This window comes from Coprococcus sp. RTP31081st1_H1_RTP31081_211007 (genome assembly GCF_040227275.1).
GTDB classification, from domain to species: domain Bacteria; phylum Bacillota; class Clostridia; order Lachnospirales; family Lachnospiraceae; genus Coprococcus; species Coprococcus aceti.
Window position 1 is genome coordinate 563306 of record NZ_JBEHVP010000001.1, and the last position, 57671, is coordinate 620976.

Here is a 57671-nt window from a genome sequence, read left to right on the forward strand (position 1 = left end):
CCAGTTCACAGCACACTCAAAAGCTGAAACAATAAGAAGTATGACAAGAATAAAAGCATATCTGTAAGAATATAGATGTGGATATGTGAACCCATGAAGAACATACAGTGCCCCTGTCAGATTCAGACAGGCAACAAGCAGCGCTATCTCCACCAGTCTCTTAACTCTTGCCCGAAGCTGTATATTCCTGTTAAACACATATACAACCGCAAGGAAAAGCAGAGACAGTCCCATATACATATTCCTTGCATACAGAGTTCTTCCAGCTATATCTATATCATGTCCCCAGAAAAAGCTCTGGAACAAATTTGCAAAATTACCAAACTTGCTAAATGGTATATCTTCTGTGAGTGAACTTGCACCTTCTCTTCCAACTATCGCAAGGAAACACGGCACAAGTACAACACATGCACTGAGTGCAGCCGTCATAGATGTGAGTGCAAACTTCACTCCACGCTTCCAAAACATTTTCCAGCTATCCTTTTTCACATCGATAAACCATATCACAGCTATCATAGCCACAAACCACGAAAAATAGAAGTTGAATACAAATGACATGAAAAGCATCACAAAATAAAGTCTCACATCACCGCCCTCAATAAGTCTCTCAACGCCAAGCATCATAACAGGCACGAGAAGAAGGCATATAAGCCAAATGAGATTATACTGATATGCAAGCATATAATCGCACATGGAATAAGCCATTCCCATCACAACACAGAGTATGTCATTCAGCCATCCGTGCTGCATTTTATTTCTGCTGGTATGCGATAAGAAATAGGTCATAGTAACTCCGCAAAGTCCAACCTGAATACACATACTGACGATCATTCCCAGCTCCATATGTGAACCGCCGAACAAAACTGCTATTAGATTGACAGGACTTGCCAGATAATAAAAGAAATTAGTATAGAAATCATATCCTAGTCCCATGTCCCAACTGAAAAAAATTGATTTTCCCTGTCTTATCCTGCCTGATAATTCCACAAAAAACGCATAATACTGGGTATTAGAATCTCCAAGCAGTATAGTATTCTTTCCAAATGGATAACAGTCCGTCATCATCATATGTATCACTATACATATGATGGGAATCAGAAATGCCATTCCATACTTAACAATTTTTCTTGACCTGATTTTCTTTTTTTCCATAATTACTCCATCACTCCATATAACTTTGTATTTTTCCTTTTTCGACAGCATGTTGCATTATAAGTATCAATAACATAAGCAAGACCGCTGATATACTTATTCTCCATGACCAATGCTGAATCTTTGTCCCCTTATATTTTACAACAACTTTACCTGCCTCTGGCGAAACTGATATTTCTACCAATCCATCATTTAGACATTTGCTTACCGTCAGTTTCCGTCCATCAGCCATTATTGCTTCATATCCCTTATAATAATACTTTGGAACTATGCACTCCCCCGCAGTTTTACCCGCATCAAACTCATAGCTTCCGTCTGATCCATAGCGCCCCCGTATGTAAGTATCTTCGCACTTTACCATCCCGCTGCTTTCTGCTCCGACAGATGTTGCAAGATCCCCTTCTTCTGGAAGCCACTCCCAGAACCCTATGCTGTCTGTACTTCCTGCATTATCCGCATAACCTTCCGGATAGTTCACATAGCCACCAAGTTCTATATTCCATACCATATTCAGGCTAAAAATACCGATAAGTATGCTTCCAGCCGCACATAAACATGCATTTCTTCTGTATGATGGCAACAGCTTTATTATATCCACTGACTGAAGTGCAAGACCAAGTGCCACAAAGAATTCTGTGAACATATTCAGCCTCCACGGAAACTGTATACTGACAAATGGAGTTCTGTCGATAAGTTTCCATGGAAAAATCTTTGTCTCGCATATAAGAAGCACCGCCGCTGTCACAAGGCACATCAAAGCCTTTTTATTATATACTTTTTTATATATACTGACAAATACCATAAGTGCCAGTATTCCAATCTCAATGAATGCAACCGAATACTTTCCACTCACTATCGCGAGCAGTGTCTGAGTCTCCTCATGTGTGTAAAATGCCGGTTCATTGCTTACATAGAACCTTCCATCTGCAAATTGTTCAAGTACAGGAAGCCAATAATAACATGTAAGTACTGCACACGCAAGAGCTTCCATACACACAGCCCCAATAAGTCTTCTGCAAGCCGCAATTCTTTTCCATCTCGCACACACCCAGATTATTCCCATTACTACACATAATACAAAGCTTATCGTGTGTGAAAGCATAAGACACGAATATGATACACATAAAAGGCCTTTTCTACTGTGTCCCATCTCAGTCAGGTCGTAAAGAGCAAGAAACGCCAGTGGAATAAATACCATGGCAGCAATTTCGCCAAGTGCAAATCTGGTATATACATCCTCAAGATGATAATGTCCCATTGTGTAAAGCACCATAGTGACAACACCCGCGCAACGGCTTCTGCCAATGCTCCGCCCTGTATAATACGCAGTAAGTCCCGTACATATCATCAGTACATATATATATATCTTCATTGCAATCTCCGGTGATGCCCCCAGAAGTCTGAAGAGAACGGCTGGCAGCAAGAACAAATCAGGGTAAAATATTCCCATACCGTAGCCATACCCTTCCAACATAGTCTGATATATATATACAGGGTATCCCTGCCCTGACTTTAGCGCTTTGAGGATACTCTCCACCCTGAGCATATGAACCTGCTGGTCATCACCGTATGGCAGGCCTGTCTTAAAACAAGGGATCATACATACACCGCTTATCAGAAGCACCACCATTGCAATTTCCAGAATCTCTATTCTGTTTTTCTTTTTTTCTCTCACGCAGAATCTCCTCCCGGTCGTCAAAGCTCTGCCACATCATCCCCGGCAGTCAGTACGCATAAATATAAAGACAAACGGGGACAGGTATGGAATCTACTCTCACCTGTCCCCGTATTCTCAGTCATCTAAAACTGTTTATGACTCCTGCACATCTGTGCTATTTTTATTGGTATATCACCGGATATAATCCGTGTGACATGATTTCATCTTACTTAAAATACTCCACACCACTCTCGAATATCTTCTGGTTCTGGTCGCCGTATACGTTTACAGCTACAGCCTGTCCGATACGCTCTGAGTGACCCATCTTACCAAGGACACGTCCGTCTGGGCTTGTGATACCCTCGATCGCATAGTATGAACCGTTGACGTTGTAGTACTCGTCCATGGTTGGGTTGCCGTTCATGTCGACATACTGTGTTGCAACCTGTCCATTTGCAAAGAGCTTCTCGCACCATTCCTTGCTTGCAACGAAACGACCCTCACCGTGTGAGATAGGAATTGTGTATACTCCGCCGAGCTCTGCCTTCTTCAGCCATGGACTCTTGTTTGTTACAACCTTGGTGTATACCATCTTGGACTGATGACGTCCGATGCTGTTCATTGTCAGTGTAGGTGAATCATCTGTCTGTGGTCTGATCTCGCCGTAAGGCACAAGACCGAGCTTGATGAGTGCCTGGAATCCGTTACAGATACCAAGTGCAAGTCCGTCCCTCTCGTTCAGGAGCTTCATAACTTCCTCTGAGATCTTCGCATTACGGAATGCAGTTGCTATGAACTTACCTGATCCGTCTGGCTCATCACCGGCTGAGAATCCGCCTGGGAACATGATGATCTGTGAATCGCCGATTGCCTTTGCAAATGCGTCAACAGAATCTCTGATTCCCTGTGCTGTCATATTTCTGAATACTATCGTCTGTACGTCTGCACCAGCTCTCTCAAATGCCTTTGCTGAGTCGTACTCACAGTTTGTACCAGGGAATACAGGTATGAATACCTTTGGCTTTGCAACCTTGTTCCTTGATGTGTAAACTGTCTTGGCGTCGAAGAGGCCAGTCTTGATCTCTGTCTGTGGAACATTTGACTCTGTTGGGAATACCTTCTCAAGAGTCTTTGTCCATGCTGCAAGAGCCTCGTCCATAGTGATCGTGACATCCTTGTATGTAAATACAGGCTCCTTTATAACCTTACCTATCTTCTTGACAGGAATTCCGAGCTGATCAAGATCTGCTGCCTTAACCTCAAGAATGATAGCGCCATAGTTCTTGGCAACAAGATCCTTCTTGCTGACTGTATCCTCAAGCTCAACACCGAGCTTATTTCCAAATGCCATCTTGCTGACAGCCTCTATTATACCGCCAAATCCAACTGCATATGCAGACTGGATCTTGCCCTCCTTGATCTTCTTGTTCAGGAGGTCATACATGTACAGAACATTCTCATATACAGGTATGTCGTTCTCGTCCTTCTCTATATCCATCTCCACAAGAACATTGCCTGCCTTCTTGAGCTCAGGTGTAACAACGTCCATGTAGCTTGCCACATCGACTGCAAATGATACAAGTGTTGGAGGTACATCTATATCATTGAATGTACCTGACATACTGTCCTTTCCACCGATAGACGGAAGTCCAAGTCCTATCTGAACATCATATGCTCCGAGGAGTGCTGCCAGTGGCTGTCCCCATCTGTATGGGTCTGTTCCAAGTCTCTTGAAATATTCCTGGAATGTAAGTCTGATCTTGCTTACATCTCCACCTGCTGCAGCTATCTTGGCTGCTGATGTAACAACCGCATATACTGAACCATGATATGGGCTCCAGCTTGACAGATATGGGTCAAATCCGTAGCTCATCATGGTAATAGTGTCTGTCTTACCCTTGAGTACAGGCAGCTTTGCGATCATTGTCTGTGTAGGTGTGAGCTGATACTTACCACCGTAAGGCATTGTGACTGTTCCTGCTCCGATAGAGCTGTCGAACATCTCCACAAGTCCTTTCTGTGAGCACACATTCAGATCTGACAGTGTATCGAGCCATGCCTTCTTGACATCCTCAGGCTCCTTAACTGAATCAAAGTAATTGTCTGCCTTGCTTGGAACTTCAACCTTGACCTGTGTCTCCTGATGAGCACCATTTGTGTTGAGGAATGCACGTGAGATATTCACGATGTCCTTGCCTCTCCACTTAAGGATAAGTCTAGGCTCCTCTGTAACCTTTGCAACTACTACAGCCTCGAGGTTCTCCTCCTCAGCGTATCCGAGCATAGTGTCAACATCCTTAGGATCGACAACTATAGCCATACGCTCCTGGGACTCTGATATTGCAAGCTCTGTACCGTCAAGACCTGCGTACTTCTTTGGCACCTTGTCAAGATCTACCACAAGTCCGTCTGCCAGCTCTCCGATGGCAACTGACACACCGCCGGCACCAAAATCGTTACACTTCTTTATAATAGATGAAACCTCTTCTCTTCTGAAGAGTCTCTGGATCTTTCTCTCTGTAGGTGGGTTACCCTTCTGAACCTCAGCACCACATGTCTCGAGTGAGTGTGATGTGTGAGCCTTGGATGAACCTGTTGCTCCACCACAGCCATCACGGCCTGTACGTCCGCCGAGCAGGATGATTACATCTCCCGGATCAGATGTGAGACGCTTTACAGCACGTCTTGGAGCTGCACCCATAACTGCTCCGATCTCCATTCTCTTTGCAACATAATCTGGATGATATATCTCATTTACAAGGCCTGTTGCAAGACCGATCTGGTTACCATATGAGCTGTAACCATGGGCTGCTGTTGTCACGATCTTACGCTGTGGAAGCTTGCCCTCCATTGTGTCCTTGAGAGACTTTGTAGGATCAGCCGCACCGGTAACTCTCATAGCCTGGTATACGTAACCTCTTCCTGAAAGTGGGTCTCTGATAGCTCCGCCAAGACATGTTGCAGCGCCACCGAATGGCTCTATCTCTGTAGGATGGTTGTGAGTCTCGTTCTTGAAGAATACGAGCCACTCTTCCTCTACTCCGTCTACAACTACAGGGACAACTATGGAACATGCGTTGATCTCGTCTGACACTTCCATGTCATCGAGCTTGCCTGCTGCCTTGAGCTGTTTCATACCCATCAGGGCTATATCCATGAGACATACAAACTTGTCATCTCTGTCCTTGTACATCTCTTTCATCTCTGCTCTGTATGCATCAAATGTCTTCTCAAGAAGATCCTTGTAATCTCCGTCATCAAATTCTACGTCTGTGAGCTCTGTTGAGAATGTTGTATGACGGCAGTGATCTGACCAGTATGTATCGAGAACTCTGATCTCGGTCATGGATGGATCTCTCTTCTCCTCACCCTTGAAATAGTTCTGGATGTGAAGGAAATCCTTGAATGTCATGGCAAGTCCAAGTGAGTCATAAAGCTCCTTAAGATCTGCCTCTGCCATGTCCTTGAATCCGTCAAATATATGAACATCGGCTGGCTCAGGGAACTCTGTAACCAGAGTCTCAGGAATCTCCATACCGCATATTCTTGAATCAACAGGGTTTACACAGTAGTCCATGACAGCCTTCATCTGCTCGTCTGTCACGTCGCCCGAAAGTACATATGTTGTGGCAGTCTTGATAACAGGCTCCTCATCCTCTGCAAGAAGCTTTACACACTGCTCTGCTGAATCGGCTCTCTGATCGAACTGACCTGGGAGCGCCTCTACTGAGAACACCTTATCTGTGGCAGCAAGCTCAGGCTCACCCTCATAGATCACATCTACAGGCGGCTCAGCAAATACTGTCTCAAGAGCCTTTGCATATGTCTCATCTGATATGTTCTCAATATCATACCTGACAAGCACTCTCACATACTCAGCCTTGATACCCAGATAGTTCTTAATCTCTTCGTGAAGTTCCTTCGCCTTGACCGCATAGTCAGGCTTTTTCTCAACATACACTCTCTTGACCTTACTCATGTCATACCTCCATAGTAAAAGCGTTTTTGTTATTTCAATTCTTTAATAATAGCATTTATCTTGTTTTTTTTGTAGTAGTTTTTATCTTTTTGCCGATTTTCAGCTTATTTAAGTATAAAATTGTATCTTAACCCTGCATTTTCACCAAATATGTCATAACTTTTCCATGCTAGTTATGCAGTCTTCGTATCATCTTAAATATCACCGAATTCTGGTATATCATAGGTGAATTCTGACAGTAGAATATGATTCCATCCGTCGGTGCGTATATGTCCGTCGTATTCTCGCCCGTCATCGGATTGATGATATTTGCAATTATGTCGCCTCGTACAACCTCGTCTCCCGGCTGGACAAGCTTCTTGAAGAAGCCGGCGGCATGCTCGGACCTTATGCTGAGCAGATCCTCCTCGTCCATGATGGTGGAAATGTATCCCGCATGGCAGTTGTATCTTATAACGCCCATACGTGTCAGGAATCTGAGCACTGAGGACACCGCCTGATTGGCACTCTCACCATTGATGGTGTCGGTAACTCCCGAATATACCGAGAAAGCCTCCGTGCCGCGCATCTGCCAGTTGTAGTTGAGCGTTGCCTTATCATATGATCTAGGCTCCGCTGTCAATACATACGGCATACCGAACTGGCTGGCAAGGCTGTTGCTCTGCTTGCCTGTCTCTATCATCCTGACGTGCGGGATAAACTCACCATCCATATAGAAGCTCGCAAACTGTATTCCGTATGCGTAGCCGGTGACCTTCTCCATCACCGCCGCTGCAATACGGCTTGTCGCCTGACCTTCAGGATTGCCTGGGAATGATCTGTTTATATCTGAATTGTCTGTTATCCAGTATTTCTTGCCCACATTGAACGAGCTGTAATTGATTGATGGTATCAGAAGTATCTTCTTCCCTGATACTATGGCGCCCCTCGCCTCCAGCTCCCCAAGCTTTTTTGCCAGAAGTGAGCTTATGTAGAGCTGCTGAAATTCATTTCCTCTCATGGCACCAACTATGCATGCAGCCTTGTCTCCGCTGCCATAGGAAAATCCCTGTATCTCGTACTCTCCTCTGTAGGCTGTATTCATGGAATATATGATCTCTTTATTCATGGCCACCTCCGAAAATTCTGGCCACAAGTGACCCCTCTTCTATAACCGGATATTCTCTCAGCGAGAACACAATGCCGCTTCTCGGCGACCTGATGGTCTCCTCCACCGAGCCCGTGAGCACATTTACAATTCTTCCTATGATCTCTCCCTGCTGTATATATTCTGAGTGCTTTGCCACAGGAAGGAAGATTCCGCTGCTCTCAGCATTTACAAATACAACATCCTTGTCTTTTGCAAATTTAGGCTTATGTGCAGTCTCGACTTCGCCCTGCCATATTCCCATCTTCTTCATAAGAGAGAACAGTCCGTCCACTATCTGGTTCGAGTAATCGTAATCTATCTTGAGGGCAACGCCGGACTCCACTACCATACTCTTGACTCCGATCTCGTTGAGGGCATGTGCAAGACTTCCCTCCATGACCGTAGACGACGGATGTATCCATACAACATCCACATTCATGCACGCAACATACGGAGCAAGATCCGATGCCACGTCAGAATTAACCCTGACCTGTGGGATCTCCTTGATGTACACACTGCTGGAATGGACATCAACACAAATGTCCGCCCCCTCTATGTCCTTCATGACCTTTGCCGCTGTGTACTCTCCCACAGTTCCGTCCTTGGAACCCTGGAACAGAGTGTTCATATCAATGTCAAATACCGGCACATCCCTGTACTGCGCCTCAAGTCCCATCGGATTGATAAATGGATATACATCCACGATTCCAGTAAGCTTGTCAAAATCCTTCTTGATCCTTCTGATCAGTTCATAACATATGTACTGTCCGGCAACCTCATCCCCATGTATACCGGACACAATACACAGCCTCTTTTCATTTCCAGTTGGGAAATCCGGAGCCAGATGGTTCTTCTTCACCCTCATGACTTCCCCGATCAGCATGTTAGCTGATACTACAGTTTCTATCATATTTTGTCCACCTTGTATTATTTATTCGTTAGTAATTTTGCAAATTATCCCGGTACATAAAGAAAAGCAGGGTACTTGCCGTATCCTGCTTCTTGTACCTAAGTTATTATACATGATAACTGTCAGTTCTTCAAGGTATGTTGCCTACTCTGTGAGCCTGTTATGCCCTTTTCTTATACTCTATTCTGAGCTTGTCCGCTATGAGTGCGATAAACTCGGAATTTGTCGGTTTGCCTTTTCCCGCATTCACTGTATATCCAAACAAATCGTTGATGGTGTCTATCTGACCTCTGTTCCACGCCACCTCTATGGCATGCCTTATGGCTCTCTCCACGCTGGAGGATGTGGTCTTATATTTCTTCGCTATCGTCGGATAGAGAAGCTTTGTTATGTAGTTCAGCATGTTCACATCGTTGACCGCCATGATGATGCCCTCACGGATGTACTGGTAGCCCTTTATATTTGCAGGAATACCTATATCCCTGATGATATCCGTCACATCGCTCTCTATAGTATTCTCTATCTTGTGTGCCATACTCTTCTCTGTGAGACATGTAAGCTTGTCGTTCAGCCCTGACTCAAGCTCCTTCTTCTTCATATACATCTGTCTGAGCCTTGTCACAAGCTGCACCGGATTGTACGGCTTCAGGATATAATATGTCGCACCCATCTCAAATGCACATCTTATAAGTCTCTGTGATGACACCGATGTGAGTACCACAAATATCGTATTCTGATATTCAGGCAGTTCACTCATATGCTCCATCACTCCCAGGCCATCCATTCCCGAAAGGCAAATGTCCAGTATCACTATATCCGGCTTGTAGAGCTTTATTGATTCCACCGCTTCATCCCCGGTGCTGACCATATCAACTACTCTCATCTCGTCCTTTGATGCATATGTGGCGATCTGTTTTGCTATCTGTGTGCTGTCGCCATCAGCAATTACAATTTCGATCCCTTTGTTTCCCATAGTATCTCCCTTGTTATGTATAAATTTACAGGATTAAGCGCTTATCCCAACTACTCTATAATAATATTAAATATGATATAATTTGTCAAGTGCTTTTAATATCATTTTTAATATCACATATTATGACAACATTTTACTACAAATTACCCTGCATTTCTCATCTTCGCTTCCAGTCTTATCTTGTCGGCAATGAGAGCGACAAATTCTGAGTTCGTAGGCTTTCCTTTGCCCGCACTTATGGTGTAACCAAACAGTTCGTTGATAGTCTCTATCTTTCCTCTGCTCCAGGCCACCTCTATGGCATGTCTTATGGCTCTCTCCACCCTTGATGCAGTTGTGCCGTACATCTGGGCGATCGTTGGATAAAGCTGCTTTGTTATAGAATTCAAAATATCCATATCCCCCACAGCTATGACTATCGCGCTTCGGAGATACTGGTAGCCTTTGATGTGCGCCGGGACTCCTATCTCGTGGATTATCCTGGTCACCACCGCCTCCAGCTCGTCCGTCTTCTGCTCATTTTCATCCATCTTCAGAAGCTGGGTTGTATTGCTTCCGCGTCCTTTACATGCATCATCAAGCACACCTCTGACCTTTTTCTCATCGTATGGCTGTTCAAGCAGTCTCACCACTGCCTTGTCACCTATCGTCGAAAATACAAAGTCCAGATAATTTCTGTGCTGCTTCGATGAACAGAGCACAAATTTGACATTTCTCAGGTTCTTATTTCCAGATACGCCCTCGACCATATCCGTGATATCCGTACCGGGTATAACCTCGTCCGCGATCACTATGTCTGGCTTATCTTCTGCAATTTTCTTCACAGCTTCGTCACCCTTCTCACAACATCCAATGTACTCATAATCAGGCATATCCTCAAATACGTGCTTTAGCTGTTCAATTTCTCTTTTGTCATGTTTTACCATCATAACTTTAACATGACTCATGTTATACTCCTTCCCAAGTATAGTGACGGAATAACAATATTTACTTTTTTATTCCTGTTATTCCACTACAAACATTATATATAAATGTAGTTTTCTTGGGAATATATAGAACTTCGCAAGTTACGACAGCATCAGCTTCCGGAAAACAATTTTTCTACTGCGACTGACACCAGCAGACCACATACGCACATTTAATGAAAAAATGCGGCATATCTTCCCTTTTCGGGTCGATATGCCGCACATGATCACTTCTCTTTTGTATGTTCTTTTTCTCTGAGTCTTATGATCGCATCATAGGCCGCCGGATTGTGCTCCTTCAGGTGCTCATCCATTCGTTTTCTTCTCGCCTTATATCTGTCGACAAATTCAGGATGCTCGCTCTCAAGCCTGTGAAGAAGCTGGCTCCGCCTGCGCTCGATACGCTCTGCAACAGAGTCCTCATCCTCGCCTGTGGCCCTCACGATCTCCTCTATGTGAGCCTCCATATGCTCAAGCCATTCTTCCTCATCCTGTATATCCATCTGCTTCCAGAAACCGGTCATGAGCTGTTCAACCCCGGTTCCGTTCTTCATACTGCCTATGGATTCACGGATGTGCTTCTCTATGACATCTTCCGCATCATCGCCAAATGCCCACACAAGCTCCTGAGCCATGTGCTCCGCTCTCTTTCTCCTGATGTCATGATAACTGTTATGTACACCAACCAATGGATATGGACTCTCAAGGCCGCAATCTGACAGTGCTCTCTCCATGGTCTGTCTCACGCATCCTGCCTCTATCATGTCGCCAAGTCCAAGCTTTCTGAGCTGGACATTGAGCTGGCCTATATGCTCCGTGATATAGAGCTTCACCCCCTTCTCTTTCAGCGTATCATACATGATCCTGAGGTTCTTGGCAGCCGTCACATCCACGCTTCCCATGGCGGAAGCATCCACTATGACCGCCTTTGTGTCATCCTGTACCGCATCCATGATATCCTTCTGGAATATGGCTATATTTGCAAAGAACAAATTACTGCTGAATCTGTAAATAACTATATTCTGTATCGGGTATGCATGCTTGAACCTCTCGAGCGCAAGGAATTCCTCATGTCCAGGTACCAGTCCAAGGAAGCTTCTCGGAGGGTCCGCAGCCTTCCTTATGACTGCGGCAAATGAGAGTATGATTCCTATAAGAACTCCATTTATCGTTCCAAGTACCAGCACACCTAGGAAAGCTCCGCAGAATATGTAGAATTCCACCTTACTCACCTTCCACAGCTTTGCCGCCAGATCAAATTCCAGAGCACTGTAGAGTGCGGAGATGACGATTGCCGTGAGCACCGGAACCGGCAGATAACCTATAAATCCCGTTCCACACACGAGGATCACGATCATCACTACTCCTGCAAATATTCCAGTGAACTGTGTCCTGCCTCCATACTGCTCACTCATTGTGGTTCTGGACACGGAACCGTTTATCGGACAGCAGCCTGTGAATGCCGCTGCAAGATTTGCCATTCCAAATGCCAGAAGCTCCTGATTATCGTCTATCTTATATCTGTTCTTCTGGGCGAAATTGTTCTCAGCCAGAAGCGTCTCCGCCATGATTACTACTGCTATCGACAGACTGACCGTCATGATATTTGGAAGCATCTTCTCATCTATCTGTGGTACAACGATCTGTGGAAGTCCTCTGCTCACCTCCGACAGACATACTATTCCGTATTCATCCATATCTATCACGCAGGACAGCAACGCTCCCGCTGCCATGACGCATATCGCCATCGGAAACTTTGGTATGAATCTTCTTGAAACAAGCAGTACCGCAAGAGCCGTAAGTCCCATGATTATCGACGGCACATTTACATCTCCTATCGTCTCTGCTATGTGTTCCACAAGCTCGAACAGTTCTCCTGTTCCCGCTCCGGCTCCATAGAGCTTCGGCACCTGCATGAGTATGATGGTGGTGCATATTCCTGATATGAATCCGCCCATGACCGGAGTCGATATGTAATTTACAAGCTTGCCCGCCTTGAACAGGAAGAATACCAGCAGCCACAGCGCCGTAAAGAATGTTATCACAGGAACGACCTGCATCGCCTGCTCTGTTCCCGGCGTAACCCCCAGCGTCACCAGTGCCGCTCCGACCAGCGCCGCAGGCGCGGCATCCACACCGAACACGAACTGCCTCGACGTGGACAGCAATCCAAATATTATGATCGGGAACACCGACCCATACAATCCATATACCGCCGGCAGCCCGGCTATCTGTGCATACCCCATCGATATCGGTATGGACACCGCCGCTATGATAATTCCTGTCAAAAGATCAGAAAGCAAATTCTCTTTTTTATAATTCTTTAGTGTATGACATAATGAAATTTTTGAAACCTTGATTTTCTTGCCCTCCTGGGATGTTTGTGTGTGCCGGTCTGCCTTATGCTAAAGTCCGGCACTTCTGTTCTTAATTTTATCACTAAACAGGATTAATTTCACTCCTCCAGCATATTTTCAATAAAAATCCCATACCCCCTGGTTGGATCGTCTACGAATACGTGGGTGACGGCGCCGATTATCTTGCCATCCTGGATGATCGGGGAACCGGACATTCCCTGTACCACTCCGCCCGTCAGGTCTATGAGGGCATCATCGGTCACGTGGAATTCTATATTCTTGTCGGATGAATTCCTGTCCACATACTCTATGTCTATCTCATACTTCTCAAGCTCGCCGCTCATTCTGGAATATATATAAGCCTGCCCCTTGCGGACTTCATGACCTCTGGCTATATACATACGCTCCGCATCGCCGTATTTCGCCTGGCAATAGCTGGTGTCCAGATGTCCATATATTCCACTGGCACTGTTGCCATCAATAATACCGACCAAAGATCTTCTATATGCGATGCTTCCCTGAAGTCTTCCCGGTTCCGAGGAGTATGACTTGCTTATATTTGTAATATCCGTTGTGTACACTCCACCGGTGCTGCACCGCATCATAACTCCCGTATCTATATCCGACACACTGTGTCCAAGAGCCATGAAATTTGTTCCGTCGACAAATGTAACCGTGCCTATTCCCGACACATCATCCTTCACCCACGCGCCCAGCAGATAAGCGCCATTCTCGTTTTTTTCCGGCGTGATGCTACAGACCTTCTCCTCCCCATCCCTTATATATCTCACGGACAAGCTATCACCCTGGCTTTCAGCAACAATATCAAGCAGCTCCAACCTCTTAGATATCTCCATACCGTCTACACTCACAATATAATCCCCTGTACAGACCTTTCCATCAGCAGGGCAACAGGACTCGCCATTTTCATTTTTAAAGCTACACACATCCACCACCAAGACTCCCTCCGTCTTCATATAGATTCCCATCGCCTCGCCGGACGGAACTACAGGCCGGTCAAATATATCTCTTCCAAACTCCGCATCCTTCGTGGTCGCCCTTGACACTACCCCATCAAGTGTTGAGCTTGTCTTCTCTGACCTTCCAACATCCACTCGTCTGTCCACCAACACACATAAAACCAATAGTGCTGCAAGGAGCAACAGATCCGCCACAGCCACCCATATGATCACCTTCTTATATCGCCTCATAATCTATTCCTCCTACATATACTTAAAAACAACTAATAGCTTATAAAAAAAGAGTAACAGCCTTGGCTGTTACTCTTAGTATGTTGTGTTAGGAATAACTTTATATCAGTATTTTTTTGTCTTTTCTGCCATTTGTTTCATCTCGCGGGCATTGCTCATGACTGCCTCAGTTATGGTCACGCCGCCGAGAAGTCTTGCGATCTCCTCTGTTGATTCCTCGTCGTTCAGACGGACGATCCTTGTCACTGTCTTGCCCTCGTCGGCAGACTTTTCTATGAGATAATGACTGTCTGCCATCGCTGCGATCTGCGGAAGATGGGTTATGCTTATAACCTGATGGCTTCTGGAAATAACTGCCATTTTTTCAGCAACCTTCTGAGCTGCACGGCCGCTTATTCCCACATCGATCTCATCGAATACAAGAGTGCCGATATTGTCCTCGGACGCCATGCAGGATTTGATCGCCAGCATGATCCTTGAGAGCTCACCGCCTGAAGCCACGTCATATAACGGTCTCATCTTCTCGCCGACATTTGTCGAAATGACAAAATAGCAGTCATCGATTCCATTTGCCGTACACTCCGGAAGCCTGTCAAATACCATGTCGAACCGAACCTCCATGAAACTCAGATCAGCAAGTGCATCTCTGATGTCTCTGCACAGATTCTCAGCCTGCCTCTGTCTCTCAGCAGTAAGCGCATCTGCTGCCTTGAGCATGGCTTTCTCCACCTTTTTTATTTTGTCTGAAAGTCCTGATATATATTCGTCATATTCAGACAGCCTTTCATATTCCTTCCTGCTGTCCTCCAGATATTTGAACACCTCTTCCACGGTGCTTCCATATTTTCCCTTTATATCATTGATGACGTCAAGCCTGGACTCAACACTTCTAAACTCAGAATCGTCAAAGTCCATGCTCTGCATGTAATCATTTAATTCAACGTTAAAATCATTCAGCAGCGCGTCAATATTTTCCAACTGACTATACAGACCGTCTATCTCTCCGTCGAGATCCTTTATACCCTTCATCGATGCCAGAGCTCTGCCGATCTCATTTCCCGCAGATGAAGAAGATTCATAACCTGTAACGCTGTATACATCCGAAGCTGCCGCAACTATATCGCGTGAATTGACCATCCTGTTGTACTGATGCTCAACATCTTCGTCCTCACCAGTCTTTATATTTGCTGACTCGATCTCCGCGATCTGGTACTTGAGGAATTCTACCTTTCTGCTCCGCTCCGCCTCATCCATCGAGAGCTCGTCCATCTCACGCCTGAATGTGACGTACTCTCTGTGACACTCTGCAACCTTCTGCTTCAGGGGATCTATGGATGCTCTGCCATATTTATCCAGAAGCTTCATATGCTCCGCTTTCTTAAGGAGCGTCTGCTGCTGGTGCTGCGTGTGCATATCTATGAGAAGCGCAGATACCTCCCTGAGCTTTGCGGCGGTCACCGCCATATCATTTATAGTGTTGATGGTTCTGGAATTATTTATTCTCCGCGTGATGAGTATCTCGCCATCCTCCGATGGCTCCACTCCCAGATCTCTGATCTGCTCAATCACCTGGGGATCATCCACCAGGAAAAGCAGTTGACAGAAGCCCTCCTTGTCAGGCTCCCTGACTATATCCTTCGGAAGCTTATCTCCCATACCAATCTTCAGGGCTCCCATGATTATGGACTTACCCGCACCGGTCTCACCGGTAAGTATGTTGAGATTATCGGTAAAATTAACATTTGCATCGTCTATGAGTGCAATATTCTTGATATGTACATTAAGTAACATTTGTATCCTCCTGTTGACGCACAGACTTTATTACACATAACATATTACAGAGAGCTGTCATCTCTGCATCTTATCTATCGTCTTCATGACCGAATCGGTCATCTCCCGGCTTCTGACCGCCAGGAATATGGTGTCGTCCCCGGCTATACTTCCGAGGAGTCCATTTATCTCCACATTGTCAAGTGCTGCGGCAACTGCCATAGCCATGCCCGACACTGTCTTGATCACTATCAGATTCTCCGCCGGCACCATGGATAATATGCCAGCCCCGAGAACCTTTCTGTACGACTCTATGGACTCATGTGTTGCCGACTTTCCCAGAGTGTACTTCTGCCTGCCACCCGCCACGGCAACCTTGGTGAGGTTAATCTCTCTTATATCTCTCGATATGGTGGCCTGGGTCGTATTGAAACCCGCCTCGGCCAGCTTCTCCAGCAGTTCATCTTGGGTCTCTATATCATATTGTTCGATTATCGACAAAATCATCGCCTGTCGCTTCTGTTTCATATCACTTTCCCCCAAGCTTGTTTCTAAGTATCTCGTAGAAATTCACGTCACTCGCCTTTACGAGCTGCGTGGTTCTCTGTGACACGCATATATCAAGGACATCGCCTGCTGCCAGTTCGAAATCATTTCCACCGTCAAATGAAACTATCGCCTCGGTGTCCTGCGTCTTCCTCTTCTTGGCGATCTCTATTGAAACCTTTGCGTCACTAGGAAGCACAATACTCTTCGAAGTCAGCGAATGTGGACATACCGGAGTGATGATCATCAGTCTTGCCATAGGATCCACGATCGGACCTCCGGCTGAGAGATTGTAACCCGTGGAGCCAGTAGGGGTCGATATGATGATTCCATCTCCCTCATAGGCATTCAGAAAGCTTCCATTTACATAGACATCAAGACCTATAAGTCTTGAAAATCCTGCCCTGCTGATAACTATATCATTGAGTGCCCTCTTCCTGCACTCCTTGCCGTCTCCTGTTCTGACTGTTCCCCTGATCATCATTCTGTCCTGCATGGAATAATCATCCGCAAGCAGTCTGTCTATGATGGTCTGCCAGTTGGTGATCTCCCCCTCAGTGAGGAATCCCACCGTTCCAAGATTTATCCCGAACAGAGGAATCTCCACATGGCTGGCACTGGATGCCACATTGAGGAGTGTTCCATCCCCTCCAAGAACAAGTATACAGTCAAAGCTCTCAAGCTCATCCGTAACCTGCTGCTTGTCACATGCACTGAAGCTGTAGCAGTCCATGGCTTTACACGCACCATTTTGCGATTCAATATACGCTGTGAGCTCCGACGTTATACGATTATCCTCATCCTTATCCGGGTTATATACTATATAAAAATTCTTCATATCGTATCCTCTATGACTTGTTCAGTTCGTTGTGGGACTCCTCCACCAGAGCCTTTATGTCGAATTCCTCATCCGTCTTCGACTCGTCCTTTGATATGTGGAGCAGATATTCTATGTTGCCCTCTGGTCCTTTTATAGGTGAATAGCTGAGGTGCAGTGTGCGGAATCCTATGCTTCTGGCATAACCGACTATCATCTCCACAACCTCAATATGGGTTGAAAGCTCTCTGACAACGCCCTTCTTGCCGACCTTCTCTCTTCCCGCCTCGAACTGCGGCTTGATAAGGCACACGATCTCTCCACTATCCGTAAGCAGCTTCTTTACCGCTGGAAGCACCTTTGTAAGAGATATAAATGACACATCTATCGAAGCAAATTCAATCTTATCGTCAATATCCTCAGGTGTGACATATCGTATATTTGTTTTCTCCATACAGACAACTCTCTCGTCATTTCTGAGCTTCCATGCAAGCTGTCCATGACCCACGTCAACGGAATACACCTTCACCGCACCATTCTGCAGCATACAGTCGGTAAAACCACCAGTGGAAGCACCTACATCCATGCACACCTTACCCGCAAGTTCCACGCCGAAATGATCCATAGCCTTCTCAAGCTTCAGGCCTCCACGGCTCACGTATTTGAGGGTGTTGCCCCTGACCTCTATCTTAGCAGTCTCGTCAAATGTCGTGCCGGCCTTATCCTCTTTGTTATTGTCAACATACACTATTCCTGACATGATGATGGCTTTCGCCTTCTCTCGTGAATCTGCCAGTCCCTGTTCTACAAGGAGAACATCAAGTCTCTTCTTCATCTGTCTTCCTCTTATTCTGTACAATCTGTCGATATTATATGTTTTATCCTGTCATACAGCGAATCCGCGTCAAGCTTCAGCATCCTCCTGAGCTCCTCCACGCTTCCATGCTGTACAAATGTATCCTCAATGGCACACACTGTCACATCCACATCAAGATGTCTGTCCATGACATACTCCTCGACCAGAGATCCGTATCCGCCATGCTTTATCTCTTCTTCAATAACCACTATATGTTTATGATCCTTGCTGAGCTCATCTATCATATCAGTATCTATCGGCTTCAGGAATCTTGCATTGACAAATGTGACATTTGTTCCATCGGCCAGCAGTCTGTCATACACCTTCTCGGCCTCCTGGACCATGTTTCCAACAGCCACTATGGCAAGCTTCTGTCCCCTGTGGATCATCTCGCTCCTGCCATACTCAATATCCACATTGTATTCCTTAAGTCCGTAATAAGCCTCTCCTCTGGAATACTTGAGCGCAACCGGACCATCGTAAGCAACAGCCCACTCCATCGCTCTGGTGAGCTCATATCTGTTCTTCGGCGCAATGATGGTCATGTTCGGAATATGTGACAGAAACGCAGTGTCAAATATGCCCTGATGTGTATCGCCATCTGCACCGACAAGCCCTGACCTGTCAATGGCAAATATGACATGCAGCTTCTGCAGGCACACATCGTGTAAGATCTGATCATATGCCCTCTGCAAAAATGACGAGTATATCGCAACCACAGGCACCAGTCCCGACGTAGCAAGTCCCGCGGCAAACGTCACCGCATGTTCCTCCGCAATGCCCACGTCAAAAGCCCTGTCCGGGAACTCCGCGGCAAATGCCGCCACTCCTGTTCCCTTGCCCATGGCAGCCGTTATGGCTGTTATCCTTGGATCAGCCTTACCAAGCTCCACCAGCTTTCTGGCAAACACTCCTGTGTTTGTCATGACCTTCCTGTCCTTCATGACCTTTCCTGTCTGTATATCAAACGGATCAATGCCGTGGAAATAGCTCGGGTGTCTCTCGGCATGGGTATAACCCTTGCCCTTCACAGTCTTCACATGCACAAGGATCGGTCTGTTGAGCTTAAGCGCTTTGCGGAAAGTGGCCTCCATCACATCTATATCGTGTCCGTCTATAGGTCCTATATATGTGACACCCAGCTCCTCGAAGAACATACCCGGCACAAATATCTGCTTGATGGAATCCTTTGACTTCTTCAGCCCTCTGGCAAGATGCTCTCCAGCCACAGGGATCTTCATGAGGATCTTCTCCACGTTACCCTTAAAATCATTGTACTGCTGCCCAACACGTATCTTGCTGAGATATGTGGACATGCCGCCAACATTCCGATCGATGGACATATTGTTATCGTTCAGCACAACAAGGCAACCGGTCTTGATATCCGCCATATTATTCATGGCCTCATATACCATACCACCTGTGAAGGAGCCATCTCCGATCACTGCGGCAATCTTCTCATTTGTACCCTTGATACTTCTGGCGCACGCCATTCCGAGCGCAGCAGAAATGGATGTTGAGCTGTGTCCTGTATTGAACGCATCGCACGGGCTCTCACTGGTCTTCGGGAAACCGCTCATTCCTCCAAACTGTCTGAGAGTGCCCATCTCATTCTTCCTGCCCGTCAGTATCTTGTGGACATAGGACTGATGTCCCACATCCCATATAAGCTTATCCTCAGGGAAATCCAGAACCCTGTGAAGTGCCATTGTAAGTTCCACGCATCCAAGATTCGGAGCCAAATGTCCACCGGTCTCGCTCACATGCGACACCAGAAATTCTCTGATCTCATCCGCCAGCTCCGGCAGATCTTCCCTGTCTATATCCTTTATATCGTTTGGTTTATTTATTCTATCCAGTATATTCATATGCACACCACGAGAGGAGTCCTATTTATCCCTGTTTATCAGCCAGATGACCAATTCCTTCAGAAACTCATTGTCCCCGCCTATCTCTTCCAATTCTCTTACTGCTCTCTCCGACAGCTCAGTCACATAACGTCTGGATTCATCAATTCCATGTATCGTGACATATGTAACCTTGCCATTCTCCTCATCACTCAGCGTCGGCTTTCCAAGGAGCGCACTGTCTCCACAGACATCCAGAATATCGTCCTGGATCTGGAATGCCATGCCGACGTCCGATGCTATCTTGTGTACCGCCGCAACCTTAGCCTCGTCTGCCCCCGCAAGTATCGCGCCTATCATCATGGATGCCTCTATGAGGGCTCCGGTCTTGTTCTCATACACATATTCAAGCTGCTCCTTTGAGAGCTCCTTGCCGGTCATCTCCACATCGACGACCTGACCGCCTATCATGCCGTTTATACCCGGCTTCTGCGCAAGCACACACATCGCAGACGCCACAGCATGTATATCCTCACCCATGCCAAATGCCTTACATGCGGTCTCATATGCATAATTGAGCAGCGCATCCCCCGCAAGAATGGCCATCGCCTCGCCAAATACCACATGGGATGTCTTTCTTCCGCGCCTGTAATCGTCATTGTCCAGAGCCGGAAGATCGTCATGTATGAGTGAATATGTATGTATCATCTCTATCGCAGCCATGAACGGCTTTATAACCTCTGATTTGCCACCGAACAGCCTGTATGTCTCCTCCATGAGCATTGGACGAAGCCTCTTTCCACCCGCCTCTACCGAGTACGCCATGGCCTCACACACTGTCCTGTTAAATCCGTCTGCAGGTGGCAGATAGCTCTCAACTATATCGTTGATCCTTACCGCCTTCTCCGCTATAAGTTTATCTATCATGCTTCCTCCTGACCCGAAAGTGTTATCATCTCTTTCTCAACATCGCACAGGTAATTCCTGCATCTGTTTATGAGCTGGACGCCCTCAGAATAAAGCTCCATGGACTCCTTGAGCCCCGTATCAGTATTCTCAAGCGCAGCCGCTATCTCATCAAGTCTGGCAAGAGCCTCCTCTATGGACACATCCTGAAGAGTGTCCGCTGTATCCATATTCTGTGTATCTTCTGCCATATCTATTCCTCCTGCCCGGTCACGTCAGCCACGACCGCCTGTATTCTTCCATCATGAAGAGTTATCTCTATATCATCCCCAGGTGTGATCCCTACCACAGATCTGACAGGCTCACCATCCGATGAAATATATCCAAATCCATTTATGAGCTTAGCTGTAGGCGAAAGGCCATGTATTCTCTCCGTCATGACCGCAAGGGCATTCCTTGTCATGTCGTACTTTCTGACCATCGCGCTCTTCATCCTATCATGAAGTCTGTCGCAGCGCATAGATCTGTCCTCTATCTTATCCGCCATCAGCTCATTTATCTGTTTCTCTATTCTGTCAAGCTGCTGCCTCTGACTGTCCATTCTTCCGGATGGACTTAAGAGTCTGAGCTGCCTGTCATATCCATCCAGACTCCTCGCAAGTCTGTCTATCCTGCCGGATATCAGCATGGTGAGCTGTTCAAGTCTCCTGTCAAATCCGGCAACTGTCTCTGCCACCACCGGAAGCGCATGCATGACAGCCGTGGACGGATTGGATTCTCTCCTGTCCGCAACCATGTCCGCAACTGTGGTGTCTATCTCATGCCCCGTAGCCGATATGATAGGTGTCTCCGCATTGAATATGGCCCATGCCACCTGCTCCTCATTGAACGCCCACAGATCCTCCTTGGAACCTCCGCCTCTTCCGACGATGATGAGGTCGAGCCCCATGGAATCAAGTATCTCGATTCCTCTGGATATATCCGCCGCCGCATACTGTCCCTGCACGGTCGCAGGATAACAATAGAGCTGGGCATACGGATCCCTCCGTTTTGCCACTGCACGGATATCGCTTATCGCAGCCTTTGCCCCCGCCGTCACTATACCAATACGCCTCGGATAGGCGGGAATAGGCTTCTTGTATTCCTGCGAAAACAGCCCCATGCCGTCCAGTCTGGCTATGAGTCTCTCCAGCTTGGCATTCACCTCGCCGTCACCCACACGCACCAGCCTGTCTACATAGAGCTGATACTTTCCGTCTCTCACGAAGACATCAATATGACCAAATGCATGAACCTTGTCTCCGTTCTTCGGAGCAAACTTGAGTCCATATACCTGTTTTCCCGCAAACATAACAGCCGCCAGAACTCCGCTGGGATCCTTGAGACTGAAATACATATGACCTCTCTTGTCTGTTCCGAGTCCTGTGATCTCTCCCTCAACTCCCAGACTGCCAAGCCACGGCTCGCCGCTGACCAACTCCTGTATCCTCTCATTGAGTTCCTTGACTGTATATATGTTATTCTGCTGTGGCATCTGCGCCACTCTCCTTCTTGTCCTTATCACCGGATACAAGCTTTGCAAGAAGTGCATTCACGAACTTGCTCGCCGATGCATCACAATACTTCTTTGCCAGCTCAACCGCCTCATTGATGGCGACCTTCTCCGGTATGCTCTCATCGTACTTCACTTCATAGACACCAAGCCTTAATATAGCCAGTTCCTCCTTGCCTATACGAGGAAGCTTCCAGCCTTCTGATATCTGTGAAATGATCTCATCTATCTCTGCTTTCTTAGAGATGATATTCTTAACCTTGGTGGTTATATAATCTCTGTCCTCATTGCTGACTATTCCGTACAGAAGCGGATCGTCCTCCTCATCTCCCGGCATCTCAGGGTCAAATGCAAAATCAAGCTGATCCTGCATGCCCTCAGCGTCATTGAACTCCAGTGTAAATACTATCTTGAATATCCTGTCTCTTATATCTCTTCTAGTCATATCTTCCTCTCCACTATATAAAGCTTTATCTGTATCCTATCTGCCGTCTCCAACACGTACACCGGCTATCCTTATGTTGACTTCCTCAACGCTCAGTCCTGTCATGGTCTCTATAGCCTGCTTGACCTTATCCTGAACCTGACCTGATACTGATGGTATGCTGTACTCGTACAGAACCTCTATCGCAATATCAACCTTTACCTTGCCAGGAAGAAGCTCTACCTTAACGCCCTTTGCAGGGTTCTTCTTTCCGAACTTTGAGGCAAGCTCATTTGGAAGGTTGCCTGTAAGTCTGTATACACCTTCAACCTCTCCGGCTGCAAGCCCTGCTATGATAGCCACTACGTCATCCGCTATCTGAACTTTGCCCAGAGAATTGCTCTCTTCTATATTGTAAGAATTATCCTGAACCGCGCTGCCTTCAATCACGATATCATCATTCAACTTATCACTCATGGTCATACCTCCCGTTTCGTATGGGTTATTTGAATCTTATTATAATCTGAAGGCAGCTATTTTGCAAGTATATGCGATTCACGGCTTATCCTTCCGCTGTCTATTTGCCACCCATGACAGATATTGCAACACTGCTTATATCATACCCTGTTTTTCGGATAACTATGTCCTCTATCTGTGCTCTCTCGGTATCCGACAGCGATTCCACATTCAGCGACACGTCAACAGCCTCATCACTTATCGTCACTATGGCATCGCTATACCCCTTTGCCGCCAGAACTGTCTCGACATCTGTCTCCTTCTCTATGGTATCGTTCAGCTTCACATATGTATCTGTCGCCTCCTTCTTTGCCGAATCGCTGAGTGCCTCATCACCTATCACATCCATCAGAGCTTCCTTGCTCCTTGATCTGCTCTGCTCACGGTTCAACTTTGCCGCGGCCATATTGCTTGTCACCTGTGCACTGGTGAGTACAGCGTCACCGATCTCATCCTCCTGGCCATTGAGCTCCACATCCTCGGTCTGGCCATTCTCATCCTTCACCGCCTGTGAGTTCTCATTTTCCGCCATGGACGAGAGATCCTCATAGTTGATCACCTCCACCTGTTTTTTGTCAGTTTTTTCCTTCTTCTTGTCCTTTCCTGCATCCGCAAAGCTCATGTAACCGGCCACCCCTATCATAACTGCAAGTGCGATGACCGCCAGTCTGTTCTTTCCACTGAATTTCTTCATAGTCCCTCCACATTAATTTGCTTCTAATATCACAATCTTATGCGTCGGCACGTCAAATAATGCCTGCACTGCATTCGTTATCTTCAGCGTTGTATCGCCATTTTCCGCCCCCTTGCAAATGATAACCACACCCTCGGTCTCCGGCTCCCTGTACCTGACCACATACGGCGAGCTCCCACTGCCCTCACTCACCATGACCGTCTCCTCCGACACGCTTCTCTGGCTGCTGTCGCCGTTCTCACTGGAACTGCTTCCGGAGTCCTTGAGTGCTATGTTCTCACCGCTGTCCTTGACCGTTATCATCACTCTCACATCCGATATTCCGTCCACCTGCTCAAGCACTGATGTGAGTCTCTCCTCCATATACTCCACATAATCCGTGGTATCCCCTGACATATTCCGGTCATTTCCGCCGGTCACATCCGCGTCTGTCTCATCGGACTGTCCGGTCCATCCGCTCTTTAGGTCATTTTTATCAGTCTTGCTGTTATTTGCCGGCCACACAACTATCATCAGACAAATCCCTGACAGCAAAATGAGCAGCAACTTGTATAATCTGTTGTTGCTGCTCTTCAATATATTCATGATCCCCGATATTCCCTTTTTCTTAGAATCCTCCACTACAGTCCCTCCTGCATATGATCTGTATTGCCCCTCCTGATGGTAATCCTATTCTCATCAACGCCGTATTCCTCTGACACAGCAGATCTCACTCCGTCTGTGTCTACTTTATCAAACTGTATGTATATCTCCATGCTGTCTATCCCAAGCTCCTCCCCGGTGACTATACGCACCACCGCATCGGCATTACAATTGTCAGATATAAACCGCTCCACTACCTCCTCCATGGCCCTGACATACATCTCATCATCGCCCTCGGCCACGTCCATTCCAAGCGATTCACTGTATGTATTGAACTCTATCCTGTCCGCATACCCAAGCCAGCCTATGACAGGATTTATCACGACCATCATCATGACAAATCCCACAGCCGCCTGGACATATCTGCGCATCTTCGGATCCGGGGCAATATACAGCACGACAGAAAAAAGTATACTGCACACAACTATATTTTTCAGCCACTCAGCAAGCATGCACATCCTCCATCCGTTCTATGATATGTTCACCGACATCAGGGCTATGCTTATGATGAACATCATCACGCTTATTCCGCACGCCCTCAGCATAAGCTCCACTGTCTCCGCCATGATGCCTGCTGCCTCGGCATATCTTTTGTCTCCGACCGGCTGCACCACCGCGGCGATGAACCTTAATATGAACATGATGACGATTATCTTGATCATTGGCACTGCGGCCAGTATGACTATCATGATCGTACACGCCATCCCCATACAGTTTCTGATAAACTCTCCTGTGCTCACCATCACACTGATGACAGCGCTCACCGTGGACATCCCTGCACCTTTTCCCAATGTCCTGAGTATGCCATTTCTTGAAAGCCTGTCCATGGACGGTGCTATCATGCTCTTGACCACATTTATCCCGGTTACCACCGCAAACATTGTCCGCATTCCCCACACCGCCAGGCTCTTCATAAGCCCCGCCATCCGGGAGAAATAATCCTCGCTTCCAAGATTATTTATGAGTGCTATGAGCCCGCCGCATTTGATGAGGGGGAGTATGAACCTTATTATCACATTCTGGCAAATGTATATCACCAGGATTATGACCGACTGTGAATATCCGGCACTCTCCGGGCCGCTCACATATAACACAGACGAGGCGTACATTGGATAGAACGCTTTCATGAACTCCGTGACATCTCCTATGGTGTCCTGCACGATGGACTGCACTAGGACGAAATCCCCCAGCAGCAGCGATAACAGCACCATGTATGTAACCATGAAACCATGGGCGGATACATACTCGCCCATATTTCCCGCAAGCTGGGCAAATGTACTTCCGAGCACGATCACCGCTATGATCTGCAGCGCCAGCCCCCTGCTTGTCCTGACCTCGTATATGACACTGTCGGAAAACACTTTTAGTGCCATGTCTATGGTGGAATCCACGTCACCACTCTTTAGGGACTCGTATATGTCGTAGAAGGTCACGTCGGATTTGTCTTTTGTGATCTCATTGAGGCTTCCGATGACGGAGTCGTCCTCCAATATATCTGAGTTAATATCAGAGTCACTTTCCGTGGTATTTTCCTTTTCATTCTCAGCATAAAATTCTGGACAATATTTGATATCTGTATCATATGATTCAACTTTACTCTCATTACACACATTTGCCGCATCAGGCACTGACACCCCCATAAAGAGCATCAGCACCACCACTATCAAATTACCCCTCAACTATGGTCACCACCAGATCTATAACTCCCATGAGTATAGGCATACTGAGCAGAATAAGAGTTATCTTTCCCGCCATCTCCACCTGGGATGCCATGGCATTGCAGCCGGCATCTTTGCAGATATCTGATGAAAATCGGCATATATACGCTATACCTATCATTTTCAGGATCACGTCTATATATGAAATATTCACCGACACGTACGCAGTCAGCCTGTCTATGTACGAAGCTATAAGTCTGAACCTGCTCACAACAAAATACATGAGCATCACACACCCGGCTATGGACAACACGATCCCGTACCCGGAATCCAGTTCTTTTATCTTCACCGCTATCAGAACCACGATCACCGCAGCCAGAGAAACCGCCATGAGATTCATCATTTACCCCCACATCTACTCTCATTTATTGTCCTATATTTACAATATCCATGATCTCGTTGAACAGGTCACTTATGTACGGGATAACCCAGGAAAGCACAATGATGAGTCCCGCCAGATTGAGCAGATAGGCGTGCTCCTCCTTGCCTGAATGTTTTAGTATCTGGTTGAGCAGTGCCACCAGAATTCCCACTGCACCTATTTTTAGAAGTATCTGGATCGTCATCGTCTCTCCCTCTTAACCTACATGAGCAATATAACTATGAATACGCCTCCAAGCAGCCCAAGTGAATTGGCAAGCCTCTTTATCCCGGAACTTCTGGCGCGTTCCCGCTGGTATCTGTCCGTAATTATATCTTCCACAAGATTTATCCTTGAGAGCTGTGCCTCAACGTCCATATCTCCCATTATCTTTCCAAGCCTGTCCACATCCGCCAGCACCTCCAAGCTCAGGGCACTGTCCCGCCTCAGCATCGCCAGTGAGTCTGTCCACAATTCTGCAAATTGCCTGTCCCTGTTCTTCTCAGACATCTCCGCCAGACCGTTCACCCATTTACCAACATTTCCCTTGAGACGCTTTGCACTGTCGGCGAGTATCTCCGGGAGCTCCGATCCGGCATACATGATCTGCCCCTTGAACAATTGTATGAAGAGCAGCATTTCCTCCATCTCCTTCACCATGCGCCCATGCAACTGCCCTATGGCATGTCCCACCATAAATGAGGCATATACGATCAGACATCCCCCTATCGCCTTAACCATGTCCTGCCTCCCATCTAATCGTACCAGCACAGCCGGTTGCCCTGGCCGTCAAATATATCAGAGATCTGTCCCGCCTTGTCGCCTCCAAGCACGACATACCTCTCAAAAACCCTATTCTCCACAAGACGCCTTATCCCTGCCCTGTCTCTCACATCATCCATGGAATAGCCATGTGCAGTTGCAAGCAGACGGCATCCGCAGTTTATCACGCCGAAAATGGCATCGACATCCTGCTGCCCTCCTATCTCATCGACCGCTATGAGATCAGGCGCCATGGTTCGAACCAGCATCATCATTCCTGAAGCTTTTGGACAGCAGTCAAGAACATCAGTCCTCATGCCGACATCATTCTGCGGAACACCCTTGTAGCACGCCGCTATCTCCGATCTCTCATCAACCACACCAACTGTCATTCCTCCGTCTGACACTACTCTTATGATGTCCCTGAGCAGTGTGGTCTTGCCGTGACACGGAGCGGACACTATGAGCGTGTTCATCAGCTTGCCATCACCGTATATGTATGGCAGGACATCACCGCTGCATCCCTTGATCTCATGTGCCACCCTGATATTAAGAAATGATATGTGTCTGATGCATTTGATCCTTGTTCCATCGAGTATGATCTTGCCCGCAACTCCTACCCTGTGTCCACCGCACACGGTGATAAAGCCCTGACGTATCTCATCCTCATAGGCATACAGGGAATGATTGCAGATACATTCCAGAGTGTCGTTCACATCCCTGGCAGTCACTATGTACGCATCCTTCATATTACAGGTTCTTGATCCGCAGGAATCAACATATATCTCCGAGTCCTCGTATCTAAGTATAAAGGGACTATTCACCCTCAGACGTATCTCCCACAGTCTCCCATAATCAAGCCTCAGCTTCTCAACCATGCACCTGATCCTGATGGGAAGCAGATGCAATATATCTTCTCCACACATATGTATCGTCCTTCTTCTATATAACACTGTCTGTACAGCTACATAAAAAGTATATTCAGAGGGTGGAGAGGTTAGAACCTTGGGTTGCTTACAGCACAAAAAAGTCCCGGCGATTCAAATATCCTGAATCACCGGGACTCTTATTCTTCTTATATGTTATCGTAGGTAGTTATATCCTAATGCTGGTAACAATTATTATACTCTTGAAAGATACTCGCCAGTACGTGTATCGATCTTGATCGTGTCACCCTCGTTAACGAAGAGAGGTACTGATACCTGTGCGCCTGTCTCAACTGTACATGGCTTTGTTGCACCTGTAGCTGTATCACCCTTAACACCTGGCTCGCACTCTGTGATAACAAGCTCAACGAAGAGAGGTGGCTCTACAGCAAATACGTTGCCATTGTGTGAACAAATCTTACACATCTCGTTCTCCTTAACGAACTTAAGTGAATCACCTATAGCTGCTGAGCTGATAGGAATCTGATCATATGTCTCTGGATCCATGAAGTAATAAAGATCTCCGTCATTGTACAGATACTGCATGTCCTTTCTCTCGATGTGTGCCTTCTCACACTTCTCTGTTGGACGGAATGACTTCTCTACAACACCGCCACTCTTGATGTTCTTAAGCTTTGTTCTAACGAAAGCTGCACCCTTTCCTGGCTTAACGTGCTGGAACTCTATAATCTGATAAATATTTCCTTCGAATTCGATTGTAACGCCGTTTCTAAAATCGCCTGCTGAGATCATCTCTGCCATAACTATCTTATCCTCCTTAAAGATATAAACTTCTTGTCACATTTTATAATATATGAAATAAATTTTCAACTATTTTTTACCATACCATCAACCTTTATCAGGTAAGTCTACGTTTCTGCGCTTTCTACTGTCGTATATACACAGCAATACAAACGCACATACTCCCACGGCACTCACGATGGCTCCCGGTATAAGACCTGCGGTATAATACCTGAGTTCTATATCGTGATAGCCGCCACTACTAAATCTCTATCAACTTCTTCTCTGATCCTGTAAGATTCCTATAACCATCCTCCGTCACAGCAACCAGATCCTCAATCCTGACACCAAACTGTCCAGGAATATAGATTCCCGGTTCGACCGTTATGACCATGCCAGGTTTCAATATGTCATCACACTTAGGTGAAAATCTCGGATTCTCGTGTATAAACAATCCCACCGAATGTCCAAGTCCATGTCCAAAGCAATCTCCATATCCGGCATCGGCTATGATACGTCTAGCAACAGCATCAACATCGTTACATCTGACTCCTGGTTTTATCATGTTCATAGACTCCGTCTGAGCCTTGAGTACCGTATCATACACATATTTCATTGAATCAGATGCCTGCCCTATGGCTACGGTTCTGGTCATATCTGAACAATATCCCTCATATATACAGCCAAAATCCATAGTGAGAAAGTCACCCTTATTCAGAGTCTTATCCGTAGGAATAGCATGCGGCATAGATGAATTCATTCCAGATGCAGCTATGGTGTCAAAACTCAAGCCCTCCGCACCATTTTTCTTCATATGATACTCCAGTTCAAGCGCAACATCCTTCTCTGTAATGCCAGGTCTGAGATATTCCAGTATATGTGAAAATGCCTTGTCTCCTATTGACTCCGCTATATGGATATTCTCGATCTCCTCATCAGTTTTTATCTCTCTTAAGGAATCCAGCTTACCATCAAGGCTTATCCATTCCACACCGAATATTCCTGTCGAATATTCCGAATACTCTCTATAGCTGATGCTAAGATTCTCAAATCCAACTCTCAGATTCCCAGAATTTTTTCTCTGTCCATCAAGAATAGATGAAATACACGCAACATATCCTTTTCCAGCAATATCCGCACATTCATATCCTTCGCACTCGCGCTGGACCTGCTCCGTATATCTTGAATCCGTTATGACTGTCTTACCTGATCCTGCCAGAACTATAACGCCCTCGCCGCGGTACGATGCTATATATCTCATGTTGTACCTGTCAGTGATCAATATCGCATCAAGATTCATCTCATCTATTATCCTTCTGACCTTTTCATAAGCAATTGCTGTGTCCATAACCATCATCTCCCACCTTCTATATAAGAACTTATTTCCTGTACTATCTCATCTATTTCAATTCCTGTAACCGGAACTATAATATCAGCGGCAGCCTCATATACCGGTCCTCGCTGTTCCATAAGTTCTCTCACTCTCTGGTCAACATTTTCTCCCTGCAGAAGAGGTCTGGTCGTATCTCCCGCAAGTCGCCTTACTACCTCCTCAGGCTTAACATCCAGATATATGATCCTGCCCATTCGCCTGAGTTCATCCACATTCGCCTGTCTCATAGGAAGTCCACCTCCAGTGGATATAACCGTATGTGACAGCCGGCTGTTCAATTCCTTAAGAGTATCTGTCTCAAGCTGTCTGAAATACTCTTCCCCCTTGTCGGCAAATATCTGCTTTATGCTGCAACCAGCCTTGTCCTCTATATAAGAATCCACATCCAGCAGATCAAAGTTCAGCTTTCTCGCAAGAGCTTCCCCGACAGTTGTCTTACCACATCCCATAAATCCTATGAGGATCACATTTTCTCTGATTGACTGCAGCAACCTGTCGTACACAATATCAGCAACATCCTCTGATATAGATATATCATTCCAGAGCTCATATGCAATTATTCCCTGATAAAGGAGCATACGCAAACCATTGTACGCCAATGCTCCAGCCTGTCTGCAAAGCTTCATAAACTTTGTCTCAAACGGATTATATATGAGATCGATTCCCACACTGACTCTGTCGTAAAAATGTGGATCATCGATGACTACCGCCTCATTTTTCGGTGCCAGACCTATCGATGTGGACTGGAATACCACGAACTTATTATCTACATTTTCCTGCAGTAACTGTCCATAATCACCAAGTCTCATGGCAGTCATTGTCTCTCTGCAAAAATGACCATTCATGTCCTCTGCTATCGTCTGTGCCTTCTCGATCGTTCTGTTAAGGATATATACCTTATCCGCACCCTTATTCATGCACATATATGCCACAGCTCTCGCTGCACCGCCTGCGCCAAGTATGATAACCTTTTTACCGTCAAGTTCCACTCCGTAGGACTCCAGTTCTCTGGACAGCCCCATCATATCTGTGTTATATCCCTTATAACCGTTTGCAGTCCTGACAAGAGTGTTGATCGCACCTATTGCCGCTGCCCCCTCATCTATATCCACAAGTGAAGCCATTATCTCATTCTTGTGAGGTACAGTGGCGTTCATTCCCAATATATTCAGTTCAAACGCTCCCTTTACAGCATCCGCCAGCCCCTCCTTATGGGTGTGGAACGGCACATACACTTCATTGATTTCCAATATATCGCTGAGTGTGTTGTGTATAAGCGGTGACATGGTGTGCTGAACCGGATCACCAAGCAAACCTAATAATCTTGTCTTTCCATTTATCTCCATATGTATCTCCATCCTTCAGTCTCTTATTTTGAACAGAGTCAGTATAACACAAAAAGAAACCGGAGTATATAACCACCCCGGTTTCTATATTTATTGCTATTATTTATACTATATACGCATTATGCAAATACATTCTTCTTCTCGGCAATGAAATCTCCAAGTGCCGGAACGTCTATAGTATTGTCTGTCAGGTCGAACAATGGATCTGCGGCCTTAACCTTGATCATTGTATATACAGGAACTGTCTTGCCCTGGTAATATACCTCCACAACGATGTATGTGTAATTTCCACCATATGGTGCATAACACGAATCATCAGGTGTAAGGGCTGTACCATTGCCATTTCTCACAATATCCTTTATATCGCCTGCAATTGATGTTAACTTGGCTGTACCAATCTTATCGTATGACTTAATCATCTTATCAGTATTCTCTGTATAGCTTGGTCTGATTGAGTAATCGGAATCATCGTAATCCAGATCATAGTAAATGTTAACCTTTGTTACCTTTGTCTTCTCCGGAATTCCAATCTTATAATCAAACTCAGGATCATCTGTCTTTGAGTCAACCTCACTTACATATACAGTCTTTCCTGATGAAGCAAGTGCCTCTGCATCCTTTGGAAGCTCATCCTCTGCAGCCCATGTCTGCTTTGGATCGTAACACTTGATAGTTGGCATCTCTGGTACTGCTGATGCACTGTTTACAATAACGTTGATGAACAGCTTTCTCTCATCATTGTTTCTTGTACGTCTACCTGTAACTGATGAATGTCCGGCACCACAATATGTGATCGCACCACTGCCATAAGCTGTAGTGTAGATGAAGTAAGCCTCCATTGCATCTCCAGGATCCGCTGCATACTTTGATGAACGCATCTTACTGTTCGATGAGTTATTTGAACCTGCAAGAGTATACCATACTGTTATGTTGTCACTCTCAAGATCAAGTGCAAATGCCTGCTGATGTGTACCCGATATGTTCAGTGATGAACTTATGTTGTATGGATACAATGTTACAAGACCTGAGTTAAGCTGTGTAGCCTTAACTGTCTCAGCACAAGCTGACTGATCCTGGTTTGAAGCCTGTGACCAGGCTGTTGCTGCCTTATATGACTCCTGTGCATATACATATGGAAGTGTAGTTGTTGCACCAGCCATATTACCATTGTAGTAAAGTGCTGTCATTGCAAGTGCACTTACATATACCTTCTTATCTTTTCCAAGATATGGCTGCCAGTATGCGTTCTTCTCAACAAATACATCCATAATGTTAGAATTCATACTGTTCAGTAATCCTTCGCCTGCAGTAGGATTATTTGCATATGGTGTCAGGTAATACAAGCTGCTATCCGGTGATGTATATGTCACATCATCAACTGTTCCATCTGCTGTGTATGTAACTTCCAGTGTACTTGTATTAACAGAAGCCTTGCTGTAAGAAACACTCTTAACGTTATACTTACCAAGCTTAAGTGGATTGTCATACTTAACAACATTGTCTGTTATATCAACATGGAATCTGTTCATTCCTACTACTGATAAAAGTGACTTTGTAAGGTTAACTGCACCTGCATTTGCATATGGTGACATTGAATCATGGAAGAAGAATAAATCTCCTCCTGCTGATACATAGTCAAGTATGTACTGACATGTTTCCTTCTTGAAGTCAACCTTAAATCCACCAAATGAATCCGATGGTCCAAGAACAAGTATTGAGTACATGTTCTTCATAAAGCTCTTACCATATGAACGTCTGAGGTAAGTATTGTACTTATCCTTTGCCTCAAGTTCTGCGTTCTTTGCTGTCACATAATCTGAATAATACTTAGCAAAATCAGCTCCGAAATCATCTGACATCTTTCCTGCTTTGAAGTCACCCTCACAGTGATTCATTGTGTTGTACTTTGGCCAGAATATCAGATAATAATCGCCTGTATCCTGCATATACTGAAGGACTTTCTTTGTCTCTGCATTGCTTGTCCTGAAATTATTGATAAATGTACTGTAATTTGTAGTTCCTGTATATTTACCATCAATATAGTCTATTGCATTCTTGAGATAGTTATCAAGAATCTTCTTTGGCGTTGCAACCTTTGCTGACGCTGCTGAATATTCTGTAAGTGCAACAGCGGCAAGGCTCTCGTACTCTTCCTGACTATGTCCATCAACCTTCTCACCCTTGGCAAGCTTCTCAGCCTCTTCTACCATAGTATCAAGGCAATCATACTGAGCATCTACTCCATCTCCTGTCTTGAATGAAGCTCTATCACTTGAAGCAACCACAAGATCAAGATTTATGTCATAATCCTCTGAAAGCTCATCTGCAAGATTCGAATAATAATCATCCGCATCTGTGTTTGTATCAAACTCATATACGCCGAATCTGTTTTCATGTCTTCCAAGAACTGCATACTGAGTAGTTGAAGCGTTATCAAGCTCTGCCATGTTTGCAAATACATTGTACTTTGCAATCTTGTGAGCTGTCTGTGACTCAATATCAAAGTAAAGTGTATCAGTTGCTCCCCATGAGGTTGCCGTCTGTCCCTCTGCCATTGTCTGAACCTGAAGAACATTTATCTCACTCTTTGATACATTATTGTTTACTATCTTGCTGAGACCTGTAGAAGAAGCAACTATATTGCCATCCTCATCTGTTATCTCAAGATACCATGCTGCTGATCCAAAGAATTCTGAGTCAAGCGCTACTGTCAGTGATTTCTCCTGACCATTTGTGATCTTGTCCTCAAGACAATAATCACCGCCGCCCTTCTCGAACTTTGTATTCTTATCAACATCTACAAACAACTTGTAGTTATATACTGACTTGTCACCATCAACCTGGAATGTAAACTGTAGTCTGTTGGACTTGATATAAGTCTGCTGTATTCCCTGCTGATATGTAACTGGTTTTGTAGTGATAGTAAGTCTTGTTCTATGTGCACTTCCTGTCACCAGTCTGTTAAGAGATGCTGAAGTTGCATCATCATAGACTACCTTGTAATTATAATATACAGTATCTGTTCCCGGACGCTTATACCATGACTGATCCTGTACGTCTGAGTCCATATAATCAGTTTCCTTGAACTTACCTCCAGCAAGTGACTGAACACGCTTTGTCCATAAACTGTTACCGTATATTCCATCCTTATCACTTATATACTGTGTTGCATCCTTATCGAATCCCCACAGAATATTTGATCCATTTGCTCCTGTATGTCTTGCATAGAGAGTATCTACCAACTGATACATTCTTGATGATGGATCGAGATAATAATTCTTTCTCTCAAGCTTTCCATCTTTATACCAATATCCCTGAAGGAGCTCAGCCTGTGAAAGCTTATCACCATTTGCATTTGTACCCTGCATATTCTCATATACGCTGGTAAGCTCATCACTTATGATCATCGGTCTGCCTGATGCCATGTATGTGAGAAGCTCCTGATACTTTGTGTTTGTCAGGTCGTTACCATTCTCTGCAAGATATGTTGTTGTGTAATACTTGTCACCAACCTTTGGTGATGCAAGCATATTTGTTGATCCTGATATAGGTGCTGTATCTGGGCTATATGTAGATGCATTCATCAACTGACTGAGTGTACCTGTGTGGTAATACATGATGAATGTTGGGAATATCTGATATGTGTAACCCGGCGTAGCATTACCGATATCATTCTGTCCTTTGTACATCTCCGCTGGATTTCTATCCATAGCACTTATATCGCCACCGATATATACCAGATCGTATGTCGCTGCTATATCTTCCTTCATACCAATGAGCTGCTCGGTCGAAACCTGAGTGAGCTGAATATCTCCAATGGATATTCCATCGATAGCATACGCTATCTTCGCCTTGGTAAGATCAAAATCATAATACTCTGTTCTGGCCGCAAGCTCCTGTTTAGACTTACCACTTACTACATCAGATGGAACTGTATAATAGTTTCCTGTTATTTTAGTTGTTCCATCACTTCTTGTTGTATAAGCTGTACTTACGGTATCCTGAAGTGCTGCCACCTCAAGATCAATCGGATAATCCGGCTGAATCTCAAGTACCTTGAACTTGTTATCAGAACCATCGCGATACACACTGGCATTGATAACATCAGCCACTGCCTTTGCCGATGGTGAATCAACTACCGGAATGGTTGGATCTGAATCATCGCCACTGCCATCTCCTGAGCCCTTTCCGTCACCGGCCTTAGAAGAAACTATAAAATACTGTCCACTCTCGACTGCACTGCACAGATCCTTGAATACCGCTGTGCCTATCTCCTTGTTATATGTACCCTTGTCAATAAATACAAAGTCATACTCTGAGAGATCAAGCTTATCATAAGTACCATTCATGAATACTGCCTGGGTTTCGAGATATTTGTCATGCAGACCAGTAACATACGAAACAACCTTTGCCGCATCTGAGAAATCCAGATTAGTATATACAAGATCACTCTTATACTCATAATTGAGATCTGCATTACCAACATTCTCCTGGAAATCCTGATATGTAACTACAACATTCTCATCTTCTGTTCCTGCTGCGTCTATTCTGTATGTGTATCCTGATACATTGTCCTCGTCAACTGTCTTAATATTGAAATCATACTGATAATCAGTATCACTTCCGTCAACAAGACCGGAATTATCAGCTACTCCAACCACAAGATCATCATAAGAGAACTGGTCATCACTGACATCTCCTCCAACTACAACCTTGTAGCTATATTCAGGGCTGAGTCTGTCAAAGCTGTATGTGTATACAGTCTCCATAACTGTGTTGCCATCAGCATCCTTTATCTCCTGACCATTCTCGTCAAGTTTCGGAACCTCTTTCATCTCAAGAGGAGCCTTCATAAGAATATCTACTGATGTTCCTGCCAGATTAAGCTGTGTTCCATTTTCTACTACAAGATATGCATACATATCTGCTGCTGGATCCACTGCATCACCTGCATCATCAGTACATCTCACTGTACCGGAAACTGACTTTGTCTTGACATCCTTATAGTATGATGTTGCAAAGTTGACATTCTTAAATGCCTTACCGCCATTGGTCATCGCCTCTACAAGATCGGCACTGTCAATGAGATAAACATCAGCACCACTTGGCACATATCTTGAAAGACCTGTACCACTGCTTGAAGTACCATTCGCATACATATGTCCTGTCAGATCGCTGTTTGGAGCCTTCTGTACAGATTCCCATGTATTTGTCTTCGCATTGAATGTGTAATCAGCAGAAGCCATGTCTCCACGTGTAGCACTGCTATTCTTCTCTGTGATTTCACTGAACATTGCACTGCCGGCTCCGTCCTCTGAAATCACAAGTATCTTGGCATTATCAAAGTTCCACGACTTTCTGTCTCCTGTAAGACCTGATCTTGAACCAGCCTTATCATATGTGGAATCCTTGATATTATCCGGTATGTTACCATCAAGGAAATCAAGTATTGATACACCCTCATACCACTTATAGTATGTTCCATAGTTAAGGTAATCGCTACCACCCTCGCTGGCTTTTCTCTCTGCCTGAAGAATAAAGTCAGAGATCGTCTTTGTTGTCTTGTTTATATCAGGAGTCGTCTTGTTATCATCTGCCTCCTGATAAAGTGTCTTAAAGAAATCCGGCTCTGTAACAAGGACATTATCATATCTTGCCACAGCACCCTTAGTGATCAGCTTGTATGCAAGTGCACCCATTCTGTAATCATCATTATTTCCTGTTATAAGCTCTGGCTCTGATGTACACAGAGTTCCTGTACACAATGCTATAGGATGTGAGTTTGCTGTAGCATACGCATCCAACCAGTTATACAGATCCTCGCTTATATCATTTGCTTTGCTGGCATAATCGCTGGCACCATTCGCCCAAATATATATGAAATCCGCCTGATTGAGGATTCCCTGGGCTGTTGTATCCATGCTGTTCAGCTCGCTGACTGTACAAGTTGTAAGAGTCACCGCACCGGCAGCCATGTTATCGCTTATCGTCTTATATCCATTGAACACTGCAAGTCTAAAATACTCACCTGCATACACATATCTCCAGAGATATGTTGTTGAATCGTATCCTGTCAGCTTCTTCGCATCACCTGAAAACTTGCTATCAGTGACGGTTTCCTTCAGCTTCTCATCCATATCTGCATTACCACTATATGAATCAGGTACTATCTGGACGATTCTGAATTTGTCCTCTCCTGTCTGTTTCTTGCCAGCATCGTTGGAGTTCTTGACTGCCAGATCGATATTGGACAATCCTGTCAGACTTGTAGATTTGCTTCCGCTGCCGTTCGCATCACTCAGGGAAGCCTGAGAATCGGAGTTAGCCAGTGTATAATTCACAAATATAGAGCTGACTACAAGTGCGAATATAATAGCTATAGATGATAAGACTATTTTTTTATTCTTAAACACTGTATTTTCCTCCTCTATTAATCCCACTCATGCTTCTTGAGCACGAATGAATTTCTGAGTCCAACTACACTTGTTACTTTATATTTTTCATTTGTTTTTTCATCCTCAAATCCAATTATCACAGCCAAACTGTTATCATCTGGATTTACCTGAAGCTGAAAGCTTGCCACATTATTCGCAAGAACCGTTCCCTTCTGAGAACTTGAATCCACATACTGAGTACATGATGAAAGTGTTGCCTGCGCTGCATTTACTTTTGTTGGATCACTGCTCTTGAGATCCTGCTTTGCTTTAGCAATGTCTTCATCACTCATCTCCTGTCTTGATATATACAGCTTCTTATCTGTCTTGCTGTATTTTATTGTACAAAATGCTGTTTTATCAAGCTCAGATGAATACTGTACCCAAAGGTAATCTGCATCTATAAATGTCTGCTCATCCTTTGATGCATCAACACCACCAAAAGTCTTTATATCAGCAATATCATAACATTTACTTTTCTTCTGTAACACTCCACTACCTGATACAATATTCTGAACAACTTCAGCAACTCCTCCCGCTGTACGGAGAGTACTTCCTGTTCCATTTGTTTTAATATATGTATCATCGGGAACAATAAAGCTTCCTGTAACCTTAGTATATGATGTTCCTGTCTGCACATACGCTGACCCATCAATTTTTATATCACTAGCACCCATCACTATATCTGCTATAGCATCATATGTCTCCGTTGCCTGTGTCTGAATCTTCTGCCTTGACGACTGCTTTTTATGTGATGCTACAGTCGTACTTATAATTGACATAACAGCTACCATAAATATTCCAAGTATAGCCATGTACAGTATAAGCTCTATGAATGTGAAGCCTTTATTTCTATTTTTTAATATCATTCTTCACACCCCCTAATTCTTTCCATATGTGTGTCCACCTGTATACTGATTTAAAGAAACCCTTCCCACGGTGTTACTGCCACTATTGTATTTGCAAAAACGATACTCTCCATATCCTGCCAGCACCTGTCCATCAGATTTTCTTATAACAATAACCTGATCTGTAAGAGGGGTTGTCTCTGAATCTGCATCATAGTTTTCAGCATAATATATTGTAACTCTCTCCAGAACTTTATCTGCTGTTGTGGAATTAGCTGTAAATGTTGAAGGATTTCCATCGGTACATGTACCATAGAAAATGTCATAATTAGCACCATTCTGTACTATTCTGATTGCCTCTCCAGCTTTTTGTGTCTTTGTACGCATCTCAAGAGTCGATAACTCACTATCAAACTTCTGCATGGAAGCTGTTGCCTGAGAGGCCCTGATTGATGATATGGTTAACGCACCTGCACCTGACATAATTGCAATAATCGCAATTACTATAATCATCTCAACTAATGTATATCCACTATCTGATTTTAATTTGCTTTTCATCAACCACACCTCCTATTCCACGTTCTTCTTCCAGTTCTGGAATACAAGAATATCTTCATATGAGATGTCTGATATCGATGCCCCTGTTACCTCTGTGTTACCTTCGCTCTTGGATGATGTATAGTTCTTCAGCACCTTTGTTGTAAGCGTATTAAGCTTTTCGTCTGTGCTCTCTGAACACTGTTCAAGAAGATTTGCAACAAATGCAGCGTCTGCTGATATTGACATATTATGGTCAATTATAAGCTTTGATCCAGTGATTATCATACCTCTGAAGCTCTTAACATTCTCATCAAATCTTACATTACCACCGGCAATTATAATTCCCTGGAATGATCCATCACCATTGTTTGGCTGGAGCTTAACATCACCAGAATTGATAACTATGGTTTTAGCCTCATTATCTGTTGCATTTCCAATTGTATTCTCAATTGAAAGGTTCCTGCTAAATACATAAGCAAAATCAACATAGTGATTTAAAGGAGTGATACTGTAATCATATGAATATTCATCTTTATCCTTATTATATGTACTTGTATATCCACTTGCTGACTTGCTATAGCCTGCAATCTCCCACGCATTTACATCAGGCTTAGTTGCCTCATCCTTCTTGTTGAGAACTGACAGATGATCCTTCATATTTATATACATATATGAGAGGAAATTACTTGTAGTCTCTTCATCATTTGCAACTGAACTTCCTGAAAGCTCTGCAGCATCCGCCTTGAGGTCATTAAATACCTTTTTATTGTTGTCTGAACCCTTGTTACCAAGGATGTTAGTAAACACCTTGCCTGTTGAAACATTATCAAGCGCTGTAGCCACATCCATTGTGGTAGTTGTGGATGCTCTCAGGAACAGCGAATCATCGTTATTCTGATCTGTGACAGCACCGCTTGCATTTATCTTGCCCTCTGCCGGAAGAACCAGCTTAACCTGGAACTGCTCATATTTCTGTACATTATAGAGTTTACTGCTTATCTCATCGCCATAATCCTGGAGAAGCTTATAATATTTCTCAGCAAATTTCTCTGCATTGCTTACATTGGATGAATCCTTTCCATCCTCAATATACAGATAATAATAATCATGTCCTGAAACAGTCTGCTTAATAGCTGTTACGCCCTTTTCTCCTTCTGTAGCAAGATCCTTGAGGAAATCATCATACAGATCAAGTATGTTCGCATCTGCCTCAAATGTCTTTGGGAACTGAAGTGTAACTGTAGTGATTCCTGTGTCAGGGTCAACCTTCTCAGTGTTGTTCACTACAGACCACTGGGTAAGGAACATAAGCTGATTTGTCTTCACATCAAGAGACTGTCCTGTAGAATAATCCTTCAGTGTTGTGAATGCGTAATCTGCATTCTCATCAACTGTTATATTCTCATCGTCCTCAGGAACACTTGAAGCAGCAATCTTTGAGAATTCGATATATGACTTACCTGCTATATACAGTGAATTAAGATCCTGTAAGTCAAGTGTTGAATTCTTACCATTTACAATAATTGCACTATCACTAAAGTGTGATCTGAGCTTATATCCTGTTGCAAGATATCCTTTTTGTCTGAGATAATTCAGACTTCTTGTATCCTGTGCATTGTAGCTATATCCAAAATAACTTCCCTGAGTAAATTTCAAGCTTGCTTTCTCTGCATTAAGCTCTGTATCATCAAAGATATACGCATCTGCAGAAGCTTTCAGTGAGCCTCCGTCTTTTCCTCCAATGACGATATTATCTGCCCAAAGCTCTGATAAAGTCTGTGTACGACCTGACAGATTTATCTCAGCTCCGTTATATGCGGCAAGAGAACCTGAACACACAACCACATCTGAGTTGAGTGTAAGTGTGGAATTCTTACCATTTACAAATATTCCTGAGTATGCACTGCTTTCCTTTGTACCCCACATTGTGGTAGGCTTACTCTCATATTTGTTCGTAACCTTTGTCTCGGCTACATCATTATAATCCTTATTGTAATAATCGCTTGCTGCGTAGATGTTACCCTTAACCTGTGCGTCGGTTGTCCGGTTGTCGTTGTCCTCTCCTACCTCGACACCCATATCCGCAAGTATCGCATATTCATACAATGTATTGTTTGATACACTGCTTGTATCAAATGAAACATTGTACTCAGGCTCCGTGAGAACAATGTCCGTAGTGATAGACTGCTCATAGGTTCCTGCTGTTGATCCTTGCAGATTCACACTTCTCTTAACACACACATTCTTGAATGTGACAGACTGAACCTTGTCATTTTCGTAACCCGACTGCTTCTCCGTCTTAATTCCTCCATTATTCTTATAATACTGAGTTGTTGTCTTGTTATTAACATCAGTATATATAAGCTTCATGTTCGATGTATCAAGTCTGACACCATCCGGATTGTCCACCGCATCATACTCATTAGATATGAAAGACTGAAGTGTATCTGTCACGTTCTTAAGGCTCTTATAGTTTGTATCTGCAACAAAGCCTGTCATGAAAAGCTTTTTGAAAAGCTCATTTGCCGATTTATTGTCAAGGGTAGTAAACGCCTGAGCCTTAGTATCATACACAACAACCAATTCAGCCGTAGTTGTGTACGCCGAATAAAGGTGCTCATTGGTCGCTGCGCCTACCCCCGCATACATCTCATCAAGTGCAGTTTCTACCTCATAAAAGTTATTCAGGGAATTCAGCTTATAAAACTTGAGCTTGTATGTCATCATAGCTCCCATAAGTATCGCTGAAGCAAGAATGCACATAAATGTGGTTGCGACTATTACAAGGACGAAACTTGAACCGTGATCATCGTTATGCCTAAGCTTTCGCTTTAATCTCTCAATCATCTGTTACTTCCCCCTTGTTCCAGTAACCGTCGTCTTGTTTCCTTTACTATCTGTCAAAGTAACTGTTATATCGTACATATATACACTGTCACTCTGATCCTCTGTCAAACGAGCTACAGGATAGTCAGAATTAACATTGTCAAAATCAAAGTTGGCATATACATTAAGATCTGACGACTTTGCTCCCGCTGCCAGCTTAAGTCTCACCTTGACATCTGACATCTTGGTGTTCTTTCCTGCATTCGTATATGTAAGATCATCAACGTTCGCCACATTGAACTGCTCACGTATGATCTTCTTGTATGTATCGCTGAGCTCTGCTGTCGTCTCGAATACATACACATCCGCCTTCTCAGATATTCCTGAATTATCCACCGTTATGGTATCTGTCGTACAGTATGAACCATTGTATATCGCCGGAACATAGAGAAGATACACAGGTGGCAGACCATTCGTAAACTCCTGCTTGTATACTATTCCATCACCATATAAGGTGGTAGGCTTGTATACATTTTTGCCTGAGCTCTCATACTGTGATCTGATAACTGAGACCGTTGTATAATCTGTGTATTCCACATAACACTCAACTGTATATGTGGATCCCAGCTTTGATATCTTGATCTTGGTATTCTTCTGGAAATGATCCTCATCGAATGTTCCACCACCGGAAAGATAATGGTTGTACTGCACATCATACTTTCTCAGCACGTCAAGCTTCGCATCCAGGAAATACTGATATGCGAGATTATCAAGATTGCTGCCTGTTGCGGCTACATTATAGGTGGCACCTATAATGATAGCCGACTGTTTGCTGTCCAGATTTCTGATAGTTCCCGATTCCGTAGCATTAGTCTGTATGGCGCCACTTTCATCGCTCTTGAATGTCGCACCACCATCAAGACCTGCAAGCACATATCCATTCTTAAGAACCTGATATGCCGCATCATTCACATCCACCTGACAGGTGTAGGTCTCATAAGATTTTCCTATGGATACATCGTTGCAGGTATAGGTTGTGTCCGAATATTCCGCCGTTTTAGAATTCGGCAATGTAATAGACTTTCCCGATGGTGTTCCCTTTGTAAAGGAATATGTCTTTGTTCCATTGCCATCAGGAATATTCACATTTCCTGACAGATCAGCGGTCTTAAAGATCTCCATGATCTCCTCAGCCTTCTCGACTGCATACTGCTTCTTCGTCGATGTAGTACCCGTCTTCGTGGCTGTGATCAATGCATTGGTTATCGGATAGATCAGAATGGCAAATATGGCAGCAGCGATTATAATCTCTACTAAACTAAATCCTTTATTGTTTGATTTAACCATTTATTTGTTCACTCCATTTAAGTGTATGCATCTACTGGGCTGTTGTTGTGGTCGTAGTCGTAGTAGACTTTACTGTTGGGTTTCCAAAGATGTTGTTTGTACCTGTCTGTACATTCACATCTGCGTGATCTGTAGTTCTGTCATCACCGTTTACTGCATATGAGGTTATAGTCATATCTCCCTCATACTTTCCTGTCTGTTCGTTGAATGCTATAGTGACATCGTCAAGAGTCATTCTGTAATCACCATTCTTGATGTAGTCGATGACATCCTTGATATCCTTGTAGTCTCCCTCGTATGTGACAGGGAATGATGCTGAATAGCAGTTGTAACCTGATGCTGTAGCTGCTGAATCATCTATAGTCACGTCAGATGCTGCTGCATCTGTTGAAGCACTTGAATTATCAGCAACGGTAACGTCGCCCACAGCGCCTGCGCCAAGTGTATAGAAAAGTGTCTCCTCACCCATTGTTACACTAGGAAAGTTGAACTTATACTTATCCTTTACACCCTGTAAATACATGATTGTGTTATCCTGATACAGCTCTGATGGAAATTCTGCAAGAACAGCCTCATAGTCTGCCTTGTACTTCTCAGTGTCAGCTATGTACTGCTGTCTGTTCGCATCCTTCTCAAGCAGGCTGTTATAATATGTCTGTCTCTCGTTGTACTGACTTTCAATACTCTTCTTGTCATCAAAATTGCTCATGGCAAGGAATCTTATAGGAAGCACTAAGATAGCAATTCCCAATATGAATAATAATAGATTTCTCTGGCCCTTTGTGATTGAATCCATGATAGTCCCTCCTTAATTAACTGATACTTCATCTGTTGAAGTCTCGGTGTCATCTGCATTTACATCCTTGTAGATACATGTAACTGTAAAGTCGTATGTTGTATCCCCGCTCTGCTTATCCACATTCTCAGTGACAGACTGAACGAATGAATTGTCTATGCACTCTATATCCTTGAGGTTTATTGCAAATGCAGCTATATCCTCGTACGACTTCGTGTTACCTGTGAAACTAACCTCTGTTGAAGATGAATCAAACGCTGTAAGACTGATTCCCTTTGGCATCTTGTCCTCAAGCTCCGCAATAAGTGTTCCAACATTCTCATTGAGGTTCTCTGTGTAGCTGTACATATTCTGAGCATCCATGTATACAGACTCTGCATCCTCATAGTCCTGTACGATCTGCTCTATATCCTTGATAGAATCAATATCTCTGTTCACCTGGTCAAGCTTTGACTGAGCCTTGTTCTTAGCTATGAACGAGTACGCTGTAACACCACCTGCAACTATGACTGCTATGATGATAAATGCTATAACCAGTGGTGTTGTGTCAACACTGCTTGCACCGCCCTTGCTGCCAGTCTCACCAAGCTCGAAGCCCATAGGGTCAAAGGCAGCTCCGATAGGAACCATGAGATATACAGGATTATAAATCTTAAGATCAATCTTTGGGTCAAATTTGATGTTATACAATGTATCCATTACTCTGGTTGATACATTGAGCTGAACCTTGAACAAGCCGTCGATTCCCTTGATAAGGGCTCCATCACCTGTGAGGAATACATCATCAATAGGCTTATCAGGATTCTTTGATGTGAAGAAGTCCATAACTCGACCGATGTTGTTGATGAGATATCTGAACGCTCCTGTTATTGCGTTGTCGTCGAAATCTACCGTGAGAAGTCTTTCATTCTGAAGTAATGTCATGGCTGTTGTTGCATCCACGCCCTTCGCATCCATAACTTCATTCACAACAACATTTGTTCCGTATGGAACTGTTCTCTGAAGGAGAAGTGTATCTCCTTTTACGATGTTGAGCACTGTTGATTCACTGCCCAACTGGATTACCATAGTTGTCATTGCCTCTGTTGTCTGAGTCTTGATCAACTGAAGCATTGCATTACCAATATAATCAAGTGCTACTACTTTCAGTCCAGCCATAGCTGCGAGATCATAGTATGATCTTACCATGTTCTCTGGTGCAGCGACTGCAAGAACTCTGAGCTGCTTGTTATTCTCTTCATCAGTAACTGTCTCAAGAACTGTATGAGACACTACGTAATCCTCTATATTAACAGGGAAATACTCTGATGAGTTCGCATTAATAATTCCTTTAATTTTGTTCTCCTTAACGAAAGGTACAAGAACCTCTCTGTTAACGATCTTTGTAGAGGTAAGAACGAATATCGCGTTCTTGTTTGTTATTCCATTTGCTGAGAGCTGAGACTTGATTGCCTCTGCTATTCTCTCTTTGTCTCTGATCACGCCATCCTCATAGGCATCTTCCGGTGTCTCGAAGATGATAGCGTTGTGTATCGTTGACTGCTTCTTGTTTGAAGGTGTAACTTCAACGATAGTAATACTTTCATTTGTAATGTCGATTGTTAAGACTTTATTATTACTCGCCATTTTTATAGCCTCCCTCGCTAATCAGTAGTTTTGTATGGAAAATTCCACATTGCTTTGAGTACCAGCTTACCGCTGTTCACCCCATTCATATAATTGTTCCGGATAAGTGCTTTCCGGATAAAGGTCAACATTCTGTCACCCTTTTAATAGCTCATCTCATCCACATAATGACCCTTTTATATAGAAGAAACTCACTGAAAAATAAGTACCAGCTCTACCTAGGTAAGCCAGTTGCCGCCATAAGTCATGCTATGTGACATGTCACATATACAAAAAACCGCTGACTGCAAAGAAAGAGTGAGTATAAAGGATCAGACTATATAACACTCTATATAACATTCTTTCCTTCATATTCAGCTCTGTGTAAAGATATAGCAACCGGGGAAAATCCCCAGCTACTATAAATATAAATAGTAGATAATGTGTCAGCACCTGACGATGATCACACTCACTGCCTGTACGAGGTTGCAACAGGTATAATCACCGTCTGTGCTACACTTATGTAACATCAATCATGTTCTCATGAACAATCCGTAAGTTTACACAAGTCTGTCAGAATCTTACTTGTATTCTGCACATACATCTGGATAAAGCTCTGAACCATTAACTGTTACAGTGAAAGTAGACTTATCTGAGCTAAGTGTAAACATAAATGACTGATCCTTATCATACTTTGGCTTGTATGCAGCTGAACCAAGCTGTGATACAACCTCGCTTGTAAATGCAGCGCCAGTTCCATTTACTGCAACAGGCTTTGTTGTTGATAATGTATAATCACCAGCTTCTGCTGCATCGTAAGCTGCCTCTACTGAAAGTGCGTTTGTAACTGCTGTTGCGATTGTCTGTGCATTTGATACATCTGTTGATCTTCTTGACTTAGCGATGTACTTGATAAGTGCCGGTGCAAGAGCTCCAGCAAGGATTGCCATGATAGCAATAACGATAATTAACTCTACTAATGAGAAACCTTTGTTGTTTTTCTTCATAATATTACTCTCCTTTTTAGTTGTTTATTGTGTGTTGTTATGTGCTTTGCACTATATCAAACCGGCATCCTCGTTCTACCGGGTTTAACCTTTTTAGTTATCATGCAGGTCATACATGATATATCAAATAGCTACCAGACGTATGTTACTTGTAAGCATCACACACATCCGGATACAGCTCTGAGCTGTCCACCTTTACGGTGAATGTAGCCTTATCACTATTGACTGTGATAGTGAACTGCTTGTCCTTGTCATACTTTGGCTTGAATGTACTTGTCCCAAGCTGACTTGTGACTTCTGATGTGAACGCATTCGATGTGCCAAGCTGTGTGCCATCGGTATTCACCGGGTAATCACCAGGTGTGGCATCATCATATGCCTTCTCTACCGATAAGGCATTGGCGACTGCCGTCGCTATAGTCTGGGCGTTCGACACATCGGTCGATCTTCTTGACTTTGCTATGTACTTTATGAGCGCCGGTGCAAGTGCTCCGGCGAGAATAGCCATGATAGCTATGACTATGATAAGCTCCACCAGTGAAAAGCCTTTATTTCTATTCATCTAATTTCCTCTTTTGTTTATACATTATCCATAGCATCGTACATACTCATGATAGGTCCATATACCGCTGCAACTATCATGCCAACAACACCTGCAAGAAGAACCATAATCATAGGTTCCATAGCTGCTGTAAGCGCATTTGTTGCCGCCTCAACTTCTTCGTCATAGTAGTCAGCAACCTTGCTGAGCATCTCCTCTATATCTCCTGTCTCCTCACCAATCTTTGTCATGGCTGAGAGCATCGGTGGAAGCATCGTCATATCCTTAAGTGGTTTTGAAAGCGGTACACCCTTGGACACCTGAACCTTAGCATCCATCAGGCCGTCTCTGATAATCTTGTTATCCATCATCTTTGCAACCTGCTCAACAGCATCTATCATCGATATACCTGACGCCATCAATGTACTCATGGTTCTTGCAAATCTTGCACAGGCTGTCTTAACATTCAGATTTCCGAATATTGGAGCCTTAAGTCCTATGTTCGCAAAGAGCTGTTCGCCAAACGGTGTCTTCTTGAAGAACTTAACACCGAACACTATAGCTGCCACTATGATTATGAGCAGCCACCACTTATACATAACGAAATCTGCCGCCGCCATCATCATACGAGTTGCGAGTGGAAGCTGAGTTCCCATCTCTTCAAACATACTTGAGAAGTTTGGTATAACCGCTACCAACACTACTATGATAACTATAACCATAACACAGAGAACTACTATAGGATATGTCATGGCACCCTTGATCTTGGATGACAATGCATTGTCCTTCTCGAAATGCTCTACCAGTCTGTCCAAGCAAATCTCAAGATTACCAGACATCTCACCAGCCGACACCATGTTGATCATGATAGGCGGGAATACATCCGGGTTAACTCTGAGCGCATCCGCCAGAGTTCCACCTTTCTCTACATATGTACGCGCATCTGCTATGGCCTTTCTCAGTGTCTTGTTCTCAATCTGATCCCCCATCAGCTCCAGTGCGGATATGATGGTAACACCGGCCTTGATGACCGCCGAGAACTGTTTACAGAATACACCCAGGTCTCTTGACTTGACCTTCTTCTTAAATCCTATACCCCCGAGCGGGCTGCTCTGCTCCGTCAGACTCATGATCGAGTAGCCTTCTGACTTCAGCTTCTTCTCAGCACCGTCTCTGTTAGGGGCCTCGATGGTACCTTTTTTATTCTTACCATCTCTGTCAACAACCTTGTAATTAAATACTGCCATTGTCTCTCCTCCGACCCAATCTTAATATTCTTACGTTTTCATGTATCTGCACTTTAAAAGCGCAATAATGCAACATAAATTATATGTAAAATATCTTACTATACCACACAGATTTAATCAACATTTAATTATTTGCACGTTATTTTTTAGACAATGTGCACAATGCGGCTTGGTTATTATACCACATTTTTCCATATGGCAATCGATTATTCCATATATCTTACTGTCCGTTGATCTTCTTTCTCAGGTACTGCTGATCCTGTGCGTATGTCATGGCAACCTCTCTTGTGACGGTCCCTGAAGCATACAGCTCATACAATGCATCGTCCATAGTGATCATACCTAAGGCTCTGCTTGTCTGGATAGTTGACTGGATCTGATGAGTCTTGGCTTCTCGTATCAGACTTCGTATAGCAGGTGATGCAAGCATTACCTCGAAGGCTGCAACTCGTCCGTTGCCGCTCGCTATAGGAAGAAGCGACTGTGAGATAACTCCCTCAAGAACCATCGCGAGCTGAACTCTTACCTGCTGCTGCTGGTTTGTAGGGAAGATATCTATGATACGATCGATGGTACTTGCCGCACCGATTGTATGCAGTGTGGAGAATACCAAGTGTCCTGTCTCGGCAGCGGTTATGGCTGTGGAGATAGTCTCAAGATCTCGCATCTCTCCTACGAGGATGATATCAGGATCCTCACGGAGTGCTGCACGAAGTGCATTTGCATAGCTGAGTGTATCCATACCAACCTCTCGCTGGTTAACTATTGCCTTATTGTGATGGTGAATGTACTCTATAGGATCCTCAAGTGTGATGATGTGATCCGTAAGGTTCTCATTCGCCTTGTTTATAATAGATGCAAGTGTGGTTGACTTACCAGAACCTGTAGGTCCTGTTACGAGAACCAGACCTCTCTTTCTCTTGTAGAGCTCAACAACCTCCCTTGGAATACCAAGCTGGTCAGGTCTTGGGATCTGTGTCTCAACTCGTCTGTACGCTGCTGCCATGTTTCCCTTGTCCATGAATACATTGACACGGAAACGTCCGGTCTCAGGTGAATCGAATGAGAAATCGACCTCTCCTCTGTCCTGAAGTATGGCCTTATGCCTGTCCTTCATAGTAGATCCAATTGCCTCTGCCGCATCAGCAGGTGACAGTGCCGGAACCTCAACCTCGGTGAGCTTACCGTTGATTCTGAGCTTAGGTGGTATACCTACAGCTATATGAACATCTGACGCCTTTGCTTCTACAGAGAAGGCAAGTAATTCCTTCATGTCTAACATAACTTGTCCCTTCCTTTCCCTTTTGCATTAATAATTACAATTTATATATAATCTCATTATATATCTCTTATATCTTACAGCTCTCCCATGTCCACTCCCTCGGCCACGGTCACTGTACTGTGAACAATCTTGTTCATCTCTGCTATGGATGTGATACCATCAAGAACGTGCTTGGCAGCTCCCATCTTCAGTGTGAGCATTCCTTCCTTGAGGGCCTGCTTCTCAATGACATCCGCTGTAGCTCCGGAAGCGATAACAGCCTGAAGCTCTCTTGATACAGGCATCATCTCGTATACACCGATTCGTCCTGAATAGCCTGTGTCGTTACACAGTGGGCATCCCTGTGGCTCGTAGATGATGACATCCTCCTCGTCAGCCGGAACACCGAGCTGAACTCTCTCATCATCCTCCACAAGTCTTGGCTGCTTACATGTGGTACAAAGTCTTCGCACAAGTCTCTGTGCAATAACTCCAACAACAGCATCACCGGCGATGTATGACTCAATACCCATATCGATAAGACGGGTGATGGTCGAAGCCGCTGAGTTAGTATGCAGTGTCGATACAACCAAATGTCCTGTGATAGCGGCCTGTACGGCGATTCCTGCTGTCTCACCGTCTCGGATCTCTCCTATCATGATGATATCCGGATCCTGACGAAGGATAGATCTGAGGGCTGCCGCGAAAGTCATGTCCGCTTTGTTATTAACCTGCACCTGATTGATACCGTTGATGTTCGCCTCGACAGGGTCCTCAACGGTGATGATATTAACATCCTCTGTGTTAAGCTCACTGAGTGATGTGTACAGTGTAGTTGATTTTCCTGATCCTGTAGGTCCCGTTACAAGGATGATACCATGTGGGTTGCTGAGGATATTATCGAAAACCTTCTCCTGCTCTGCATCGAAACCAAGGGCACTCTTCGGTTTTGTCAGACCGTCCTTGGATGTAAGTCTCATAACCGTCTTCTCTCCGAAAACTGTTGGAAGGATAGAAACACGGACATCAAACTCTCTTCTGTCAACCATGATGGTGATACGACCATCCTGTGGTTTTCTCTTCTCTGCTATATCCATACCGCCTATGATCTTGATACGGGCTGTGATACCTGCCAGTATGCTGAGGTCGTATGACATAACCTGCTTAAGTGCACCATCTATTCTGTATCTGACTCTGACGCTGTTCTCCAGAGCCTCTATATGTATATCTGACGCTCTCTGTCTTACTCCGCCTTCGATGATCTGCTTAACCAGAAGTACGATAGGGGAATTATCGATTTCTTCGTTGCCCTCTTCCTCGTCGCCTCCGCCGAGCACATTCTGCTGCTCCTGTCTGTAGGCCTCAGCAGCCTCCATAGCCTGAGCGCTTCCGTAATACTTGTCTATGGCATTCCTGATTCCCTCCTCAGATGCGAGCATCGGCTCTACCTGAAGATTTGTCACAAGACCAATATCGTCCATGGCCATGATATCCATTGGATCTGCCATGGCTACCTTGAGGATGTTCGGGTTATCAGGATCTATCTCTATAGGTATGGCCTGATACTTGGTGACCATGTTCTCAGGCACCATGTGTATAACCTTCTCCTCGATCTTAGCTCCCTTGAGCTCTATGTAGTCAATTCCCAACTGGGTTGTAAGTACCGTAATCAGCATGTCGTTACTTATAAATCCCAGATCAACCAGGGCGTTACCAAGCTTTCTGCCGGTCTCCTTCTGCTTTGCAAGTCCTTCCTGAAGCTGTTCCTCCGTGATAGCCCCCGCTGCTACAAGGACATCTCCAATTCTGATCTTCTTACGTCCCACGCTTAATCGCATTCTCTAAATACCCTCCTCACGTCTCTCGCAATTCTACGCACAGGCAGAATTATCCAAATACCTAAAGCGTATTATATCACAGTATTTTCACATTTTAAACATTTTGTACATATTTAGATACATTTTTTTGCACTTTTATCGGATTTTTGCTTTTTTACAGGGTGGATAGGCACTATTTCTGCACAATAAACATATTATATAAGCAAGCTGACTGTACTAATTGTAAAATAGCCCGTCCAGCAAATGTACAGCCGGTACAATCAATTTACGGGAGCAGTTCATATATGGAAGCGTTTAAAAACCCACTAACTCCCGAAGAAGAGAAAAAATATATTGCGCTGTGCCTGTCCGGCGACAAGGCTGCCCGCAGCATTCTGATAGAGTACAATCTCCGTCTGGTCGCCCACATATCCAGAAAGTACAATTCCGCCGTGAGGGATCCCGAGGATCTTCTGTCCATAGGCACGATAGGTCTCATCAAAGCCATAGACAGCTACAAGCCCGACAAAGGCTGTAAGCTGTCAGGTTATGCCGCCAAATGTATCGAAAACGAGCTTCTCATGACTCTCCGCCACGAGAAGAAGAAGGCGCGTGAGGTCTCGATCTACGATCCCATCGGCACTGATAAAGAGGGTAACGAGATCGTCATCCTTGACATCATAGGTTCGGAGAACGTCAACGTTCTGGACAAAATGATACAGGACGACCACCTGTGCCTGCTTCCCTCCTGCATATCATCGCTCCTCTCATCCAGGGAGAGGGAGATCATATGTATGCGCTACGGTCTTGACGGGCAGTCACCTCTCACCCAAAAGGAGGTAGCCAGGATGCTCGGAATCTCCAGGTCATATGTATCGCGCATAGAGAAAAAGGCTCTTGGCAAATTAAGAGGATGCCTGGATTGACATCCAGACATCCTTATGATCACTCTTTTCTTCTCAGTATAATACCGGTCTCAAGCTCCTTATCAAGCTTCACCCTCAATTTCTGCTTTGGATGTGGCGCAGAGTCCATGCTGTTTTCTTTCTCGTCGTATATCGCCTGAACCTCGCACTCTATATTTGTTCCATCAAAGCCCATGGCTTCAAGCTTCTCTCCCACCAGGAACTTATTCTTCTGCTCAAAGCATACACAGCCATCCGGGGTAACCTCTCTCACAGTTCCAATATACGTATAGTTTTTTACATATGTGTTGCTATCATATATCTGTGATTCTGAGTCTGTCTTCCCGAAATAAAATCCCGTTGTGAACTGCCTGTATGTGCATTTGGCTATCTCTCTCTTGTAGTATTCCATGTTTGCTCTGTACTTCTCTTCTGACTCCATATAATCATCTATGGCTTTTCTGTAGGTTCTGGCAACGGTCGCCACATACAGAGCCGTCTTCATACGTCCCTCTATCTTGAAGCTGTCTATTCCGGCTTCCATCATCTCCGGGATGTACTCTATCATGCACAGATCCTTGGAGTTAAATATATATGTTCCTCTGTCGTCCTCGTTGACAGTCATATACTCTCCCGGTCTGGTCTCCTCGACGATGGAATACTTCCATCTGCACGGATGGGTGCACGCACCATGATTCGCATCCCTGCCTGTGAAGTAGTTGCTGAGAAGGCATCTTCCTGAATATGATATGCACATAGCGCCATGGATAAATGACTCTATCTCCATATCGTCCGGTATGTTTGCTCTTATCTGTGATATCTCCGCAAGGGACAGTTCTCTGGCAGACACAACCCGCTTTATGCCGTGGTCATACCAGAACTTGTATGTCATGTAGTTCGTGTTGTTAGCCTGTGTGCTTATGTGTAATTCCATATCCGGCATAGTCTCCCGAGCTATGGTAAACACACCCGGATCGGATACAAGAACAGCGTCCACACCTGTATCTTTCAGCTCGCCAAAATAAGCTCTTATTCCATCCAGATCATAGTTGTGTGCAAATATATTGGCTGTCACATACACCTTAGCATTATGTGCATGGGCATATTCCACGCCCTGTTTCATCTCTTCTATGGAAAAGTTGTCTGCTTTCGCTCTGAGGCCAAATGCCTGTCCGCCTATATACACTGCGTCAGCTCCATAGTCCACGGCCACCTTGAGCGTGTCCAGTCCGCCCGCCGGGACAAGAAGCTCTGGTTTCTTATCTCTCATATCGTTTCCTCCAACCATTTTTCGTTTATTTCCTGATACTAAGGCTCATTCCATCCCCTATATTGAGTATGGCCGTCTCCAAATGTTCATTGTGGGTGAGCTCGTACAGGTATTCTCTCATCCTTGAATGTATCGTTCTGTTTCTTCTGGTAACTGCAAATCTGCTCTCAAGGACATCTCCGTCCTGAAGCACGTTGTCGCAGAGCAATACCCCCTTCGGAGCTAGCAGCCGTATAGCCTCCGTGAAAAAATTGCCATACTGACCCTTAGCTGCATCCATGAACACCATATCATAGTTTTCTGTCATACCCGGTAATATCTCCAGTGCATCGCCCTCAAGCAGGGTGATCTTGTCTGAAGCCCCGGCTCTGACTATATTCTTCTTCGCCTCTTCTATTCTCGGCTGATAATTCTCTATAGTTGTTATATGTGCGTCATCATCCAGAAATCTACTCATAAAAATGGCAGAAAAGCCAACGGCTGAACCTATCTCAAGAATCTTCTTCGGCCTGTTCATAAGAATCAACATCTTGATGAACTCTCCGGCCTCTCGTCTTATGATAGGTACCCTGTTCTCTTCTGCCTCTCTTCTGATCGAGGTCACAACCTCATCGTAGTCTGTATTGAAGGAATTGATAAATGACGCAAGTCTTTCATCACATACCATAATTATCCTCTCTGTCTATTCCTCGGCACTGTCCTCACCGGAGGAATCATCACTGCTGTCTCCGTTGCTATCCCCCGAGGAACTCTTGCCATTTCCCGTTATGATCTCTATTATCTCCTGATTTGTATCGCTCGGTGCTATCTGATATGTACCAGGCTGGATATCATCTGCATATCCGCCTATTCTGACCTTCAGTATAAAAGCGTATTTGTCCTTGATGACCTCCGCCGTCTTAAGGGAATCCGCCACATCAAGAAGCGGCTCGTCCTGAGTTATCTGTATAGTTGCCTTACGGTTGCTGCCCGGATCCGCAGCCCTTGTGGCAAACACCTGATACGCAAAATCATACGAGTATGAGAAAGCCTTTACCAATATAAATAAAATACATACATTGATGAATAGTCCAAAAAGGAATCTCAGAATCTTCTTCATACTTCTAGCACTATCTAAAGCCATAATCGTTATTCTCCTTGTTCACAAATACATCTCAGCCAGCGCGAATCACCGGGCGTCCTCATCTATGATATCGAAATCAAGATCGTCCGCTATCTGTTCATATACAAGCTTCATCATTCTCACCAGCTTCTGCTCCGCCCTGATAAAGTCATTGACTATAGTATCATGGACTATGGAGTCATATTCCATGAATAGATTATTAACTTCATCATATGGATTGTCAAGCATTTCGTTATTCTGTATTTCATAATTTTTCTTACGAAATTCCATGAGCTGCTGAAGTTTTTCTGGTTTCTGTCTAAGTTTATCCTTGCAATACTGATAATTCTTGTAGACATCAGAATCCTTGATGCACGCATTCAATTGTCTGCTAAGTTCCAATGTATCTGTCATTTTCTCACCCTTCTACACCTCTGTGATTATAGGAAGGATCATAGGGCTTCTCTTTGTCCTCTTCCAGAGGAACTCTCCCATGTCATCCTTTATCACGGATTTGATCTTACCCCAGTCTGTCACGCCGCGGCTCAGGCATCTGTCGAGAGCCTCCTGACATGTGATCCTGCAGTCTTCCATAAGTGTCTCAGACTCCCTGACGTACACGAAGCCTCTTGACACTATATCCGGTCCTGCAACAAGCTGGTTGCTGTATCTGTCCAGGGTCACAACTATGATTATGAGACCATTCTGTGACAGAAGCTGTCTGTCTCTGAGGACAATATTTCCAACATCTCCAACTCCAAGTCCATCCACAAATACTCCCTGTGCAGGAACCTTGCCGACAACGTCGAACTTCTCCTCGCCGATCTCAAGAACATCGCCTGTGGTCATGATCTTGACATTCTCCTTAGGGATTCCCATCTCAACTGCAAGCTCTGCATGTCTCTTGAGGTGTCTGTACTCACCGTGGACAGGTATTGCATATTTCGGTCTTGTGAGCGCATATATAAGCTTGAGCTCCTCACGGCAGGCATGGCCGGATACATGTGTATCCTCAAATATAACGTGTGCACCCTTCGCCTCGAGCTCATTTATAACCTTGAATACCGCCTTTTCATTTCCCGGTATAGGATGTGAGCTGAAAATGACCACATCACCAGGCTTTATGGCTACTTTATTGTGTATGGATGCAGCTATACGTGACAGCGCAGCCATGTTCTCTCCCTGACTTCCCGTGGTGATGAGAACAACCTTCTCATCCGGGTAGTTCTTCATCTCGCTTATATCTATGAGTGTGTTATCCGGTATGTTGATATATCCAAGCTCGGACGCCGTGGTGATGATGTTCACCATGCTTCGTCCCTCTATGACAGCCTTTCTGCCATACTTGTAAGCTGAATTGATGATCTGCTGTACTCTGTCAACGTTGGATGCAAATGTCGCTATGATGATCCTGTGATCCTTGTTGTCGTTGAACAGGTTGTCAAATGTTCTTCCCACTGTCTTCTCTGACTGTGTGAAGCCCTCCTTCTCAGCATTTGTCGAGTCAGCCATGAGTGCAAGCACACCCTTCTTGCCGAGCTCAGCAAATCTCTGAAGATCTATGGTTCCACCAAATACCGGTGTGTAGTCTATCTTGAAATCTCCGGTGTGGACAATAAGTCCGGCCGGTGTGTATATGGCAAGGGCCGCCGAATCTGCTATGGAGTGGTTTGTTCTGATAAATTCCACTCTAAATGCCCCAAGATTTATATTCTGACCATACTTTACAACCTTTCTTCTGGTGTTGTTCATAAGGTTGTGTTCCTTCAGTTTGTTCTCTATAAGACCCATGGTCAGCTTGGTCGCATAGATCGGCATGTTTAATTCTTTCTCAATGTACGGTATGGCTCCTATGTGATCCTCATGTCCATGGGTAACCACGAGTCCCCTGACCTTGTCCGCGTTTTCCTTGAGATAGGTGACATCAGGAATTACCAGATCGATTCCTAACATGTCGTCCTCAGGGAATGCCAGT

General features: G+C 44.6%; 48 protein-coding genes (2 of these 48 running past the window's edge). 1 reads left to right on the forward strand and 47 read right to left on the reverse strand.

The genetic code is table 11. The features are described 5' to 3' along the window. The 42 genes from ABUA31_RS02440 to ABUA31_RS02645 form a co-directional block, all read right to left on the reverse strand. Positions 1-1152, reverse strand: partial view of a YfhO family protein gene (locus tag ABUA31_RS02440; RefSeq protein WP_055272717.1) — the 5' end (the start) only. Its footprint begins 1539 nt before the window's first position; only the first 1152 of its 2691 coding nucleotides appear in the window; it begins with the start codon at positions 1150-1152; the stop codon falls past the left edge of the window. Between the two features lie 10 nt (positions 1153-1162). Next, positions 1163-2827, reverse strand: a complete 1665-nt coding sequence (locus tag ABUA31_RS02445; protein WP_349818538.1) for a DUF6541 family protein — start codon at positions 2825-2827, stop codon at positions 1163-1165. A 208-nt stretch (positions 2828-3035) separates the two neighbouring features. Continuing rightward, entirely contained in the window at positions 3036-6788 is a 3753-nt protein-coding gene (locus ABUA31_RS02450; protein WP_173795640.1) for a phosphoribosylformylglycinamidine synthase, read from the reverse strand. A gap of 169 nt (positions 6789-6957) precedes the next feature. After that, positions 6958-7896 carry a M14 family metallopeptidase gene (locus ABUA31_RS02455; protein WP_015533548.1) on the reverse strand — a complete coding sequence of 313 codons (939 nt, stop codon included), beginning with the start codon at positions 7894-7896 and terminating at the stop codon, positions 6958-6960. Then, positions 7889-8827 (reverse strand): M14 family metallopeptidase, encoded by a 939-nt coding sequence (locus tag ABUA31_RS02460; protein WP_349818537.1) that lies wholly within the window; start codon positions 8825-8827, stop codon positions 7889-7891. Before ABUA31_RS02460 ends, ABUA31_RS02455 begins: the two co-directional genes overlap by 8 nt. A 160-nt stretch (positions 8828-8987) precedes the next feature. Next, a complete protein-coding gene (spo0A, locus tag ABUA31_RS02465; protein ID WP_015533550.1) occupies positions 8988-9800 on the reverse strand; it encodes a sporulation transcription factor Spo0A in 813 nt (270 codons plus the stop codon). Positions 9801-9943: 143 nt separating this feature from the next. Next, positions 9944-10747 (reverse strand): sporulation transcription factor Spo0A, encoded by an 804-nt coding sequence (gene spo0A / locus ABUA31_RS02470; RefSeq protein ID WP_015533551.1) that lies wholly within the window; start codon positions 10745-10747, stop codon positions 9944-9946. A 245-nt stretch (positions 10748-10992) separates the two neighbouring features. After that, positions 10993-13068: a SulP family inorganic anion transporter gene (locus tag ABUA31_RS02475; protein WP_349818536.1), complete on the reverse strand. Its 2076-nt coding sequence runs from the start codon at positions 13066-13068 to the stop codon at positions 10993-10995. Positions 13069-13220: 152 nt separating this feature from the next. Then, positions 13221-14333, reverse strand: a complete 1113-nt coding sequence (locus ABUA31_RS02480; protein WP_022216688.1) for a SpoIVB peptidase S55 domain-containing protein — start codon at positions 14331-14333, stop codon at positions 13221-13223. A gap of 105 nt (positions 14334-14438) precedes the next feature. Continuing rightward, positions 14439-16124: a DNA repair protein RecN gene (gene recN / locus ABUA31_RS02485; RefSeq protein WP_349818535.1), complete on the reverse strand. Its 1686-nt coding sequence runs from the start codon at positions 16122-16124 to the stop codon at positions 14439-14441. 57 nt (positions 16125-16181) lie between these two features. Then, the gene (locus ABUA31_RS02490; protein ID WP_015533554.1) at positions 16182-16631 is read right to left on the reverse strand and encodes an arginine repressor; all 450 of its coding nucleotides are present in this window, start codon (positions 16629-16631) and stop codon (positions 16182-16184) included. A gap of 1 nt (position 16632) precedes the next feature. Next, the gene (locus ABUA31_RS02495; RefSeq protein ID WP_022216690.1) at positions 16633-17487 is read right to left on the reverse strand and encodes an NAD(+)/NADH kinase; all 855 of its coding nucleotides are present in this window, start codon (positions 17485-17487) and stop codon (positions 16633-16635) included. A 10-nt stretch (positions 17488-17497) separates the two neighbouring features. Further along, a complete protein-coding gene (locus ABUA31_RS02500) occupies positions 17498-18301 on the reverse strand; it encodes a TlyA family RNA methyltransferase (RefSeq protein WP_349818534.1) in 804 nt (267 codons plus the stop codon). A gap of 11 nt (positions 18302-18312) precedes the next feature. Beyond that, the gene (dxs, locus tag ABUA31_RS02505; RefSeq protein WP_055144058.1) at positions 18313-20190 is read right to left on the reverse strand and encodes a 1-deoxy-D-xylulose-5-phosphate synthase; all 1878 of its coding nucleotides are present in this window, start codon (positions 20188-20190) and stop codon (positions 18313-18315) included. 21 nt (positions 20191-20211) lie between these two features. Beyond that, entirely contained in the window at positions 20212-21096 is an 885-nt protein-coding gene (locus ABUA31_RS02510; RefSeq protein ID WP_022216694.1) for a polyprenyl synthetase family protein, read from the reverse strand. After that, positions 21093-21326, reverse strand: a complete 234-nt coding sequence (gene xseB, locus ABUA31_RS02515) for an exodeoxyribonuclease VII small subunit (protein ID WP_015533558.1) — start codon at positions 21324-21326, stop codon at positions 21093-21095. Before xseB ends, ABUA31_RS02510 begins: the two co-directional genes overlap by 4 nt. Positions 21327-21328: 2 nt before the next feature. Next, complete coding sequence (xseA, locus tag ABUA31_RS02520) at positions 21329-22609, reverse strand: exodeoxyribonuclease VII large subunit (RefSeq protein WP_022216695.1); 1281 nt, start codon at positions 22607-22609, stop codon at positions 21329-21331. Further along, positions 22593-23072, reverse strand: coding sequence for a transcription antitermination factor NusB (gene nusB / locus ABUA31_RS02525; RefSeq protein WP_015533559.1), 480 nt, complete (start codon positions 23070-23072; stop codon positions 22593-22595). Before nusB ends, xseA begins: the two co-directional genes overlap by 17 nt. 36 nt (positions 23073-23108) lie before the next feature. Next, complete coding sequence (locus tag ABUA31_RS02530) at positions 23109-23528, reverse strand: Asp23/Gls24 family envelope stress response protein (RefSeq protein WP_015533560.1); 420 nt, start codon at positions 23526-23528, stop codon at positions 23109-23111. 100 nt (positions 23529-23628) lie between these two features. Further along, entirely contained in the window at positions 23629-24261 is a 633-nt protein-coding gene (locus ABUA31_RS02535) for a SpoIIIAH-like family protein (RefSeq protein ID WP_015533561.1), read from the reverse strand. A 12-nt stretch (positions 24262-24273) separates the two neighbouring features. Further along, positions 24274-24882: a SpoIIIAG-related protein gene (locus tag ABUA31_RS02540; protein ID WP_022216696.1), complete on the reverse strand. Its 609-nt coding sequence runs from the start codon at positions 24880-24882 to the stop codon at positions 24274-24276. Next, positions 24882-25355 carry a stage III sporulation protein AF gene (locus tag ABUA31_RS02545; RefSeq protein WP_349818533.1) on the reverse strand — a complete coding sequence of 158 codons (474 nt, stop codon included), beginning with the start codon at positions 25353-25355 and terminating at the stop codon, positions 24882-24884. Before ABUA31_RS02545 ends, ABUA31_RS02540 begins: the two co-directional genes overlap by 1 nt. Before the next feature lie 18 nt (positions 25356-25373). Then, positions 25374-26582, reverse strand: a complete 1209-nt coding sequence (locus ABUA31_RS02550; protein WP_133302879.1) for a stage III sporulation protein AE — start codon at positions 26580-26582, stop codon at positions 25374-25376. After that, entirely contained in the window at positions 26572-26961 is a 390-nt protein-coding gene (spoIIIAD, locus tag ABUA31_RS02555; RefSeq protein ID WP_022216698.1) for a stage III sporulation protein AD, read from the reverse strand. The genes ABUA31_RS02550 and spoIIIAD overlap by 11 nt, the downstream gene beginning before the upstream one ends. Before the next feature lie 25 nt (positions 26962-26986). Continuing rightward, a complete protein-coding gene (gene spoIIIAC / locus ABUA31_RS02560; RefSeq protein ID WP_015533564.1) occupies positions 26987-27187 on the reverse strand; it encodes a stage III sporulation protein AC in 201 nt (66 codons plus the stop codon). A 17-nt stretch (positions 27188-27204) separates the two neighbouring features. Then, positions 27205-27723: a stage III sporulation protein AB gene (locus ABUA31_RS02565; protein WP_349818532.1), complete on the reverse strand. Its 519-nt coding sequence runs from the start codon at positions 27721-27723 to the stop codon at positions 27205-27207. 14 nt (positions 27724-27737) lie between these two features. Beyond that, a complete protein-coding gene (spoIIIAA, locus tag ABUA31_RS02570; RefSeq protein ID WP_349818531.1) occupies positions 27738-28670 on the reverse strand; it encodes a stage III sporulation protein AA in 933 nt (310 codons plus the stop codon). A 195-nt stretch (positions 28671-28865) separates the two neighbouring features. Further along, complete coding sequence (gene efp / locus ABUA31_RS02575; RefSeq protein WP_055144922.1) at positions 28866-29423, reverse strand: elongation factor P; 558 nt, start codon at positions 29421-29423, stop codon at positions 28866-28868. Positions 29424-29673: 250 nt separating this feature from the next. Then, positions 29674-30765, reverse strand: a complete 1092-nt coding sequence (locus ABUA31_RS02580; RefSeq protein ID WP_055272699.1) for a M24 family metallopeptidase — start codon at positions 30763-30765, stop codon at positions 29674-29676. Continuing rightward, a complete protein-coding gene (locus ABUA31_RS02585; RefSeq protein WP_349818530.1) occupies positions 30765-32162 on the reverse strand; it encodes a shikimate kinase in 1398 nt (465 codons plus the stop codon). The genes ABUA31_RS02580 and ABUA31_RS02585 overlap by 1 nt, the downstream gene beginning before the upstream one ends. Before the next feature lie 107 nt (positions 32163-32269). Then, entirely contained in the window at positions 32270-38563 is a 6294-nt protein-coding gene (locus ABUA31_RS02590; protein ID WP_349818529.1) for a DUF5057 domain-containing protein, read from the reverse strand. 17 nt (positions 38564-38580) lie between these two features. Beyond that, positions 38581-39453: a prepilin-type N-terminal cleavage/methylation domain-containing protein gene (locus ABUA31_RS02595; protein ID WP_119999088.1), complete on the reverse strand. Its 873-nt coding sequence runs from the start codon at positions 39451-39453 to the stop codon at positions 38581-38583. Positions 39454-39465: 12 nt separating this feature from the next. Continuing rightward, complete coding sequence (locus ABUA31_RS02600) at positions 39466-39990, reverse strand: prepilin-type N-terminal cleavage/methylation domain-containing protein (protein WP_119999087.1); 525 nt, start codon at positions 39988-39990, stop codon at positions 39466-39468. Positions 39991-40002: 12 nt separating this feature from the next. Continuing rightward, complete coding sequence (locus ABUA31_RS02605) at positions 40003-42819, reverse strand: hypothetical protein (RefSeq protein ID WP_349818528.1); 2817 nt, start codon at positions 42817-42819, stop codon at positions 40003-40005. A 3-nt stretch (positions 42820-42822) separates the two neighbouring features. After that, on the reverse strand, positions 42823-44145 hold the full coding sequence (locus tag ABUA31_RS02610; RefSeq protein WP_055223930.1) for a prepilin-type N-terminal cleavage/methylation domain-containing protein: 1323 nt from the start codon (positions 44143-44145) through the stop codon (positions 42823-42825). 31 nt (positions 44146-44176) lie between these two features. After that, positions 44177-44941, reverse strand: coding sequence for an acylphosphatase (locus ABUA31_RS02615; RefSeq protein WP_055144044.1), 765 nt, complete (start codon positions 44939-44941; stop codon positions 44177-44179). Between the two features lie 12 nt (positions 44942-44953). Beyond that, complete coding sequence (pilM, locus tag ABUA31_RS02620) at positions 44954-46567, reverse strand: type IV pilus assembly protein PilM (RefSeq protein WP_055144042.1); 1614 nt, start codon at positions 46565-46567, stop codon at positions 44954-44956. Between the two features lie 560 nt (positions 46568-47127). Continuing rightward, entirely contained in the window at positions 47128-47553 is a 426-nt protein-coding gene (locus ABUA31_RS02625; protein ID WP_015533118.1) for a type II secretion system protein, read from the reverse strand. A gap of 145 nt (positions 47554-47698) precedes the next feature. Then, positions 47699-48115 (reverse strand): type II secretion system protein, encoded by a 417-nt coding sequence (locus ABUA31_RS02630; protein ID WP_055144040.1) that lies wholly within the window; start codon positions 48113-48115, stop codon positions 47699-47701. 17 nt (positions 48116-48132) lie between these two features. After that, a complete protein-coding gene (locus ABUA31_RS02635; RefSeq protein WP_055144038.1) occupies positions 48133-49341 on the reverse strand; it encodes a type II secretion system F family protein in 1209 nt (402 codons plus the stop codon). Between the two features lie 220 nt (positions 49342-49561). After that, positions 49562-50623 (reverse strand): type IV pilus twitching motility protein PilT, encoded by a 1062-nt coding sequence (locus ABUA31_RS02640; protein WP_022217246.1) that lies wholly within the window; start codon positions 50621-50623, stop codon positions 49562-49564. 74 nt (positions 50624-50697) lie between these two features. Beyond that, positions 50698-52440: a GspE/PulE family protein gene (locus tag ABUA31_RS02645; protein ID WP_015533121.1), complete on the reverse strand. Its 1743-nt coding sequence runs from the start codon at positions 52438-52440 to the stop codon at positions 50698-50700. Positions 52441-52724: 284 nt separating this feature from the next. Between ABUA31_RS02645 and sigK the strand changes: the two genes are divergently transcribed. After that, positions 52725-53345, forward strand: coding sequence for an RNA polymerase sporulation sigma factor SigK (gene sigK, locus ABUA31_RS02650; RefSeq protein ID WP_015533122.1), 621 nt, complete (start codon positions 52725-52727; stop codon positions 53343-53345). Between the two features lie 19 nt (positions 53346-53364). Here the strand turns inward: sigK and ABUA31_RS02655 are convergent, their stop codons facing one another. The 5 genes in view from ABUA31_RS02655 to ABUA31_RS02675 are tightly spaced (at most 45 nt apart) and all read right to left on the reverse strand, a layout consistent with a single transcriptional unit that may run on beyond the window. Continuing rightward, positions 53365-54594 (reverse strand): peptidase U32 family protein, encoded by a 1230-nt coding sequence (locus ABUA31_RS02655; protein ID WP_055144916.1) that lies wholly within the window; start codon positions 54592-54594, stop codon positions 53365-53367. A 25-nt stretch (positions 54595-54619) separates the two neighbouring features. Continuing rightward, positions 54620-55261: an O-methyltransferase gene (locus ABUA31_RS02660; RefSeq protein ID WP_015533124.1), complete on the reverse strand. Its 642-nt coding sequence runs from the start codon at positions 55259-55261 to the stop codon at positions 54620-54622. A 15-nt stretch (positions 55262-55276) separates the two neighbouring features. Further along, positions 55277-55717, reverse strand: a complete 441-nt coding sequence (locus ABUA31_RS02665) for an endolytic transglycosylase MltG (RefSeq protein ID WP_156327922.1) — start codon at positions 55715-55717, stop codon at positions 55277-55279. Positions 55718-55762: 45 nt separating this feature from the next. Then, the gene (locus ABUA31_RS02670; RefSeq protein WP_015533125.1) at positions 55763-56110 is read right to left on the reverse strand and encodes a YlbF/YmcA family competence regulator; all 348 of its coding nucleotides are present in this window, start codon (positions 56108-56110) and stop codon (positions 55763-55765) included. Positions 56111-56122: 12 nt separating this feature from the next. Next, on the reverse strand, positions 56123-57671 hold the 3' portion of the coding sequence (locus ABUA31_RS02675; protein ID WP_022217240.1) for a ribonuclease J. It continues 116 nt past the right edge of the window; only the last 1549 of its 1665 coding nucleotides appear in the window; the start codon falls outside the window, past its right edge — the gene reads right to left on this strand; its stop codon occupies positions 56123-56125.

Coding starts and splice junctions, on each gene's coding strand:
- ABUA31_RS02450 (WP_173795640.1), bottom strand. CDS start 6,788: ATGAGTAAGGTCAAGAGAGTGTATGTTGAGAAAAAGCCTGACTATGCG.
- ABUA31_RS02455 (WP_015533548.1), bottom strand. CDS start 7,896: ATGAATAAAGAGATCATATATTCCATGAATACAGCCTACAGAGGAGAG.
- ABUA31_RS02460 (WP_349818537.1), bottom strand. CDS start 8,827: ATGATAGAAACTGTAGTATCAGCTAACATGCTGATCGGGGAAGTCATG.
- spo0A (WP_015533550.1), bottom strand. CDS start 9,800: ATGGGAAACAAAGGGATCGAAATTGTAATTGCTGATGGCGACAGCACA.
- spo0A (WP_015533551.1), bottom strand. CDS start 10,747: ATGAGTCATGTTAAAGTTATGATGGTAAAACATGACAAAAGAGAAATT.
- ABUA31_RS02480 (WP_022216688.1), bottom strand. CDS start 14,333: ATGAGGCGATATAAGAAGGTGATCATATGGGTGGCTGTGGCGGATCTG.
- recN (WP_349818535.1), bottom strand. CDS start 16,124: ATGTTACTTAATGTACATATCAAGAATATTGCACTCATAGACGATGCA.
- ABUA31_RS02490 (WP_015533554.1), bottom strand. CDS start 16,631: ATGAAACAGAAGCGACAGGCGATGATTTTGTCGATAATCGAACAATAT.
- ABUA31_RS02495 (WP_022216690.1), bottom strand. CDS start 17,487: ATGAAGAATTTTTATATAGTATATAACCCGGATAAGGATGAGGATAAT.
- ABUA31_RS02500 (WP_349818534.1), bottom strand. CDS start 18,301: ATGAAGAAGAGACTTGATGTTCTCCTTGTAGAACAGGGACTGGCAGAT.
- dxs (WP_055144058.1), bottom strand. CDS start 20,190: ATGAATATACTGGATAGAATAAATAAACCAAACGATATAAAGGATATA.
- ABUA31_RS02510 (WP_022216694.1), bottom strand. CDS start 21,096: ATGATAGATAAACTTATAGCGGAGAAGGCGGTAAGGATCAACGATATA.
- xseB (WP_015533558.1), bottom strand. CDS start 21,326: ATGGCAGAAGATACACAGAATATGGATACAGCGGACACTCTTCAGGAT.
- xseA (WP_022216695.1), bottom strand. CDS start 22,609: ATGCCACAGCAGAATAACATATATACAGTCAAGGAACTCAATGAGAGG.
- nusB (WP_015533559.1), bottom strand. CDS start 23,072: ATGACTAGAAGAGATATAAGAGACAGGATATTCAAGATAGTATTTACA.
- ABUA31_RS02530 (WP_015533560.1), bottom strand. CDS start 23,528: ATGAGTGATAAGTTGAATGATGATATCGTGATTGAAGGCAGCGCGGTT.
- ABUA31_RS02535 (WP_015533561.1), bottom strand. CDS start 24,261: ATGAAGAAATTCAGTGGAAAGAACAGACTGGCGGTCATCGCACTTGCA.
- ABUA31_RS02545 (WP_349818533.1), bottom strand. CDS start 25,355: ATGCTTGCTGAGTGGCTGAAAAATATAGTTGTGTGCAGTATACTTTTT.
- spoIIIAD (WP_022216698.1), bottom strand. CDS start 26,961: ATGAATCTCATGGCGGTTTCTCTGGCTGCGGTGATCGTGGTTCTGATA.
- spoIIIAC (WP_015533564.1), bottom strand. CDS start 27,187: ATGACGATCCAGATACTTCTAAAAATAGGTGCAGTGGGAATTCTGGTG.
- ABUA31_RS02565 (WP_349818532.1), bottom strand. CDS start 27,723: ATGGTTAAGGCGATAGGGGGATGTCTGATCGTATATGCCTCATTTATG.
- spoIIIAA (WP_349818531.1), bottom strand. CDS start 28,670: ATGTGTGGAGAAGATATATTGCATCTGCTTCCCATCAGGATCAGGTGC.
- efp (WP_055144922.1), bottom strand. CDS start 29,423: ATGATCTCAGCAGGCGATTTTAGAAACGGCGTTACAATCGAATTCGAA.
- ABUA31_RS02580 (WP_055272699.1), bottom strand. CDS start 30,765: ATGGTTATGGACACAGCAATTGCTTATGAAAAGGTCAGAAGGATAATA.
- ABUA31_RS02585 (WP_349818530.1), bottom strand. CDS start 32,162: ATGGAGATACATATGGAGATAAATGGAAAGACAAGATTATTAGGTTTG.
- ABUA31_RS02595 (WP_119999088.1), bottom strand. CDS start 39,453: ATGATATTAAAAAATAGAAATAAAGGCTTCACATTCATAGAGCTTATA.
- ABUA31_RS02600 (WP_119999087.1), bottom strand. CDS start 39,990: ATGAAAAGCAAATTAAAATCAGATAGTGGATATACATTAGTTGAGATG.
- ABUA31_RS02605 (WP_349818528.1), bottom strand. CDS start 42,819: ATGATTGAGAGATTAAAGCGAAAGCTTAGGCATAACGATGATCACGGT.
- ABUA31_RS02610 (WP_055223930.1), bottom strand. CDS start 44,145: ATGGTTAAATCAAACAATAAAGGATTTAGTTTAGTAGAGATTATAATC.
- ABUA31_RS02615 (WP_055144044.1), bottom strand. CDS start 44,941: ATGGATTCAATCACAAAGGGCCAGAGAAATCTATTATTATTCATATTG.
- pilM (WP_055144042.1), bottom strand. CDS start 46,567: ATGGCGAGTAATAATAAAGTCTTAACAATCGACATTACAAATGAAAGT.
- ABUA31_RS02625 (WP_015533118.1), bottom strand. CDS start 47,553: ATGAAGAAAAACAACAAAGGTTTCTCATTAGTAGAGTTAATTATCGTT.
- ABUA31_RS02630 (WP_055144040.1), bottom strand. CDS start 48,115: ATGAATAGAAATAAAGGCTTTTCACTGGTGGAGCTTATCATAGTCATA.
- ABUA31_RS02635 (WP_055144038.1), bottom strand. CDS start 49,341: ATGGCAGTATTTAATTACAAGGTTGTTGACAGAGATGGTAAGAATAAA.
- ABUA31_RS02640 (WP_022217246.1), bottom strand. CDS start 50,623: ATGTTAGACATGAAGGAATTACTTGCCTTCTCTGTAGAAGCAAAGGCG.
- ABUA31_RS02645 (WP_015533121.1), bottom strand. CDS start 52,440: ATGCGATTAAGCGTGGGACGTAAGAAGATCAGAATTGGAGATGTCCTT.
- sigK (WP_015533122.1), top strand. CDS start 52,725: ATGGAAGCGTTTAAAAACCCACTAACTCCCGAAGAAGAGAAAAAATAT.
- ABUA31_RS02655 (WP_055144916.1), bottom strand. CDS start 54,594: ATGAGAGATAAGAAACCAGAGCTTCTTGTCCCGGCGGGCGGACTGGAC.
- ABUA31_RS02660 (WP_015533124.1), bottom strand. CDS start 55,261: ATGGTATGTGATGAAAGACTTGCGTCATTTATCAATTCCTTCAATACA.
- ABUA31_RS02665 (WP_156327922.1), bottom strand. CDS start 55,717: ATGGCTTTAGATAGTGCTAGAAGTATGAAGAAGATTCTGAGATTCCTT.
- ABUA31_RS02670 (WP_015533125.1), bottom strand. CDS start 56,110: ATGACAGATACATTGGAACTTAGCAGACAATTGAATGCGTGCATCAAG.